We start from the raw sequence: 57,524 nt of genomic DNA on the forward strand, positions 1-57,524 counted from the left end.
GCACCGCGGCGTGCTGCTTGGTGATCCGCAGTGCCTCGACGACCTCTTCCCGCTCGAGCTGCCCGGCGGCCTCCAGCCACCACAGCGACAGCAGCTCCCGGTCGTCGTGGTCGAGCCAGCGGGTCGCCTCCGCGACCTCCTGCCGCTGCCCGGACAGCCGCAGCCTGGTGATCGCGAGGTCGGCGAAGTCCGCACCCGGGTCCGCGGTGTCGGTCGGGTCGGCCCAGTCCCCCACCAGCGGCGCCTGCGTCTGCTTGCGGTGCCGGTCCCGGACCTGGTGCATCGCGATGGCGACGGCCCACGACCGGAAGCTGTCGGGCTCGCGCAGCCGCGGCAGCCCGTCGACGATGCGGAGCATGGTCTCCTGGACCACGTCGTCGACGTCGGCGTGCCCCTGCAACGCCCGCCCGACGATGTTGTAGATCAGCGGCAGGTACTCGGCAACCAGGGCGTCGAGCGCCCTCTGGTCACCTTCCCGCGCCGCGATCACCGTGGCCGTGCCCATCCGCATCCTCCTGTCGAACTATTGAGGAGACGGACCAGCTCAGGGTCAATAACGCTTTCTCTTCGAATTTTTGCAGCTCACGTTGGGCTCATGGTCAAACTACGCTGGGTCCCCGTTCTGTGTAACCGTCCCGCTGGCTTCGCGACGGACGCGGTGGGTGGGGCAGAATGCAGGATCGTGACGACCTCCATTCAGCAGCGGATCGCCGAGGAGCTCGGCGTCAGGGAGCGGCAGGTGACCGCCGCGGTCGAGCTGCTCGACGGCGGCGCGACCGTGCCCTTCATCGCCCGGTATCGCAAAGAAGCGACCGAGATGCTCGACGACACCCAGCTGCGCACCCTGGAGGAGCGCCTGCGCTACCTGCGGGAGATGGAGGAGCGCCGCACGGCGATCCTCGAGTCGATCCGCAGCCAGGGCAAGCTCGACGACGCCCTCCAGGCACAAATCATGGCCGCGGACTCCAAGGCTCGCCTGGAGGACATCTACCTGCCCTTCAAGCCGAAGCGGCGCACCAAGGCGATGATCGCCCGCGAGGCCGGCCTCGAGCCGCTCGCCGACGGGCTGCTCGCCGACCCTTCGGTCGAGCCGTTGTCCGCCGCCGCCGTCTTCGTCGACCCCGACAAGGGCGTCGCCGACGCCGCCGCGGCCCTCGACGGGGCGCGGGCCATCCTGGTCGAGCGCTTCTCCGAGGACGCCGACCTCATCGGCGAGCTGCGCGAGAAGATGTGGTCGCAGGGCCGGCTCGTGTCGAAGATGCGCGACGGCAAGGAGTCCGACGGCGCGAAGTTCTCCGACTACTTCGACTTCAGCGAGCCCTTCACCAAGCTGCCCTCCCACCGCATCCTCGCGATGTTCCGCGGCGAGAAGGAGGAGATGCTGGATCTGGTGCTGGAGCCCACCCAGGATCCCGACGCCCCGTCGCTGTACGAGCCCGCGATCGCCTCGAAGTTCGGCATCCGCGACGAGGGCCGCCCCGGCGACAAGTGGCTCAACGACACCGTCAGGTGGGCCTGGCGCACCCGCATCCTCGTCCACCTCGGGATCGACCTGCGCATGCGACTGTGGCAGGCGGCCGAGGAGGAGGCGGTGCGCGTCTTCGCCGCCAACCTGCGCGACCTGCTGCTCGCCGCCCCGGCCGGCACCCGCGCCACGATGGGGCTCGACCCCGGCTTCCGCACCGGCGTCAAGGTCGCCGTCGTCGACGCCACCGGCAAGGTCGTCGACACGCACACGATCTATCCGCACGTCCCGCAGAACAAGTGGAACGAGTCCCTGGCCGTGCTCGCCGCGCTGTGCCAGAAGCACGACGTCGAGCTCATCTCGATCGGCAACGGCACCGCCTCACGCGAGACCGACAAGCTCGCCGCCGACCTGGTCAAGCAGTTCCCCGCGCTCAACGTGACCAAGGTGATGGTCTCCGAGGCGGGCGCTTCGGTGTATTCCGCGTCCGCGTTCGCCTCGCAGGAGCTGCCCGGGATGGACGTGTCGCTGCGCGGCGCCGTCTCCATCGCCCGCCGACTGCAGGACCCCCTCGCGGAGCTGGTGAAGATCGACCCGAAGTCCATCGGCGTCGGCCAGTATCAGCACGACCTGTCGGAGTCGAAGCTGTCCCGCTCCCTCGACGCGGTCGTCGAGGACTGCGTCAACGGCGTCGGCGTCGACGTCAACACCGCCTCGGCGCCGCTGCTCACCCGCGTCTCAGGCATCGGCGGCAGCCTCGCCGACGCGATCGTCGCGCACCGCGACACGCACGGCCCGTTCCGCTCGCGCAAGGCACTCAAGGATGTGGCTCGGCTGGGCCCGAAGGCGTTCGAGCAGTGCGCCGGCTTCCTGCGCATCCCCGACGGCGACGACCCCCTCGACTCCTCCAGCGTGCACCCCGAGGCGTATCCCGTGGTCCGGCGCATCCTGTCCGCGACCGGCACCGACATGAAGACCCTCATCGGCAACGGCACCGCCCTCGCCAAGCTGAAGCCGGCCGACTTCGTCGACGACACGTTCGGCCTGCCCACCGTCACCGACATCCTCAAGGAGCTGGAGAAGCCGGGCCGCGACCCGCGCCCCGCGTTCAAGACGGCCACCTTCGCCGACGGCGTCGAGAAGATCTCCGACCTCACCCCCGGCATGCTCCTGGAGGGCGTGGTCACGAACGTGGCGGCCTTCGGCGCGTTCGTCGACGTCGGCGTCCACCAGGACGGCCTGGTGCACGTGTCGGCGCTGTCCTACACGTTCGTGAAGGACCCGCGCGAGGTCGTGAAGCCCGGCGACATCGTGCGGGTGAAGGTCCTCGACATCGACATCCCGCGCAAGCGGATCTCGCTGACCCTGCGCCTGGACGACGAGGCCCAGCAGTCGGGCGCCCCAGCCGGCAGCGGCGCCGGCCGCCCCCGGACCGCCGATGGCGGCGCCCCCCGCAGCGGCGGCGGCAACGGCCAGCGCGGCCCCGGCGGCCGCGGCGGCCAGGGCAGCGGCGGCGGCAGCGGTGGCGGTGGCCAGCGCGGTCAGGGCGGCGGACACGGCGGCGGCGGTGGTGGCGGCGGTGGTGGCGGCCAGGGTGGCGGTGGCCAGCGCGGCGGATCAGGTGGCGGGTCGGGCGGCGGCGCCGGCGGTGGCCAGCGCGGCGGGTCGGGCGGCGGCCAGGGCCGTGGTGGCGACTCGCGCGGCGGCGGCCGGCAGCGCGACAGCGGCAGCCTGCAGAACAGCGCCCTCGCCGACGCCCTGCGCCGGGCCGGCCTGGACAAGGGCTTGGACGGCCTCAACAAGAAATAGCGGCCAGGTCGCCGTGATCCGGAAGGACGTCAACGCCCCCGGATCACGGCACCGGCACGTGACGTCCGGTGGCGTCGACCGCTTAGCTTCACCGTACCTGGCCCGACCTAATTGATCTCCGACCCCGTCACCGCCCAACCACTCAACGCAAGCACACCGGACTACCGCTCAGCGACTCGGACCCTGTGCCTCGGCGGCCGGGTCGCCGCCCGGCGGCTCGGCGGACCGGACCATTGCTCAGCAACTCTGCGCTCAGCGCGACGGATCGGGGCGTCGCCCCGCAGACCGGACGCTCACCGACCTCAACACAACTGTGGCCGGGCGGCCGGCGGCTCGGCGCGGCGGACCGGGCGGCCGTCAGCGGGGTGGGGCGTTGTTCGGGTGGACGGGGCCGTTGTTCAGCGCAGGCGCCAGATTGTGGTGCGCATCGCGCACTGGTCTTCGAGTTTTACGCGGACGGGGACCTCGTACGTGGCGAGGGCCTCGAACAGGCGCGTCGGCAGGTAGCCGCGGCCCGGGTCGCCGACAAGGACCTCGGCGCCGCTGCGGCGGAGGAAGCCCAGGACGCGCTCCGCGACCGGGCCGCTGTAGAAGACGTCGCCGGCGACGATGACCTCGGCGGGCACGGGGACCGACGATGTCACGATGTCGACGCCGTTGGCGCGGGCGTTGCGGGCGCAGGCGGCCAGGGCGGCCGGGTCGGTGTCGACGGCGGTGACCGTGCACGCGCCGGCGCGGGCGGCGGCGATCGCGACGAGGCCGGAGCCGGTGCCCAGGTCCATGACGCTGCGGCCGGCGACGAACAGGGGCTGGTCGAGCAGGAACCGGCCCAGGGCCATGCCGCCCGGCCACGCGAAGGACCAGAACGGCGGTGGGGCGTCGCTGCGGTACTCGCCGTCGGTCGCGTCGAACAGGCCCGCGTCCTCGTCGGCGAGTTCGAGGGTGAGCTCTGGCAGCAGCGGGATGATCATGCGGCGGCCGGGAAGCGGTGGATGTTGGATTCGACCCAGGTGCGCAGGTGTGCGAGTGGCGCGCAGGCGTCGCGACCGAGTGGGGTCAGTTCGTATTCGACGCGCAGGGGAACCTCGGCGAAGACCTCGCGGGTGACCAGTCCATGTTCTTCCAGCTTGCGGAGGGTGACGGTCAGCACCTTAGGGCTGATGCCCTGCAGGCGGTCGCGCAGGCTGCCGAAGCGCCGGGGTCCGTCTTCGAGCGCGCCGAGGGCGAGGGCGCTCCACTTGTTGGCGAGCAGGTCGAGCATGTCGCGGCACGGGCAGCAGGCCGCGTAGACGTCGTCTGGCACGGCCCATACAGTACCCAACGGGCACCCAGTAACCGTTAGACACTAAGTACCCACAGGATACTCATCATCCTTGTGGGTAACTAGGGCGCTCTGGGTAGCGTCGTCGGCATGGGAACGAACATGGCGGCCGTCATCAGCACGGCGCGCGGACTCGAAGACGTCGAACTGCCCGTCCCCGCGCCCGGGCCGCGGGATCTGCTGGTACACGTGCGGGCGGTTTCGGTGAATCCGGTGGATTTCAAGGTCCGCCGGAGTGGCGGGGACAAGGTGCTCGGCTGGGACGCCGCCGGGGTGGTGGTGACCGTCGGCAGCGAGGTGAGCCTGTTCGCACCCGGCGACGAGGTGTACTACGCGGGCAGCATCGACCGTCCGGGCAGCAACTCGCGGCTGCACCTGGTCGACGAGCGGATCGTCGGTCGCAAGCCGCGGTCGCTGGACTTCGCCGCCGCTGCGGCGATGCCGCTGACCACGATCACGGCCTGGGAGACGCTGTTCGACCGGTTCCGGCTGGACGCCGGGTCGACGGGCACGCTGCTGGTGCTGGGCGCCGCCGGTGGGGTCGGCTCGATGGTGATCCAGCTCGCGCGGGCGCTGACGGGGCTGACCGTGATCGGCTCCGCGTCACGTGACGAGTCTCGCAAATGGGCTCTGGATCTCGGCGCGCACGACGTCGTGGACCATCGCGACCTCCCCGAAGGAGTGGATTACATCTTCTCGCCGCGTACCGCGGGGCGCATCGAACGGTTCGCCGAGATCCTCCGCCCCGGTGGCGCGATCACCGCGATCGACGAGCCCGAAGGGCTGGATCTGTTGCCGCTCAAGGCGAAGAGCATCAGCTTCCACTGGGAGCTGATGTTCACCCGGTCGCTGTTCCAGACGCCGGACATGATCGCGCAGCACGAGTTGCTGGACCGGGTCGCGGATCTCGTCGACGCGGGCGCGATCCGCTCGACACTCGCCACGCGGCTGTCGCCGATCGACGCCGCAACGCTCACGCGGGCCCACGAAATGGTCGAAGACGGACATATGGTCGGCAAGGTGGTCGTCGCGGAGCCGCTACAGTAATTCCTCGAAGTCTCCCCATCCCCCGTGGGAAGGACCGTCGTGGACTGGCCTCCGTACCTTGAGTTCAGCGTGCCCATCACGCTGGCCGTCTGGGTCGCCGCGGTGACGGTGAGCCTGTGGCGCTCCCGTCCCCGGCTGCCCGAGCCCGGCCCGACCCGGGCCGACCTGCCGGGGCAGGAGCCGCCGGCGGTGGTCAGTCTGATGGTCAACCGGTGGCGCTCCGACGAGGACGCCATCGACAGCACCCTGCTGGACCTGGCCGCCCGCGGGTTCCTGGAGCTGCGGGAGACCGGCGAGGAGCCGGTGCAGACGACGGCCCGCCTGCGCAAGGGTGACGGGCGCAGCCTGACGCCGTATGAGCAGCAGATCCTGGACCGGGTGCACCGCTTGTCGGTCAACGGGGAGACGTCGCTGACCAGCCTGGCCTTCGACAGCTGGACCGAGGCCCGCAGGTGGCGGCGCACCTTCTACCGGGCCGTGCTGGAGGAGGCCCGCACGCGCGGGCTCTGCCTGCCGCGCCTGTCCTCGACGACGCGGCGCGCCCTGCTGTTCGGTGCGATCGTGCCGGCGGTGCTGATGTTCGTGACGTGGTGGTGGGTGGACGACCAGCTCAGCGCGAAGGTCCCCGATCAGGTCTTCGGTGCGCTGATCGGTGCCGGCGCCATCTACCTGGCGCAGTACTTCGTGGTCGACTTCGGCTGGGCCGACCAGACCACCCCTGAAGGCGTGGCCGCGGCGGAGAGCTGGCTGGCGCTGCGCGAGCACCTGACGACGCTCGAGGGCGTGGCCGATCTCGCCCCGGCCGACGTCGCGTCGTGGGGTCGTGAGATGGCGTACGCCTCAGCGCTGGGCGTCCTGTCGGCGGATGAGGCCTTGGTCCGCCTGACTCCGGGAGCACGCTCCCGATAGCACGCTCCCGATAAGGCGTCGAGCAACGAAGCGTCGAGCCATGAGAGCCAAGCGGTCGATCGGCGTCGAACCGGTGACGGGCGCCTGCTTACTAGCACCGTACACGACAGGAGCAAATTGATCTCCAAATCGTGTATACGCCATCACCTTCCGTGACGGGGGCTCAGCTCGCGTTGCCGCGCAGGAGCATGGTCAGGAACTCGGCGTTGGACTGGGTCTTCGACAGCCGGTCCAGCAGTTGCTCGGTCGCCGACTGGTTGCTGGCCGACAGCGCCTTGCGCAGGCGGGAAACGGCGAGCAGCTCGTCGGGGTGCAGGATGACGTCGTCGCGGCGGGTGCTGGAGGCGTCGATGTCGATCGCCGGGAAGACACGCCGGTCGGCGAGCTTGCGGTCGAGCTTGAGCTCAGCGTTGCCGGTGCCCTTGAACTCCTCGAAGATGACCGTGTCACCGGTGGAACCGGTTTCCACCAGCGCCGAGGCGATGATGGTGAGCGAGCCGCCGTTTTCGATGTTGCGGGCCGCGCCGAGCAGGCGCTTCGGCGGGTAGAGCGCGTTGGCGTCGATGCCGCCGGTCAGGATGCGGCCGGACGCCGGCGCGGAGTTGTTGTAGGCCCGGCCGAGCCGGGTGATCGAGTCGAGCAGCAGGACCACGTCGTGGCCCAGCTCGACGAGCCGCTTGGCGCGCTCGATGGCGAGCTCCGCGATGCCGGTGTGCTCCGACGGCGGACGGTCGAACGTGGAGGCGATGACCTCGCCCTGGATGGACCGCTGCATCTCGGTGACCTCTTCGGGCCGCTCGTCGATCAGCAGGACCATGATGTGGACCTCGGGGTTGTTCTGCGCGATCGCGTTGGCGAGCGACTGCAGGATCATCGTCTTGCCGGCCTTCGGCGGCGACACGATGAGTGCCCGCTGGCCCTTGCCGATCGGCATGACCAGGTCGATGAGCCGGTTGGTGAGCTGCCGCGGCCCGGTCTCCAGGCGCAGCCGCTCCTGCGGGAACAGCGCGGTGAGCTTGCTGAACTCCGGCCGGGAACGGGCCCACTCGGGGTCGTTGCCGTGCACGGTGTCCAGCCGGGTGAGTGTCGAACCGTTGGCGCTGCCGGTGATGGCGTCGCCGTGGCGCAACCCGTAGCGCCGGACCATGGCGGCGGGGATCGCGACGTCGTCGGGGCCGGGGCTGTAGCTGTCGACCCGGAGGACCATCTTGTCGCGGAAGACGTCGGCGATGCCGGAGACGTCTCGGGCCTCGCCCGATTCCGGGGGCTGAGGCTGGTTACCGGGGCGGCTGTGGTCCCGGTTGCGCTGCGGAGATCGGGTGCGGCGAGGCTTCGCCGGGTGATTCTGCTTGGCGTTTCGATCCAACACTTCGGTTGGGGCCATGGGCGTCCTCCTCGGGACTGGCGTGTGAGATGGCTTGTGTCCCTGAGGACACTGGCCGAAACGCGTGTGACTTTGGCTTCCTGCGAGAGGGCGTGACACGCGTTTGAGAAAGGTGGTCCCCGGGCGACAGACTGCCGACTTCCGCGGGACTGGCTTGACCGTAGCTCGTCCAGCCGTCCAGGGCAAGTATCTGTCCGTAGTCGACACGCTACCTTCCGGCAACCACGCGGCGGACCGACCCGCACCATCCCGGCGGAACTCTGATTGGTGTCAGGAAGCACACCAGCTCGGGGGTTGACATGAACAGCACGTTCGACACGGTCCGCGCCGAAGCCCTGTTCGCCTCCGCACTGCAGGCCTCGCAGGCGCCGTCGGCGGCGCAGGTCCGCGCCGCGGTCACCTCGACCCTGCGCCGCTTCGGCGTCAAGGACTGCGCCGCCCGGGTCGCCGGCGAGTTCGGCGAATACCCGGAGACGGCCGCCGCCCGCATGAGCTGGGCGCTCAGCATGGTCGACGCCGCCTACCAGGAGCTCGCCACCCGCGAGTTCGCATACGCGGGCTGACCTGCAAAGCGTTTCCGATCTTCGGTACGCGGTAAGACACCATATGTGGACCTGCGCCTGACCGTCGACCTGCCGCGCGATCTCGATCGTATGAACACCCTCAGGCACGTCCTGGACGGCGCGCTCGCCGGCCTCGGCGTAGACGAGCAGAAACGCACCGACATCGGCCTGATCGTCTCCGAGACGTGGGCCAACGTGATCACCCACGTTCGGGTGGGCGTCGCCTTCCAGGTCCGCGCTACGGTCGATGAGAAGGCATGCGTGATCGAAGTCACGTCGCCGCCGGACGCCCCTGATGCGCTATTGCCCTCGGAGCCCTCCCTCCAGGTCGTCTCGACCCTTGCCGACACAGTCGACGTCGGTGGCGACGGCCTCCTGCTGCGGGTGGTGAAGCACCTGTGACCGCTTTCGCCGCGATGGCCTCCCCCTCCGCCGACGGCACGGTCGTGGTGACCGCGACCGGCGAGCTCGACATGACGAGCGCCCCCACCCTCATCGAGTCGCTGCGCGACGCCATCCGTGCGTACGCGCCGTCCCGGGTCGATCTCGATCTCTCCGGCGTGCCCTTCATGGACTCGACCGGCATCCAGGTGCTCGTCGCCGCTCAAGCCGACGTGGACGGCGAACTGCGCATCACCGGCACCAGCCCCGCCGTGCACCGGCTGCTGCAACTCACCGGCCTGCTCGAAACGTTCGGGCTAACCGTTTAGCAACCGAACAGTCATCAGCTCGGCACCCGGCCAGGAGTTAGCTGGACCACAGCAGGGAGCAACGAGCAGGAGGTCATCATGGAATCAACATTCGAGGCGGTCCGCGCCGAAGCCCTCTTCGCCTCCACGTTGCAGATGTCGCAGGCCCCCCAGGACGCCGACGTACGCGCCGCGGTGACGACCACCCTGCGGCGGATGGGCGTGCAGGGCTGCGTGGCGCGGGTCGCCACCGAGTTCGGCGACCACCCGGAGACAGCGTCCACCCGGATGAACTGGGCGCTGCGGATGATCCGGCACGCCTATGCCCAGTCGTGCACGCCCGAGGTCTTCGCCCGCCCGGCCGCGCTGGCCTGACGCCCGGCGACCCGCCTGCCGCAAGCACGCCGAACGCGCAAGCACACCGAACCGCAAGCACCGCCAACCGCAAGCACACCGAACGCAAGCACCGCCAGAGCCGCAAAGCCCCGCCAGAGCCGCAAGCACCGCAGGAACCGCAAAGCCCCCGCCGGAAACTCCGGACGGGGGCTTGCATACTCCTTCGGCCGTGAAGCGGGTCTCGGCCTACGACTGGGGGTGTGTCAGACCGGACGGATGTTGTCGGCCTGAGGCCCCTTCTGGCCCTGAGTGATCTCGAACTCGACCTTCTGACCCTCGGTCAGCTCGCGGTAGCCGGTGGCCTGGATCGCCGAGTAGTGCGCGAACACATCGGGTCCACCGTTGTCCTGCGAGATGAAGCCGTAGCCCTTCTCCGAGTTGAACCACTTCACCGTGCCTGATGCCACGTGTAACTCCTTAGCGACGACACCCCGATCCGCACCTCACGGATCAATGTTGAATCAGGTGCACGCCACGGGTGAGACGGTAGCCTGCGCGCTGCGAAAACGCAGCCCCGGTATCGGCATACGGACCCGATCGACTACCGAATTGAAATGCACAACCATTCCTTGTGCACACTCAGCGTATTGATCTACTCCACGTTCAGTGATAGACGGAGCCGCTTCAACCTCGTGGGAGCGCTCATCTCGCGTTTGGCGCATCGCTCTAGTACAGTCGGCCTCGGTCGCCTCGTCCGAACGGACGATTTAGGGCTCCCGTCCAGCAGCGGCGGACCGGCCCTCCGGCTGACCTCGCAGGTCTTGCACCGGCACTCAAACAACGGGTGTCGAGAGCGATTCCCGACCGGCGCCAGCTTCAGTGCGCGCAGCGCCCGCCTGGCACGGTGACGTAACCCCTTCCGCACGGCCCTCCAGCCCGTGCCGTCACCGCCGTTCCGGTCACGCACCAGAAGGGTCATTCCCAATGACGATCTCTGTCTCCGCCTCCGCTCCGGCCTCCCACGACGTCACCCGCGCCATCGCCAGGAGCCACGAGACCCCGACCGAGAGCAGCAGCACCCGAGCCAACGACGCGCAGGCCAAGGCGCTGCTGTCCCTGCTCGGCGACCTGCCCGCCGGCGCCGACCGCGACCGCGTCCGGGCCCGGCTCATCGAGCTGTACATCCCCCTGGCCGAGTATCTCGCCCGGCGCTTCCGCAACCGCGGCGAGCAGTTCGACGACCTCGTCCAGGTCGCCAACCTCGGCCTCATCAAGTCCGTCGACGGCTACGACCCGTCCCGCGGCGCCGCGTTCACCAGCTACGCCATCCCAATGATCGTCGGGGAGCTCAAGCGGCACTTCCGCGACAAGGGCTGGGACGTGCGCGTGCCCCGCCGCCTGCAGGAACTCCGCCTCGAGATCTCCAAGATCTCCGGTGACCTCGCCCAGGACCTGGGCCGCTCCCCGACCGTCGCCGACCTCGCCGCCCGCCTCGGCGTCAGCGAGGAGGAGGTCATCGAGGGCCTCGACTGCGGCCAGGCGTACCGCGCGCTGTCGCTGGACGCTCCCGCCGGCGACAGCGCCGAGCCGGGCGCGACCGGCCTGGGTGACCTGCTCGGCGGCGAGGACCCCGACATGGCCAACGTGGAGAACCGGGAGTCCCTCCGCCCGATCCTGGCCAAGCTGCCCGAACGCGAGCAGAAGATCATCGCGATGCGGTTCCACGGCAACCTGACCCAGTCGCAGATCGCCGCGCAGCTCGGCATCTCCCAGATGCACGTGTCCCGACTGCTGGCGGGCGCATTGCGCACGCTGCGCGAGGAGCTCAGCGCCATCGTCGAGTAGTCACCGCCGTACGCTTTGCCGACAGCCCGAAGGAATGGCGAGCCGCCCCTTCGGGCTGTCGCGCATCCAGCCATAGGCAACCGTCGCCGTACAGACCGCGGTCAATGCACCATGTGCCCGATTCGCCGGATCAACGTCGTGTGTCCGGACTCGCGCAACTCCCCGACATCGTCACGCCACGGGCGGCGGGCAGTTCCCATGGATACGCACCGCGCCCCACACGATCCAGCGCCGCGCCACCATTCCGCGCAGCCTCAACCGACACCGGCGGGAAGCAGCGAACGGCAGACTCAGCTGCTGGAGCTGACGATGTTCGGGTTGGAGGCGACGAACGCCGGCACCGTCTTCGTCCGCACGGCGCTCAACAGGTCCAGCGTCGTCTGGTCGAGCGCCTCGGCGCCCGGATTCTCCGGGGAGGCGTGGAAGCCGCCGTCGTTGGTCTTCAACGTCAGCATCCGGTCGCCGTCGATGCCGCGCATCGCGAAGATCCAGTCGTCCAGCCCGATCTTGCCGGTGTCGATGGTCATGGCACGGCCGATGACCTCGAGGACCTTGTTGAGGGTGCCGGGGCTGCCGATGACCTCTTTGCTGGCGATCTTCTTCAGCAGGGCCTTGATGAACTGCTGCTGGTGCCGCTGGCGGTCGTAGTCGCTCTTGGGCAGGGTCTCGCGCTGGCGGACGAAGTCCAGCGCCTCCCAGGCGGCCAGGTGCTGCTGGCCCACCTCGTACACCTTGGGGGTGACGCCCTTGATCGGGATGAGGATGGTGCCGCCGTTGGGGTCGTCGCGCTGCTCGAAGGGGACCTTCGTGTTGCCCTTGGCGTCGTGGCCGATGTGGACCGAGACGGTGCGCTGGTCGACATACATGTCGACGCCGCCGAGGACCCGCACGACGTCCTGGAAGCCGACGAAGTCGACGATCGCGGCCGCGTCGAAGGTGATGCCCCAGTTCTGCTTGATGGTGGCGGCGAGCAGGGTGGTGCCGTGCTTGCGCTGGTCCTTGCCGGTGAGGCCGAAGCCGCCCTCGGCGAACGCGCCGTTGATCTTGCCCTTGCCGCCGCCGTAGGTGCGCTTGCCGTTGCTGTACTTCGGGATCGCGACCCAGGTGTCCCGCGGGATGGAGATCAGGAAGGCCATGTCGTGGCTGGCGGGGATGTGCAGGATGAGGATCGAGTCCGAGCGGATGGCCTCGGTCGGGTCCTGGTTCGGCCGCGGGTCGATGCCGATGAGCAGGATGTTCTTCGCGCCGCTGACCGAGGCGTGCTTGCCGCCCTCGGTCCCGAGCAGGTTTTCCTTGTTGACGCTGCGGGTCGCATAGCCGAAGACGACGTCCTTGAGCACGAATGTCGTGCCCGCGCTGATCATCAGCAGCGCACCCGCGATCACGAGGATCCGCGCCCACAGTGGATCCCGCCGGCCGCGACCCTTTCGCCGCGCCACGCCCTTCGCCAACTCCCCGCCACTCCCCGTATTCGGCAATCACCTTCCGTCATGAAGGCCGGCCCCGGAAGCCTTCTGCACCGTACCTGGACAACGCGATATCGTCACGTCCCGGCGGCGACGTTGCATCGCCGGTGGCCCCGATGAATACGGAGCGTGTTGGTGATCCGGAAAACGGCGGTGGCGCTCGCCCTGGCCTGGCTGGTCCCGTTGGCGACGCATCCGCTGGGGTTGGACTTCGTCCTGCCGGTGCTGATCCTCGCGGGCACCGCGGCAGTCCAGCGGGGCGCGGTCACGCTGGTCGACCGGGTCGTGGTCGCGGCCGCCCAGCTGTTCGGCGCGGCCTGCGTCTTCGGGCTCGCGATCACGCTGTGGCCGGGCCACCTGCACCCGACACTGATCGCCGGCGTCGCGCTCACGGCGCTCGTCCTCATCGCCGCGGCCACCAAACGAATGCCCGAAAAGATCGAAATACCCAAAATGCGCAAAGATGCACTCCTCGCACTCGCCGCCGGCGGGGTGGCGGTGGTGGCGCTCGTCCCGTATGTGGTCCGCGACCTCGGCGGCCGTCTCGGCCTGCCCCTGGCCGGCGAGGACATCGCCCGGCACTATCTGCTGTTCGACGTCATCGGCCGCACCGGCGGCTACCTGTTCATGCGGCCGGAGGCGCTGCGCCCGTTCGTGCCGGACGCCGAGCTGACCGGCATCGCCAACTACCCCCAGGGCCTGCACTTCAGCTATGCGGTGCTGGACCGGTTCGTGCGCTCCTCGGCGCACAACGCCGCGCCCGCGACCGCCGTCGACGTGATGGTGTGGCTGCTCGTCGGCACCTACCTGCTGCTGGCGCTGGCGATCCTGTGGGCGGCCCGCCGCATCGCCGGGCCCGGCGCCACCACCGCCCGCCTGCTCCCGGTGCTCGGGCTGGTCGCCGCCTGGCTGGTCCTGGGCGACCCGGTGACCGTGCTGTCCCGCGGCTACCCCAACGAGCTCGCCGGTCTCGCCTGCGCCGCGGTACTGACCGCGCTGGTCGCCCGCCCGCTGACCCGCCTCGGCGAGCAGACGGCGACCGTCGCGCTGCTGCTGGTCGGCGTCTCGTTCACCTATTCGCTGTTCCTGCCCTACGCCGGGATCGTCGCCGCGCTGTGGGCGGTCCGCGCCCGGCTGTGGCGGCACTGGTGGGCTTGGGCGTGCGCGGTGGCCGTCGGCGTCCTCGCCGCAATCGGCCCGCTGACCGCCGCGCAGGCCTCCAGCGGCGGCCAACTGCTGCTCAACGGCACCGCCAGGGTCGTGGACCGGCCGGCGACGGCACTGCTGGTGGCCCTCGCGGCAGTGGCAGTCCTGCACAGGAGGAGCCCGCGGCTGCGGGCCGCCGGATTCGCGCTCGCCACCGCCGGTCTCATGGCTGTCGGCCTCGGGACGTACCAGATCGCCACCCTCGGCCGGCCGGTCTACTACTTCGACAAGCTGCTGCACCTGCTGATCGTGGTCGCGCTGTGCACGCTGGGTGGGCTGGCCAGGTTCCAGTGGAAGCGGACCGCCGTGGTCGCGGTGCCGGTCGCGCTGTTCATGCTGGTCGCCGGCGGCGAGTGGCACACCACGCCGGTCGCGCCCGGGGTGAAACTCGCGCTCGGCCGGGACCGCGGCTCCCCGGAGGCGGCCCGCGACGCGCTGCTGATGGCCAGGATGTTCCCGGACGGCGGCAGCGCGGTGAACGTCGACCTGATGGGCAGCCCGTGGCGCAACTGGTCGGCCACGCTCGGTGCCGCCGCCCTGCAGGGGCAGTACCGCCAGTTCCCCGGCTGGTCCGGCCTGCTGTACCCGAACGGCAAGGGCGGCACCATGGAGGACCTGGATCGTTTGGTAGCGAACAGCCCCGTGACCGTGCGCTTGTTCCTGCACGACCCGGCGGCCAGCCTGCTCGTTGTGGACACGCAGCGCCCGAGCCGCCCCGCGGTGCGCCCCGGCCAGCCGCTGCCGGTAGCCTTCGGTGATCCGGCTGCACCGTCGAACATCGAGGCCGCGCGCCTGCTCGCCGCGAAGTATCCGGCAAAAGTGCAGCTCGTGTACGCTACGCCAGCGAACCCTTAAGGATCGCCGAGACGGATTGGTCACTGTGCAAACACCCGTGGTGAGCGTCGTCATCCCGACGCGCAACCGGCCCGAGCTCGTGGTGCGGGCCGTGCGCAGCGCACTGGCGCAGACGCTGCAGGAGATCGAGGTCGTCGTCATCATTGACGGACCCGACGCCGCGACGGTTGCAGCCCTCGGCGAGATCGGCGACGAGCGGGTCCGCTGGGTCGAGCGCGAGACGTCCGGTGGGGCGCCCGCCGCGCGCAACCACGGCGTCGACGTCGCCATCGCCGAGTGGGTCGCGTTCCTCGACGACGACGACGAGTGGCTGCCGGAGAAGCTCGAGACCCAGCTGACGCGGGCCAAGGCGTCCGGGGTGCCGCTGCCGATCGTGGGCAGCCGCCTCTACATGCGCACGCCGCGGGCCGAGCTGATCATGCCGCGCCGCGTGCCGGCGCCGGGCGAGCCGATCAGCGAATACCTGGCCGTGCGGCACGGGCTGTTCCACGGTGACGGGTTCATCCAGACCTCCACGATCATGGCGCCGACGGCGCTGCTGCGGAAGGTGCCCTTCGCCGACGGCCTGCGCCGCCTGCAGGAGCTCGACTGGACGCTGCGCAGCCTCCAGGAGGACGGCGTCGACCTGATCTACGCCGAGGAGCCCCTGGTCATCTGGTATGCCGACGAGAACCGGCCCCGGATCAGCTTCGACGCGCCGTGGAAGCAGTCGCTGGACTGGCTGCGCGAGACCCGGCCGCGGGTGACGCCCCGGGCCTACGCCGCGCTCGCGATGAGCGTGGTCGGCTCGATGGCCGCCGCGAGCCGCAGCCCGCGGGTCTTCTTCGACCTGCTCGGCGAGGCCCGCCGGCACGGCAAGCCCAGCGTGACGGACTATGTGACGTTCCTGCAGGTGTGGCTGGTCCCGGCCGGTCCCCGGCGGGTGGTGCGCGACTTCTTCCTGAGCCGCAGCAGGCGCAAGGGCAAGAAGCAGCTGCCGGCCAGCGCCCGATGACCCGGCGCACCGCGATCACCGCCGGCGCGGCCGCCGCGGTGGTCCTGGCGATCCTCGCGGCCGTCCTGGAGCACGGCCGGACCGGCAGCCTCAGCGAGTCGGCGGAGGCGTTCGCGGGTGCGGTCATCGCGTGCGGCGTCGCCGGCCTGGCGGTGAGCCTGCGCGGCAGCACGCTGCGCGGCGTGGTCATCGGCGGGCTCTTCACCCTCGCCGGCGTCCTCACCTGGACCTCGACCCAGCGCCCGATCGTCATCTGGGCGGTGCTGGGTGTCGAGGTCGTCGTCTTCGCTGTGTGGAGCCGGCCGTGGCTGCGCAACCTGCGGGAGCTGCCGGCGCTCGGCGGCGCCTGGCTCGGCCTGTCCTACTGGGTGTTCGGCGTGCTCGGCGCGCTGTTCGTCATGCGCTCCGGCCACCTCACCGTGGCCGCGCAGCGCCTGGCCTACCTCGGCGTGTTCACCCTCGCGGTCCTCGCCGTCGTCGCGGTCACCGGCAGGGACCGGCGCAAGGATCTCAGCATCGGCATGGCCGCGGCGATCCTGGTCGGCATCGGCGCGCTGCTGTACTTCGGCGCCGGCAGCCTCTTCGACGAGCTGCACGCGATCCCGGACAGCGCGTCGGCCCGGGTGATGCGCAACCGGTTCTGGGGCGGGACGGGTGTGTTCTACCACCCCAACTCCCTGGCCGGCCTGGTCGTCATCGCCGCGGTGCGGGTCGGGTTCGACCGGGCGTTCGCCGCGTGGCAGCGCCTCGGCGTCGCCGTGACCGCCGCGCTGGTGCTGTCGATCAGCGACTCGCGGACCGGGTTCGTGTTCGCGGCCGCGGCCGCCCTCGCGCACGCCGTCGTGGTGCTGCTGCCGAAGGGCCCTGCCGAGGAGCGTGGCCGGGCCCGATGGGTCGCGGTCGCCATGCCGTTCGTGGTCCTCGCGGCGGTCTTCACCATCGGCGGCGGCAGCACCTTCCTGTTCCGCGACCGGTTCACCGACGGTGGCTCCGACGTCACCAGCGGGCGCACCGACACGTGGCGTCAGGTCTGGGTCGACTGGCAGCACGCCGGCTGGGCGGAGAAGACGTTCGGCGACGCCCGCACGTCGCGGGCCGTCGTGCACCGCGACAACGACGGCGCCCCGAAGGAGGGCCCGCGCCGCGACCTGAACACCGACAACGCCGCCGTCGGCGCGTTCCGCCGCGGTGGTGTGCTCGGCGCGATCGGCTTCCTGATCGGTGTCGCACTGCTGCTGTGGCACGCGCTGCGCGGCCTCTGGTACGCGGTGATCCTCCGCCGCCCGGACGTGGCGCAGCCGGCGGTGTGGTTCACGGTCGGCGCCGCCGCGGCGGTACCGACGATCATGACCGAGGACTGGGTCATCGGCGGCACCAACGGCGCGATCTGGCTGGTGCTGCTCGCCGGCGAGGTCCGCTCCCGGCAGCGCGCGGAGCCGTCGGCGGTCGTGCCGGGCCAGAGCCCGTCGACCGAGCCGGCCGCGGGCCGCCAAGGCGCGACCGCATAAGCGGCAGCCCGGCCTCGGTCAGAAAAGCGGTACGACCGCGTAGTGGTAACCCGGCCCCGTCAGGAAAGCGGCGCGAGCGCGTAGGCCACGTCGTTGCGGCGGTGCACGGTCCACGTCGGCAGCAGGTAGAACTCGCAGTCGTGCGGCGGCTTCACGCACAGCACCGCGTCCAGCTCGGCGGCGCCCGGCGGGGTCAGGCCCGGCTGCAGCGACTGCAGCGAGTCGATCCGCGTGCCCGGCAGCAGGATCCACCAGGGGTACTCCCACGTGTTGTACCCCTGCACGAGCCCGACCCGCCGCGCCCCCGACGCCCGGACCGCGTCCGCCGCCCACTCGTAGTCGCGCTGCCGGCCGGGCTCACGGATGAACCGCTGATCCAGCTGTGAGGTCGTGAAGACCGACCCGTGCCCGACGAGGCGCCGCGGCCAGCCGTAGGCGACCGCGAACCCGCCCGCGGCGACCCCGACCGCGAGCGCGCCGGTGGTGGCCCAGGTGGCGATGCGCCGTCCGGTGAGCCCCGCGATCCACAGCCCCGCCAGGGGCGCGCCCAGCACCAGCAGGAAGACGATGAGCCGGTTGCCCCACGGCTGCCATTTCACGGTGACGACGTACACGAGGACCGCCACCCAGAACACGGCGGCGTAGAGCCGGGTGTCCTTGCGGAACAGCAGGAGCAGCGCGCCGAGCAGGACCAGCACGCCCTGCGCGGGCAGCGACACCCGGTCCTCGTCCGGCGGCCACGACAGGTAGGGGAACTCCTCGTTCCAGTACGTGATGTCCCGGCTCTGCGGATCCACGCCGAGGACGCCGGCCAGGCCGATGATCCCGGCGGCGATCGCGTCGTTCACCGGCCCGACCGGCGTCTGCAGTGCGGTCTCCGCGACGCGCAGCGCGTTGATGAGGACCGCCGCCGGGTCGTGCCGCTGCATGGAGATGGACTCGCGCAGGTGCGCCGGGCCGAGCGGGTTGTCGTAGGTGTCCTGGACCCGCAGGAGGTTGGGCCCTGCGAGCAGCAGCATCAGCGCGCCGACCGCGACCGCGCCGGGCACGCCCCGCCACCTGGCCAGGCGCAGCTGCGCGACGGTCCAGACCGCGAGCAGCAGCCCGGCCGCGAGCAGCCCGGTCGCCTTCGTCAGCAGCGTCAGCCCGGCCGCGGTGCCGATCAGCAGGATGTCGAAGGCGCCGGAGCGGGCGTGCAGCCCGTCGAGGGTGAAGGTCGCGACGCAGGCGACCCACAGCGCGACGACCAGGTCGGTCTGGGTGCTGGTCGCCTGGAGCACCACCATCGGTGTGGAGCCGACGATGAGCGCGGTGACCAGCTGCGCCCTGGTGCCGCCGCCGAGCTGGCCGGCGATGCGGGAGGCGGCGAGGACCGCGCCGACGCCGGCGGCGAGCTGGATCAGGTTGTAGGCGCCGTCGCCGCCGGTGAGCACGCGCAGGTGCAGCAGGAGGAACTCCGCGCCCGGCGCCATCGCCAGCTGCCGGTCGATGACGGTCGGGTAGAAGCTGACGTCGCCCTGCTGGACCCAGTGCTCGATCTTCGGCAGGTGGTAGGTCTGGGAGTCGAAGTTGTTGGGTGGGGCGATGAGGGCGACGACCAGGTCGAGCAGGAAGAGCCCGGCGAGCACGGCCACCATCAGCCGCTCCACGGCGGCGAGCGACGCCCACCGGGCCCGCAGGTCCAGGACCGGGCGGCGGGACGAGCGGACCGCGAACCCGCCGGTGATCAGCAGCGCGAGGACCCAGCAGGTGATGACCACGGGCCGGTGCAGCGCGTGGGCCGCCGACAGCGCCTCGACGGCGAGGCACGCGGCGCCGCCGACGATGACCGCGGCGCGCAGCAGCGCGAGCCGGATCCCGCCGTCGCGGGGCAGGCACAGGCACGCGACAGCCAGAAACGTGAGCAGCGGCACCACGATCACCGGGTCAAGCTACCCGACGGTCGTGACGCCGCCGCACATCGAAGGGTTACAGGCGTTCGACGGCCTCACCGTGGCAGCGCGCCCGGGTGTCGAAGATGTACCGGGCGTGCCGTTCGACCATGTCGTAGTCGAAGTCGTCGTGGTCGGTGAGCAGGACGACGGCGTCGGCGGCGGACAGTTCGGCCGGGGTGAGATCGACGACGGTCACTCCGCCGACGTTGCCGGTGTCGCGCTGCGAGGCGTGCGGCTCCACGGCGTGCACGTCGGCGCCCTGGGCGACGAGCAGCTCGGCGACGGCGCGGGCCGGTGACTCGCGCAGGTCGCCGACGTTGCTCTTGTATGCCAGGCCCAGCAGGAGGATCCGGCTGCCGTTGACGGGCTTGAACCGGGTGTTGAGTCCGGCGGCGAGGCGCTGCACGACGTAGCGGGGCATGCCCTCGTTGACGTCGTTGGCCAGCTCGATGAACCGGAAACGCTGCCCGACCTCGCGTTTGACCTGCCAGGACAGGTACGACGGGTCGATCGGCAGGCAGTGCCCGCCGACGCCGGGCCCGGGGTCGAACGCCATGAACCCGAACGGTTTGGTCGCCGCGGCGCCGATCGCCTCCCGCACGTCGACGCCGAGCTGGTTGGCGACGATGGCGAGCTCGTTGACCAGGGCGATGTTGATGTGCCGGAACGTGTTCTCGAAGAGCTTCGTCAGCTCGGCCGTCCGGGGCGCGGAGACGGGCACCAGGCGCTCGACGAAGCGCTGGTAGAAGCGCATCGTGGCGGCCAGGGAGGCGTCGTCGATGCCGGAGACCAGCTTCGGCGTGTTGTCCAGGTGCCAGGTGGGGTTGCCCGGGTCGATGCGTTCGGGGCTGTAGCCGAGGAAGAACTCGTCCGGCGCGCTGAGCCCGGAGGCGTGCTCCAGCAGCGGCCGCAGGACGGTCTCGGTGGTGCCCGGGTAGGTGGTGGACTCCAGGATGACGGTGCAGCCGGCCCGCAGGTGCGGGGCGATCTGCAGCGCGGCCTGCTCGATGTGGCTGATGTCGGGCACGCCGTCGGTGAGCGGGGTCGGCACGGTGATCGCGCACGTGTCGAAGCCGGCGGCGTCCGCGTAGTCGTCCGTCGGGCGGTACCGGCCGGTTTCCAGCGCCCAGGCGAGCCGGTCATCGGGGACGTCCTCGACGAAGGAGATGCCGGCGCCGAGGGACTTGACCCGGTCGGTGTCGATGTCGAGCCCGATGACGTCGTCGCCCGCTTCGACCGCTCGGATGGCGAGCGGCAGGCCGACGTAGCCCTGCCCGATGATGACTGTTTTGCCCATGATCATCCTAAGGGTGGGAACACTCGACCCGCCGGCCGTGGGGCCGACGGGTCGAACGCATCTGGAGAACGGTGGATGGCGGTGCGAGCTACGAGACGCGGCGGCGGCGCAGGAGGAGGCCGCTGCCGATCAGCGCGGTGATGCCGAGCAGGCTCGCGACCAGGTCGGCGCCGTGCGCACCGTTCTGCTGGGTCTCGCCGGCCGACACCTGCGTGGCGTCCAGGCTGGTCTCGTTCGCGGACAGCTTGAACGGGCTCCAGCCGCCGAAGAACGGTCCGTAGAAGCCGGCCGGCCGGTCGCCGCCGTCCCAGCGGTCGCCGTGGTCACGGTCGTCGCGCACGTCGTTGCCCAGTGGCGTACCGGCGAAGAAGTCGTCGCCACCGAAGCTGTAGGAGCCGCGCCAGGCGAGCACCCGCACGGTCACGGAGGCCGACTGTCCCGACTTCTTGCCGGTGACCTTGATGGTGGCGTAACCGGGCGAGGTGAGCCGGACCTTGGCGTGGAACCTGCCGTCGTCGTCAGCGCGGCGGTCGCCGCTCACCGAGGCCGGGAAGGGGCCGTCGAAGCCGCCGGAGTGCCGGGTGATGCGGTACTTGACGCGGATCGAGATCGGCTCGCCGGGAAGGAACCGCTTCCCCGCGATGCGGACCGCGCCGCCGGTGCTGACCGAGCCGGAGCTCACCCGGACGGCGGGTTCCGGCGCCGGATAGTTGGCTGCTGCCGCGGCTGCTCCGCCGGGTTCGGCGTGCGCGGCGGTCGGTGCTCCCAGCACTGCCGCCGCGACGAGTGCCCCCGCGAGGGCGGTCAGTGCGGATCTTGTTCGGGGTCGCATAAATTTCACCGTAGACTTCACATCACCCCGATATGGGCATTTTTCATCATTTGCCGCATGCCTCGGCGGATTGCAACCGAAGCGTCCAGGGCCCGATGCCGGGGGTCGTGAGCAGGCGCGGCGTGAACGCGGATCCGGGCACCGGCAGCGGCCCCGTGATGAGGTTCAGCTCCAGGGTGCTGCTCCCGCCGGGCGCCAGGTCGACGGTGAAGACCGCCACGGTACGGCCCAGCTCCACGCCACTGCCGTAGTCGACCGGTGCGCCGTCCTGCGTGGCGTCCACGGGCGCGCCGCCGCTGGGCAGGTACACCATGACGTTGGTGCGGATGGTGTACTCGCCGGCCAGCCCGAGCCCCAGCACGCTGCGCGGCAGCCCTGAGCGGGGCGCGTTCGAGGCGAGCCTCACGGTGAGCCGCAGGTGCCGGGAGCCGTCCTCCAGGCACTCGCCGGGCACCAGCGAGGCCTCGCGGGTCATGTAGTAGCCGAGCTTGGCGCCGGTGCCGTCGTTGAGGAACACCCCGACGGTCGGCCGGTCCCCGTCCTCGGCGGGCAGCGTGCCGGCGAAGACGGTGGCGGCGAGCTCGGCCTGCTCCTGCGGGTGCGCGCTCCAGGCCAGCAGCCGCCGCTCCTGCGCCGCCTGCCGCAGCGCCGGCACCAGCTTCGTGGTGGAGAACGCCGCCCCGGTCAGCTTCTCGAAGACCGCCTTCGCGGCACCGGCGAAGAACGCGTCCTGCGAAGGCTGATCGGGGATCGTCAGGTACACCTCGGACAGCAGCCGCCGCACCGCCGTCGGCCCAGTGAGGGCGGGGCCACCGGCGACGTCGACCGGGCCGGTCGCCTGCAGCAGGTAGGCCAGCGCGACCGGGTCGGTGGCCAGGACACCGTCGACGGCCCGGCCGGAGCGCAGCCGGTACATCTCGCGGTACAGCGCCGCCGCCGTCGGGAAGTCGGGGGTGAGGTTCACGTCGGCCGGGTAGGTGCCGAGCCTGTCGGTGTGCAGGTCCTCCTGGTCGGGGTCCAGCGGCAGCACCGGGGTGGGGAACGAGCCGATGCCGGTCGCGGCGGCGCCCTGCTCGACGATGCTGACGGCGCCCTTGTCGGCCCGCAGCACCACGTACGCGCCCATCATGCCGCCGGTGGCCCGCACCTCGGCGAGGTTCTGGAAGAGCACCAGGTAGGTGCGCGGCCCGGCGGCGCCGAGCATGGCGGGCAGCAGCCGGGCCGCGCGGGCGACCGGCTCCAGCAGCGGCGCGACCTTGCGCAGCCCGTCGTCGAGCCGCTCGACGGCGGTGCGGACCCGCGGGTCGAGCCCGCCCCGGTCGAGGGCGGCGAGGCGGTCCTGCGCGGCGCGCACCAGCGCTTCCGCGGCGGCGATCTTCGGCGCGGCCGCGCTGACCGCCGCCAGACCGTGCGGGCCGTCGCCGCCGGTGAACGTCGACTGCAGCCCGCCGGCCGCGTCCAGCAGCGGCGGCAGGACCCGGTTGGCGAGGTCGTCGACGATCCGGGCGACGGCGCCGACCGCGGTGAGGTCGTCGCCGGCCACCGGGGCCGACGTCCCCAGCCCCAGGCGAGGCCCTGCGTGTCGGCGCGGGCGGCCCTGGTCTGCCGGCGCAGGTCCGCGGTCGTGCGGCGGGCGGCGGTCAGGTCACCGGCGCGCAGCGACCGCTCCAGCGTGCCGACCAGCGTGGCGGCGCGCTGCAGGTGCCCGGCTGCGGAGCCGGCCACGACCAGCAGCCGCAGGCCGAGCACGGCGAGGAGCACCAGCACGACGGCGGCCGCGAGCACCGCCTTGCGCCGCCGGGTGCGCAGCAGCGCCCGCAGGTGCGATCGGACACCGGTGATCTCAGTCGAGCTGACGGGCACCGCCGACGACCTCCTTGACCTGTTCGGGCTGGGTGATGACGCGCAGCGCGCGGTAGAAGTCGGTGCGGCGCCGGGCGAGGGTCTCCGCGGCGTAGCTGCGGGCGCGGGCAAGGTTGCGCTCCGACGCGGCCGCGAACGCCGCCGGGTCGGCGACCAGGGCGGTGATGGCGTACGCGAGGGCGACCGGGTCGTCGGGCGGCACCAGGTGCGCCTGGTCGAGCAGTTCCGGGGTGCCGCCGACGCGGGTACCGACCGCGGGCAGCGCCCGGGCCATCGCCTCGATCAGCGCCCTGGGCAGGCCCTCGGTCCGCGACGGCAGCACGAACAGGTCGGCGTCGTCGAGGAACAGCCGCACGGCCGCGCCGGGCGGGACGGCACCGGCGAACGCGACCCGCCCGCCGAGGCGCCGCTCCCGCACGAGGCGTTCGAGGTCGGGGCGGCAGCGGCCGTCGCCGAGGTGCACCAGGTGCGCCTCCAGGCCGGCCCGCACCAGGATCGGCAGCGCCTCGATGAGCGTGTCGATCCCCTTGTACGGCATCTCCAGCGAGCCGACGGACACCAGCCGGACCGCGACCTTGGGCGAGGCGGCGGCCCGCGGCCGCTCGACGAAGGCGGTGTCGTCGAGCTGGATGCTGGAGTACGCGGCGGTCACGGCGCCGGGCGCGGCCGGGTACCGCGACTGCAGTGCCCGCTCGGTGACGTAGGCGACGGCGACCGCGGCGCGACACTGGGAGCGCAGCCTGGCGGTGAACCAGGCGCGCAGCAGCGGGCGCAGCGGATGCCGCAGGGCGCCGGGCGCGAACACGTCGTAGGGGTCGCCGACGACCTCGAGCCCGAACGGCATCCCCCGGCGGCGAAGGTGCCGGTGCAGCAGCGTGCCGATCGGCGACGGCACCCGCAGCAGTGCGGCGTCGCCGGGCTCGACCGCGGCGCGCACGGCGGCCCGGACGCCGCGCAGGCGCAGCAGGTACTGCAGCGGGCCCACGTAGTGCGGCACGGCGTGCACGGTGACGTGGTCCCCGTCGACGCGCTGCGCGTCCGGCGGGCGGCCCGGGCGCTCGGCGACCCTGGCGACGATGCGCACCTCGGCGAAGACCGGCAGGTACCGCTGCCAGAAGTCGTACGCACCGCCGGTGGTGCTCCACACCCGCCCGTCGGGGGTGCGCACGTAGCGCTGCTCGCAGCTCACGACGAGACGCATTCCCGCGCCACCTCCTCATCGCCGCCGGCCGGCACCCGGACCGTGACTCGAACCGTGACCAGGCGCAGCACGCCGTAGAAGACCAGCCCGTAGACGCAGGTCTTGAGCAGGCCGGCGCTCTCGCCGCGGAAGCCGTACATCCAAGCGACCGTGAACAGCACGCTGCCGTAGGCGTACACCGGCGCCCGGTCGATGCGGTTGATCAGCAGCCGGTGCGCGACGGTGAGGCCGGCGAACAGCACCGGGATGCCCCAGAACCCGTAGTTGAGGTATGCCTCGCCGGTGAGGGAGAAGCCGTAGCCGGACGCGCTGCCGGGGGCGTACCGGTCCACGAGCCACTGCGCGAGCGGCGGTTGTGCGCGGCCGGGCACCAGGTTGAGCACGGCGTGCCAGTAGGTGGCGCCGTGCGTGAACGGGTCGACGGCCGGCACGTGCGTCATCACCCAGGTGTCGACGAACAGCACGGAGCCCTGGTTGAGCACCTGGGTGGTGCCGGTGGGCCCGCCGCCGCGCAGGCTGAAGATCAGCGTGGCGCCGAGCAGCAGGGCGATGCCGTAGCCGACGGGCTTGGCGAACGAGCCGCCGCGGGCAAGTTCCCGGTGCAGGATGATGCTGAACAGGACGAAGACGAAGTCGCGCTCGCCGGTCGACAGGCAGTAGGCGATGTAGACGACCAGGTTCAGCCGGTACGTGAAGCGCCCGGCGCTGCTGCCGTCGGCCATGAAGTACAGCGCGCAGGCGAACATCTCGAACAGCAGGTAGTCGTAGTGCCCGGGGCCGGCGACGCCGATCCGGTCGATCTTGGTGCCGGCGAGGAACCCGGTGCCGCCGAGGACCAGCACGGTCGTCGCGTAGAGCGACAGCGCGACGAGCACCACGGGCAGCAGCGGGAACCGGTGCGTGACCGAGGGGCCGCCGAGGCCGGCGCGCTGGCGCACCAGCAGCCCGCCGGCGAGGACCCCGGCGAAGGCGAGCAGCAGCCCGACGGCGGCCCGGCCGATGAGTGCGGTGTTGGTGCCGAAGTAGATCGAGCCGCCGAGCAGGTAGCTGACGACCGGGCCGAAGCCGAAGAGGAAGAAGTACGCGGCGACGTAGGCGAGCACGTCGCGGCTCCCGCCCACGAGCAGCAGCACCGGGACCACCAGCCCGGCGAGCAGCACCGCGTACCACGGGTCAAAGGTCACGCCGCAGCAGCTCCCATTTCAGGCCGGCGTGGACGGCGGCCGCGGCGACGGTGGCCCAGGCCGCGCCGGTGATGCCGTAGCGGGGCACCAGCACCAGCGCGGCGAGGATCGCGGCGAGCAGGACGGCGGCGTTGACGGCGAGCTGGCCGGTGAAGCGGCGCACCGCCGACAGCGCGGCGTCGAGCACGAAGCAGGTGGCGGCGACGCCGGTGGCGACGGTGAGGACGGTGAGGGTGCCGGCGTCCTCGGCGTACACCTCGCCGTAGACGGTCCGCAGCAGCGGCCCGCCGAACAGTTCGGCCGCCCAGACGGCGATCACCCCGGCGACGGCGACGCCGACGAGCGACTGGCGGACCAGCGCCGCGAAGCGTTCCCGGGCGCCGGAGGCGCGCAGCTCGACCAGGCGCGGCAGGAGGGTCTGCGCGACGGCGGAGACCAGCACGTTGCCGGTGAGCACCAGGTAGCCGGCGGCGGCGAACGCGCCGAGGGCGGCGGCGCCGAGCCGGTCCTGCAGCGCGTAGCGGGGCACGTTGGCGGTGAGGGAGGTGATCCCGGAGGCGACGCCGAGCGGCAGCGCCGTCCACACCAGGGCGCCGGGGCCGGGCGGGCTGAAGCGGTGCGTGTGCCGCCTGGGGGTGGTGCTGCGGGCGTCGGCGTACACGATGCGGGAGGCGAGCGGCGCGCAGCAGCCCAGCCAGGCGATCAGGGAACCCATCGCCGAACCGGCCGCGGCCCAGGCGACGCTGCCGGTCGCGGCGAGCAGGAGCGCGGTCAGCCCGATCGTGAGCGCGCCGTTGACGAGCTGGGCGACCGCGACGGCGCGCTGGTCGTGGTGGCGCTGCAGCAGGCCGAGGTAGATGTCGCCGACCCCGTCGAACGCCTTGGCCAGCCCGACCAGCACGACGGCGGCGGCGGGCAGGTCGAAGACCCACACGGCGGCGCAGATCGCGGCCATGGCGACGGCCATCCCGCCGGCGCGGACCCGCAGGTACCGCTGGAACGGGTGCTCCCTGGTGGTGTCGGTGACCAGGACGGTGCGCAGCGACAGGTTCGCCAGCAGCACCAGCGGGGCGCCGACGGCGAGCCCGAGCGCGTAGTCGCCGACCATCGACTGGGTGCCGAGCCTGGCGACGACGACGAGGACCAGCCACTGGCACAGGGCGTAGCCGGCGTTGCCCGCGACGCCCCAGCCGACGTTGCGGGCGAAGGACGGCCGCCGGGCGTGCCGTACCGGCGGCCTGGCCGCCGATCTGGACGAGGGCTTGGCCGTCGCGGTCATCGCGCGACGACCCGTTCCAGCACGTCGGCGACCGCGGCGGCGGCCGTGTCCTGAGCGAAGCGCGCCACGGTCCGCTCCCGGGCGAGCTGGCCCCGCCGGCGCAGCGCGCCGGTGCGGAACTCGTCGTGCGCCTCGTGCAGGGCGGCGACGAGCGCGTCGACGTCGTCGCGGGGCACGGTCCAGCCGGTCGACTCCCCGACGGTCTCGGGCAGGGCGCCGGCGTCGGAGACGATGCTCGGCACGCCCATGGCGCCCGCTTCGAGGGCGGCGCCGTGGTTCTCCGACAGCGACGGGCTGACGCTGATGTCGGCGGCCGCGTAGCAGTCGCGGACGTCGAGGACCGAGTCCTGCCAGTCGACGCTGCCGTCGCCGGCGACGGCGAACCTGGCCATCAGCTCCCGCTTGTGCGCCTCGCCGGCGGGGGTGAAGCCGCCGCCGAGCAGGATCAGCCGGGTCTCGGTGGCGCTGGGGGTCTCGCGGCGGAAGCGCTGCCACGCGGCGAGGAGCACGTCGTGGCCCTTGATGCCGCGGCCGCCGTGGGTGAGCCGTTTCGGCGGGTACACGTAGGCGACCATGCAGGCGGTGAACGTGCCGGCGTCGACACCGAAGGCGTCCCGGCACGCGGCCCGGTAGGCGGGCGACGGCGGCGCGAAGTGCGCGGTGTCCACGCCGTACGGGATCGCGGTGACCCTGGCGCCGGGCATCCCGATGCGGCGGTAGAGGGTCGCGGTGTGCTCGCTGCCGCCGACGACGACCGCGTCGAGCCGGCACAGCAGCCGCTCCACCAGCCGGATCAGCGGCGATTCGAGGTACAGCGGCCCGGCGACCATGTGCACCCGCCGGGCGGGCAGCCGCAGGCTCGCGATCCGGGCCGCGAGCGCGGAGGCGTACAGGTGGTAGTGCAGCACGTCCGGGGCGAGGGCGCGCAGCTGGCGGCGCAGGCCGAGCAGCCCGGCGACGGTGGCCGGCACCGGGCGGAACCGGAAGTCGAACGCGGACTGCACCACGTCGATCCCCCGGTCGTGCAGGGCCTTGCGCAGCTGCCCCTCGCTGCCGGGCGGCAGGACGGCGACGACCTCGTGGCCGCGGGCGCGCAGCTCGTCGAGGTGCGGCAGCGTCCACCGGCCGCCCTCGTCGGTCTTGATGATCATTGCGACCTTCATCGCGCCGGCACCCCCTTCACGGTCGTCTTCGGCTCGACGTCGCGGGTGACGCACGCCCCCGCGCCGACGGTGGCGCCCTCGCCGACGTGCAGGCCCTGCAGCACGCAGGCGGTGGTGCCGATGAGCACCTCGGGGCCGATCCGGCAGTCGCCGGAGATCGCCGCGAGGGGGTTGACCTGCACGAAGTCGGCCAGTTCGGTGTCGTGCCCGACGGTGCAGTTCTGGTTGAGGTGCACGTGCCGGCCGATGCGCACGTTGGTGGTGACGCGGGCGCCGGCGAACGCGACGAACCCCTCGCCGACACAGGCGTCCGGCCCGATCGTCGCGGCCGGGTGGACCAGGGTCGCCGCGGCGAGGCCGTACAGCCGCAGCTGCTCGTCGAGCCGGGCCCGGATCCTGGGGTCGCCGATGCCGATCACGTAGCCGATCGAGGGCCGTTCGTCGACGAGGCGCGTACTGGGCCCGAGGAACGGCACGCCGAGCGCCGACACCCGGTCGAGGTTGCGCTGGCTGGGGCTGTCGTCGACGAAGCCGCGCACCGGCATGCCAGCGGCCCGTGCGATGGTCAGCACCTCGCGGCCGTGCCCGCCGATGCCGACGATGACCAGTCCGTTCTTCATGCCTGCCGCCCTCTTCCAGCGGCCTTCCCAGCAACGGAGGCGCGGAGCTCGTGGTTGGTCGCGGAGCCGGTGGCGGTGACGCCGTCGCGGCGCACAACGGTGCGGACGGTCGCGACGAGGATCCGCAGGTCCATCCGGAGCGAGCGGTGCTCGACGTAGTGCAGGTCGTGGGCGAACTTCTGCTCCCACGTGAGGGCGTTGCGGCCGAGGACCTGGGCCAGGCCGGTGATGCCGGGCCGCACGTCGTGCCGGCGCGCCTCCCGCTCGGTGTACCGGCCGAGGTACGCGCTCGGCAGCGGCCGCGGGCCGATCAGGCTCATGTCGCCGCGCAGCACGTTCCACAGCGCCGGCAGCTCGTCAAGGCTGGTGGAGCGCAGGAACCGGCCGGCCGCGGTGAGCCGCTCGGCGTCGCTGCCCGGGTCGAACCCGCCGGTCGGGGACGGCCGCATGGTGCGGAACTTGACGAACGTGAAGGGCTGCCCGTGCAGTCCGGTCCGTTCCTGGCGGAACAGCACGGGCGAGCCCATCGTGCAGCCGACGAAGGCGGCGGTGGCCGCGATGACCGGGGCGAGGACGACGGCGGCGACCGTCGCGCCCGCGAGGTCCAGGGCGCGGTTCACAGGAATTCGTCGATCGCGTCGAAGATGCGCTGTTGCGCGGCGTCGGACAGCTGCGAGCCGCTGGGCAGGGCCAGGCCGGTCGCGAACAGGCGGTCCGCGGCGCCGGTGAGCCAGGCGCGGGCGTCGCGGTACACGGGTTGCTGGTGCATCGGCTTCCAGACGGGACGGGTCTCGATGTCGTGCGCGGCGAGGTGCTCGCCGAGCTCCGCGGCGGCCCAGCCGGACTCGCGCGGGTCGACCGTGATGACGGTCAGCCAGCAGTTGGAGCCGTGCTCGGACTCCCCAGCGATCCGCACGCCGGCCACGCCCGCGAAGGTCTTGGCGTACCGCTCGCGCAGCTGGCGCCGCCGGGTGAGCATGCCGTCGAGGCGGGACAGCTGGGCCCGGCCGACCGCGGCGAGCAGGTTGCTGAGCCGGTAGTTGTAGCCGACGTCGACGTGCTCGTAGTGCGGCACCGGCTGGCGGGCCTGGGTGGCGAGGTAGCGGCAGCGTTCGGCGAGCGCGGCGTCGCCGGTGACCAGCATCCCGCCGCCGGACGTGGTGATGATCTTGTTGCCGTTGAAGGAGAGCGCCGCGGCCCGCCCGAACGACCCTGCCGGCCTTCCGTCCCGGGTCGCCCCGAGCGCTTCGGCGGCGTCCTCCAGCAGCGGTACGTCCAGCGCTTCCAGCCGCTGGTTGTCGGCGCAGGCGCCGAAGAGGTCGACCGGGACGACGGCGCCGACGTGCCGGCCTTCGCGGCGCAGGTCGGCCACGGCCCGCTCGACGAGGGCGACGTCGACGTTGCCGGTGTCCGGCTCGCAGTCGACGAAGACGGGCTCGGCGCCGGTGTAGACGACGGCGTTGGCGGTGGCGGCGAACGTCAGCGTCGGCACGACGACCGCGTGGCCCGGCCCGACACCCATCGCGAGCAGGGCCAGGTGCAGCGCGGCGGTGCCGGAGCTGACCCCGACCGCGTGCGCGGTGCCGCACCGCTGGGCGATCTCGGCCTCGAACGCGTCGAGATCCGGTCCGATGGGCGCCACCCAACCGGAGCGTAAGGCGTTGACCAGGTAGCGCTCCTCGGTGCCCGACATGTCGGGCGCCGACAGGTGGATGCGTGTATTCATCGGGGGCTTTCCATGCTGTTCGTCTGCCGGGCCAACCTGTGCCGTTCGGCCATGGCCGAACGTCTGGCCCGCGCCGGTGGCCTGGACGCCGCGAGCGCGGGCACCCACGCGGTGCCGGATCTGGACATGCCGCCGGCGGCGAAGGCGGTGCTGCTGGAGCTGGGCGCGGACCCGGACGGGTTCGCCAGCCGGCGGGTCGACGCCGCGCTACTGGCGGGCGCCGACCTGGTGCTGACCGCGACCAGGGCGGAGCGGGCGCACTGCGTGACCCTCGCCTCGGCGGCCGCGGCGCGGACGTTCACGCTGCGGCAGTTCGGCCGGTACCTGGAGGCGTTGCCGCCGGAGCCGACCACGCTGCGGGACATCGCCCAGGTACGGGGGCGGCTGCAGCCGGGCTCGCCGTTCGACGACGACCTGCCCGACCCGTTCGGCGGCCCGATCGACGGCTTCCGTGTCTGTGCCGCGACGATTGCGCGCATCCTCACCCTCCTGGCCGACCGGCCGCGTCGAGATCCCGGCTGAGCGGCGCGGGCCGCGCGGTGAGCAGCGGCGCGCCGGGCCGGGAGCCGTAGTAGGCGTAGGAGTAGGCGTCGTCGCCGCCGGACTTGGCGCCGTTGAGCACGCAGCCGAAGAGCCGGGCGGAGACCGCCTCGATCGCCAGGACGGCGGAGCGCACCTGGGTGACGGTGGTCTTGCCGGCGCGGGTGACCAGCACGGCGCCGTCGGCGCGGCTGGCCACGACCGCCGCGTCGGTGACGACGAGCAGCGGCGAGGTGTCCACGACGACGTAGTCGTAGTCCTCGCCGGCGGTGGCCAGCAGGCGGGCCATCTGCTGCGAGCCGAGCAGCTCGCTCGGGTTGGGCGGGATCGAGCCGCTGGCGAGGACCCGCATGTCGCGGTCGCCCCACGGCTGCACGGCGGTGTCCAGGTCGACCTGACCGACGAGCACGTTGGTGAGGCCGACGGCGCCTTCGAGGTCGAGGTACTCGGCGAGCTTCGGGCGGCGCACGTCGGCGTCGATGAGCAGGACCCGGTGCCCGTTCTCGGCGAGGACGATCGCGAGGTTGCAGGCGATCGTCGACTTGCCCTCGTCGGGCAGCGCGCTGGTGACGACGATGCAGCGGGCCCGCCGGTCCGGGTCGACGAACTGCAGGTTGGTGCGCAGGTGGCGCATCGCCTCGCCGCGCGGGGACCAGGCGGCGTCCTCGACCAGGAGCGGCTCCTGGCGGGCCCGCGGGTCCATCGGCACGGCGGCGAGGACGGCCTTGCCGCCGGCCTGGCGCAGCGCGGCGGCGGAGCGGACGCTGCTGTCCAGGATCTCCCGCAGCACCGCGCCGGCGGCGCCGACGAGCAGGCCCATGAGCAGGGCGACGGCAAAGTTGCGGGCGGGCTGCGGGGAGACGGGGTCGGTGCCGACGCGGGGGCCGGTGACGACGTCGACGCGCACGGTCGGGTTGACCGCGCCCGGCGGGGTCTCCAGCACCGAGACGAGCGCGGCGAACTGCGACGCGACGGCCTCGGCGATGCGCAGGGCACGGTCGCTGCTGGTGTCCACCACGGTGATGTCCAGCAGCACGGTGTCGGGCACGGTGCGGGCGCTGATGCGCTGCTGGACGCCGTCGGCGTCCAGGCCGACGGCCGGGTCGGACGCCACGGCCCGCGCCAGGCGGTCGCTGCGCACGAGGTTGACGTAGGACCGGGCGCGCTGCTGGGAGAACAGGCCGCCCTGGTACGCGTCGGTCACGCCGCTGCTCGGGGTGCTCACGAAGAACGTCACCGAGGCGGCATACGTGGGCGCGGTGCGCGCGGTGACGAAGACCGCGGCCACCAGGGCCAGGCAGGCGGTCGTGGCCACCAGCCACCAGCGTTTCCGGACCGCGCTGACATAGTCGCGCAGCTCCATACGCCATGACCTCCCGTGTTCGCTTCTTTACGAAGAGTGACAGGTTGTCGTGACGCAAGAGGTGAAACGGTCTAATTTCCCCGATCTACTTTTTACCCGGATGTCACCCACTAAATCGTGAAGAATGGTCGCTATTCGTCGTATCCGAAGGCATACCGGGGGAACCGATGGACGATCACAGGCCCTCAGGGCCCGCGGACTGGCCGGCCGACCTCTGCGCCTGGGCGGGCGGGCTCGCGCTCGCGATCACCATCGCACCCGCCCCGCCCGCGCTGTTCGCCGTCGGGGTCGCGATCGTGCTGGCCACCGCGCTGCACACGGCGATCGCCTGGCCGGTCCACCTGTACCGGCGGCGCTACGGCCGCGGCACGCTACCGGAGCTGCGGGCCCTCGCCCTCACTGTCGCCGGGACCGGCGCGCTGCTGTGGGCGCTGGCCGGCGTGCAGAACCTGCCGGACGAACGGGTCGCGGTCGTCGGCACGATGACCGCACTGCTGGCGATGGTCACCGGCCGCGCCGCCGGCCGGCTGCGGCGCGAGCGCCGGCTGCGGGTCTCCCCCGCGTCCGGCGCGGCCGTGCCGGTCCTGGTCTTCGGCGCCGGCGCCGCCGGGCACCGCCTGCTGCGCTCGATGGCGCACGACCCGCACTGCCGGTACCGGCCGGTCGGGATCGTCGACGACGACCCGGCCAAGCGCAACCTGCGGGTCGAGGGCGTCGCCGTGCTCGGCGGCCGGTCCTCGCTGATCGCCGCGATCGAGCGGACCGGTTCCCGGGTCGTCATCTTCGCCATCCGGGCCGGCGACGGCGCGCTGCTGCGCGACGTGCGCACGATGACCACCGCCGCGGGCCGGGTGCTGAAGGTGCTGCCGTCGATCAACGAGAGCCTGGAAGCCGGCGCAGGCGGCCCGGTGGGTGTGGCCGAGGTGCGCGACGTGCGCCTGTCCGACCTGCTCGGCCGCCGCCAGATCGACACCGACCTGGCCGCCATCGGCGACTACCTGACCGGCCGGCGGGTGCTGGTCACCGGCGCCGGCGGCTCGATCGGCTCCGAGCTGTGCCGGCAGCTGCACCGCTTCGGCCCGGCCGAGCTGATGATGCTCGACCGCGACGAGTCGGCCCTGCACGCGGTGCAGCTGTCGATCCACGGCCGGGCCCTGCTGGACAGCCCCGAGCTGATCCTCGTCGACCTGCGCGACGCCGCGTCGATCGCGGCCGTCTTCGCCGAGCGCCGGCCGGAGGTGGTGTTCCACGCCGCCGCGCTCAAGCACCTCACCCTGCTGGAGCGGCACCCGGCGGAGGCGGTGCAGACCAACGTCCTCGGCACGCTCAACGTGCTGTCGGCGGCCGCGTCGGTGGGCGTGGAGCGGTTCGTGAACATCTCCACCGACAAGGCGGCGAACCCGGCCAGCGTGCTCGGCTACTCGAAGCGGGTCACCGAGCGGCTCACCGCGCACCGCTCGACCGTCGCGGCGGGCACCTACCTCAACGTCCGCTTCGGCAACGTGCTCGGCAGCCGCGGCTCGGTGGTCACGGCCTTCCAGGCGCAGATCGCCGCCGGCGGCCCGGTCACCGTCACCGACCCGGACGTGACCCGCTTCTTCATGACCGTCCAGGAGGCCGTGCAGCTGGTGATCCAGGCCGCGGCCCTCGGCGCCGGCGGCGAGGCGCTGGTGCTGGACATGGGCAGCCCGGTGCGCATCGACGAGCTGGCGCACCAGCTCGCCGCGCAGGCCGAGCGGCCGGTCGACTTCGTCTACACCGGTCTACGGCCGGGCGAGAAGCTGCACGAGGAGCTCTTCGGCGACGGCGAGACCGACCTGCGGCCGCTGCACCCGCTCATCTCGCACGTGTCGGTGCCACCGCTGGACCCGGCCCTCGCGCTCGCCCTGGACGTGCGCTCGGCGCCGGGTGCCCTGGTCGGTCAGCTCGCCGACCTGTGCCTGGTGCCGCACGTGCCGGACTCGGTCATCGCGGTGCCGACGCTATCTGCCGCTCGTACCAGCTGACGGTCTGGGCCAGGCCCTGCTCCAGCGGGACCGGGTCGTGGCCGGGGAACAGCTCGCGCAGCCGGGACGACTCGGCCTGCGAGTCACGCACGTCGCCGGGGCGGGCCGGGTCGAAGACCACGTCGACCGGCCGGCCGGTCAGCCCGCGGATCATGTCGATCAGGTCGACCAGCGAGGTGCGCGTGCCGAACGCCAGGTTCACCGGCGTGGGACTGGTGACCCGGCGGACCGCGGCGTCGGTCAGCAGCCGCGCGACCGAGCCGACGAAGGTGAAGTCCCTCGTCTGCCGCCCGTCGCCGTGCACGTGCAGCGGCTGCCCGCGCAGCGCCGCGTCGGCGAACGTGGGGATCACCGCGGCGTACGCGTGCCCGACGGACTGCAGCGGGCCGTACACGTTGAAGAAGCGCAACGCGAGCACCGGCAGCCCGTAGGTGGCCCCGTAGGCCAGGACCGCGGACTCGGCGGCGAGCTTGCTGGCCGCATACGGGCTCTGCGGCCGGGTCGGCAGCTCCTCATGCTTGGGCAGGACCTGCGTCGGGCCGTACACCGACGATGAGGACGCCGTGATGATCGGCGTGCCGCCGCGGCGGCAGGCCTCCAGCACGTGCATCGTGCCGGTGGCGTTGACCAGGTGGCTGCGCAGCGGGTCGGCGACGGACCGCGGCACCGACGGCCGGGCGGCCAGGTGGATGACCACGTCGGCGCCTCCGACCGCGTCGTCGATCGCGGGCCGGTCCAGGATGCTGCCGGTGATCAGCGTCGCGCCGACGCGGTCGAGGTTGCCCTCACTGCCCGTGCTGAGATCGTCGAACGCGACGACCTCGTCCACGGCCACGTGATTGACCAGCTCCCGGCACAGGTTTCCCCCGATGAACCCCGCGCCGCCGGTGACCAGAACTCTCATCAACGGGTCCAACGCCGGGATCCGGGCACAGGTGACGCCCCGTGCGCGGTCGCCGCTTTTGCGGAGGAAGCAGTCCTTTCGGACATCACCGTGCGGAGCGTCTCCGCTCAGAAGTTGACCAGGAACTCGTAGACCGTCCGCTCGCCCTCGTTGCCGGCCAGGTCGATCGCCCCCGCCTCGAACGTCGGGAAGGAGTCCAGCGGGGTGTAGGCGATCGTCGCCGTGCCGCCCGGCCGCTCCAGGTAGACGTAGCGCCGGTCGCCGCCGCCGTTGAGGTACACGAACCCGATGACGTCCCGGTCGCCCCGCGCGTCCAGCGTGAAGGTGCCCGGCACGCCCACCTGGCCGTGCGGCTCGCCGTCCTGCGGGAAGTCGGCGGAGCTGACCAGCGGCAGCGTCGTCGGCGGGGTCAGGTCGACGACCAGATAGCAGGTCTTCGACCAGGCCGAGGTGTCCGTGCCGTCTGAGGCCCGCGCGGCCCAGGCGACCACCGTGCCCTCGGTGAGGCCGTTCAGGTCGAGGTAGGTCCCGCCGGCCGGCCCGCGCACGTCGTGGCGCTGCTCCGGCGCGCCGAGCGGCCACCAGGAGAACGTGACGGCGGGGTTGCCGCCGTCGGCGTCGGTCGCGGTCACGGCGACCCCGGCGGTGTAGTTGGCCGGCCGTGGCCGCGCGGGCGTGCCGCAGCGACCGTCGCGCACCAGCCCCGGGTCGCGCACCACGGGGATGGCGTTGTGCGTGACGAGCAGCTGTGGCTTCGTGACGAGCAGCCCGGTCCCGGCCGTCGCCTCGGCCGCCTGGGCCACGCGCAGTTCGAGGGTGAGCGTCCGGTCGCCGCGGCCCACCGCGGCGGCCACGGCGCCGGCGATCGACGTGTTCAGCGACCACCAGCCGGCACAGCCCAGGGTCCACTCGCCGAGCAGCTCCAGCTCCGCCGGCGCGTTGCGCCAGGTCGGCGTCTCGCCGAGCTTCCCGGTGCGCCACAGCTGCACCGGCACCGGTGCGGCGCACGCCGCGTCGGGCGTCATCGTCGTCGACAGCGACGCCGCGCCAACGCTGTTGCCCTTGTACCCCGTGAGGTCGAAGGCGAAGTACGAGCGCCGGGTGTGGGTGCCGGCCGCGTCGACGGTCGTGCCGGCCGGCAGGTCGCCGGGCGGGTCGACGAACGCGGTCCGTGGCTGCTGCGCCTCGGTGTACGCCGAGGTGGCCGGCACCATGCTCGTCTGCGCGGCGGACGCGGGCCGGGCCCCGACCACCACGGCGGCGGCCAGCCCGACGGAGAGCGCTGCCACCTGCGGCAGCGCCCTGCTGATGCTCTGCATTTGTCGTTCCTCCCCGTTACCGCCCCGGCATTCCCCGGGGCGGACGGGATCAGGATAGCGACGGCGGTAACTGCCCGCCGCCCCTCGACGGCGTTACGGCAGCCTGGGCAGGATCTCCTTCGCCAGGGCGTTGGCGAACTCGACCGGGTGGCGGTCGGGCATCGTCATGACCTCGGTGATGCCCAGCCCCTGGTACGCCTCGACGTCGCGCAGCCAGGCGTCGGGGTCGGCGAGGGGCGGCCGGGTGACCACCGCCGTCTTGACGATGGTGTCGTAGTCGCGGCCCTCGGCGGCGCAGTGCCCCCGCAGCACGTCGAGCTTCGCGGTGACCTCGTCCGGGTTGTTGGCGAAGATGTTGCAGGCGTCGGCGTACTTCGCGACCAGGCGCAGCGTCTTCTTCTCGCCACCACCGCCGACCATGATCATCGGTCGGGGGTGACCCAGCGGCGGCGGGGAGTTGAGCGTCTCCGTCAGCTGGTAGTGGGTGCCCTGGTAGGGCCCGTTGTCGTCGCTCCACATCTGCAGGCAGATCTGCAGGGTCTCCTCGAGGCGCTCGAAGCGCTCCCCCATCGGCACGACCGGCACGCCCAGGCCGCGCTGCTCCCGCTCATACCAGGAGGCGCCGATGCCGAGCCGGGCGCGGCCGGCCGACAGCACGTCCAGCGTGGTGACGATCTTCGCGAGCAGGCCCGGGTGGCGGTACATCACCCCCGTCACCAGCAGACCGAGGGTCATCCGCTCGGTCAGGGCCGCGACGTAGCCCAGCGTGGTGTAGCCCTCCAGCATCGGCTCGTCGGCCGGTGCCATGGCCTCCATCTGGAAGTAGTGGTCCATGACGGTGAAGGAGTGCACCCCCGACTGCTCGGCGATGAGCGCGGTCTCCCTCAGCGTCGGTGCGATGGCCGCCGGATCGGCCGGCGTCGAGAAGTTCCAGTAGTGCAGACCCAGCTTCATGACTCCATCATTGCCCCGGACCGCCGTAGTGACACGGCGGTCCGGGGCGATGCGTCCGCTACAGCAGCCCGCGGGCCGCGAACGCGGCCCGGGTGGCCGCAGCGGCCGAGGTGCCGTAAAGCCGAGTTGCCGCGTCCACGGTGGCCTGGGCCGCCGCCGAGAACGTGGTGTCGACCGCGAAGGCGAACTGCGCCTCCACGATCAGGGTGCTGGCACGGGTGTCACCGAGCGCGGCACGGATGTCCCACAGCGCGCGGGACCAGATCTCGCCGTCGGCGTGGACCTCGCCGACGACGTCCTGCGGGTAGTGCTTCGTGCCGTCGAGCCGGCGCAGGCAGTGCGGCACGGTGCTGGTGTAGGACACGGAGTCCCAGTCCGCGACGCACGCCTCGGGTGTGCGGGCCGGCACGCCGGTGGCCCAGCTGCTGACCACCACGGCGAGGTAGTCGCCGAACGCCTCACCGATCGAGCCCGACTCCAGCGTCGTGCCGAATCCGGGCACCTGGCCGTCCTGCACCGAGTGGCCGTACTCGTGCACGATGACCTCGGCGTCCTCCGCGTCGTCGACCCCACCCTTGCCGAGGGTGATGTTGGCCTTGTCGTCGCGGAAGAACGAGTTGTCGCCGCCGTACTGGTCGATCCGAACCTCGATCCGGCGCTGGTTGACGGGGCGCAGCGCCGAGCCGAAGCCCAGGTGCTGCAGGTACAGCTGCGCGGTCGTCACCCAGTAGTAGCCCATCACCTGCTCGAACTGGTCGGCGTCGCGATGCCATGCGGGGAACGCGCCGTCGACCGCCAGGGCCGCCTTACCGGTGGAGCTCTTCACGATCACGTACCGGCCGGACAGCCTGCCGGACCCGTCGAGGTCGGTGAGCGTGACCCGACGGTAGGCGGGTGCGAACGCCGGGCTGTCGGCGTCCTTGTCATCGGCCAGGTTCTGCAGCCCGAGCGTCTGGACCGGGTTGGGGAAGAACACGGTCGCGGCAGCCGAGCCGGCTGGCGTGGCGTACGCCGATCCGGTTGCCCCGGCGGACACGGCCGCGGTCACCACCATCGTCAGTGCGAGCATTCGACGCATTCGCCGCATTCGCCGCCCCTTCCTGAGACCTTCGTTCAGGAAGAAGCGCGGTCCCCGCCGGGCGCGTTACCTGACGGCCTGGTGAATCAGCCGGACGTCGGGCTCCCGGTACACCGCGAAGCCGCCCTTGCTGCCCTGTTTGACCTGGTACATCGCCATGTCGGCGTCGCGCAGCAGCTCATTGCCGTCACGGCCGCCGCCGCTGATCGCGACGCCGACGCTGGCGCCGACGCGGACCTCGGTCCCGGCGATCTCGAACGGCTCGCCGACGGTGGCGACGATCCGCTCCGCGACCCGGACCGCGACGCCCGCGTCCCCGCCGGCGATGACGATCGCGAACTCGTCGCCGCCGAGGCGGACCACGGCGTCGTCGGCGCGCACCGCGGCCAGCAGCCGGCTGGACACGCCGACGAGGAGGTCGTCGCCGGCGGCGTGGCCGAGCTGGTCGTTGACGGGCTTGAAGTTGTCCAGGTCGACCAGCAGCAGCGCCCGGTCGAGGCCGTCGCCGCCCTCCAGCAGCTCGGTGAGCAGCCGCCGGTTCGGCAGGCCGGTCAGCGGGTCGTGCGAGGCCTGGTGCCGGATCAGCGCCTCGTGCTCGGCGAGCGTGTCGAGGGCGATCTGCTGCTGTTCGAGCATCTCCTCGTTGGCCTTGGTGGTGAGGCGGTGCTCGCGTTCGAACTGGTACAGCAGCCGGCCGATCGCGGTGACGGCGAGGGTCATGGCGACGGCGAGCGCGAGGTCGGCGATGTTGTTGGCCAGCTCGGCGGCGTCGGCGGCCTGCTCCTCCAGGCCGTGCAGGCGGGCGTTGAGCCGGCCGAACTGCGGCTCGGTCTCCCGCTTCTCCAGTGCCTTCGCCTCGCTGATCTTGCCGACGCCGAGCAGGCCGAGTTCGGTGTCCAGCACGGCACGGTACGCGGCGACGCTGCTCCTGAGGTCCTTGAGCGTGCTCGCGGGCAGGTCGCCCTGCAACGCGTCGAGCAGCTCGCGCTCCCGGCCGCGGTTCTCGCCGAGCTCGCGGGCGACGTTCACCGGCGAGTTGCGGTCGGCGACGGCCTTCCACAGCACGGAGCTCTCCTCGTGCAGGAGCATGTTGAGCTCGCTGAGGTGGGACCTCGTCGCCTCGTGGACCTGCGCCCTGCCGTGCAGGGACACGTTGGCGAAGGTCACGCCGCCGAGCAGCACGACCGCGAGCGCCAGCACCCGCGGCCATCGCCACCTGAGCTTCCCGACCTTTCGCATGGCCTGGAGATCGGCACGCACACGCCGACCTTCGGGGTTTTGACCTGGGTATTTGCTCTCAGTACCGGCGAGCGCGGGTCGATTGGCCTGATGGGACGAGACGACCATCACAGGGGGTACCCGTGCCGAGCAGCCTCAGCCGCCGACGGCTGATCATGACCGCGGCCGCCGCGGCGGCGGCCCTCCTGCCGGCGACCGGGTGCGCGGCCAAGGACGACGAGGCCGCGGGCGGCGTGGGGTACGCCGCCGACCGGCCGCCGGTCACGATCGACTTCTGGTACATGCCGTACGGCGGGCCGGTGCAGGACCAGGCCGTCGTCACCGAGGCCGAGGAGTTCCACAAGGCGCACCCGAACATCACGGTCAACCCGGTGCGGGTGCCGTGGGACGAGGCGCTGACCAGGCTCAGCACCGCCTCGACCAGCGGCGAGGGCCCGGACGTGACGGTGCTGGGCACGACCTGGGTGGCGGGGTTCAGCTCGATCGGCGCGCTGCGGCCGTACAGCATCGAGGAGATCGCGGCGGTCGGCGGCGAGGACGTGTTCGCCAAGGCGAGCTGGAGTTCCAGCCACCTCATCACCTCCTCGGACATCACCGCATTGCCGTGGTTGATCGACATCCGGGCGCTGTTCTACCGCACCGACGTCCTGCAGAGACTTGGCCTGGACCCGAAGGAGGCGTTCGCCACCTGGGACGCGTTCGAGGCGACGCTGCAGAAGATCAAGACCTCGGACGCCGGGGTCGCGCCGCTGGCCATCGGCCTGCAGAACAACTTCGGCATCATCCACAACGTGGCCCCCTTCATCTGGGCCGCCGGCGGGGACCTGATCAAGGACGACGGCACGAAGTCGATGCTTGCCGAGCCGGCCGCGGTCGACGGGGTGAGCTACTACCAGCGGCTCATCGGCCTCTACGACGACCCGAGGGCGATGGCGCTGTCCTCCAGCGACGTGCCGCGCGCGTTCGCCGAGGGTACCGGCGCGATCACCATCGACAACTCGCAGTCGGTCGCGGAGTTCGCGTCCAACACCGGCCGGGCCGGGCTCAAGGCCGGTTGGTCGACCGCCCCGATGCCGGCCGGCAAGGCGGGCACGTTCGGCTTCCTCGGCGGGTCCAACCTCGGCATCCTGAAGACGGCCAAGCACCCCGAGGCGGCCTTCGAGTTCGTCCGGTACCTGACGGGCAAGGCGAGCCAGCAGCGCTACAGCGTCAACTCCGGGCTGTGGCCGGCGCGCACCGAGGCGATCGAGGGCACCAAGCTCGCGACCGAGCCCGAATACGCCGCGTTCCGCGAGATGATCCCGCACGGCAAGATGTACCCCTCGGTCTCCGCCTGGATCATCGTCGAGTCGATCATTGCGAAGGACCTCCGGGAGCTGTGGAGCGCGCCGGGCGCCCTCACCCGCGAGCAGGTCCAGGAGATCATGACGAAGACGACCAAGGACATCGACGAGGCGCTGCAGGACCCGACGAACACCGGCCTCACCCCGTAACGGTCGAGGGGGGCGCGCCGCTCCTTCAGCCGTGAACGTGGTCGACCCGGTCTTTGTTGACCGCAGCGGCCGGCGTCGCAGGCTGTTCACCAGTCTCGGTGCCGGCCTGGGCGTGTTGCTCGCGGCGAGCTGCCTGCTGCTGGTCGCGGGGCTGCTGGGCAGCTCGCCGGTGCCGCTGCCCGGCCTGCCGCAGGGCGGGCAGGGCGGCCAGCACCGCGACGGCGCGGAGTCCGGCGTCGGGAGCGCGCCCAGCCCGACCGGCGCGCCGACGCCCGCCGGCGGCGCCGGCGGTGCCGCGGCCGCCACCCCGCAGACGGCAGGGTCGCCCTCGGGCGCATCGGCGACGGCCACCGAGCCGCACGACAACCGCAAGACGTCGCACCCGGGCAACCCGAAGCCGAGCCGGACGAAGTAGCCGTGGCCAGACACGTCTCCCGCCGGGCGCCCCGCGCGCACTGGCTCCTACTACTGCTGGCGATGGCGGTGCTGCTCGCCGAGTTGTGCCTGAACGGCTGGGTGCGCGGCGTCGCCGGCGAGCAGGGACCGGCGCCCGGCGCCGCCGTCTCGGTCCTGCCCGAAGGGACCGGCCCGGTGCTGCAGGTCGGCGCCGACGGCACGGTGCAATCCGCGGCGATGCCGGCCGGGGCGATCGCGCTCACCTTCGACGACGGCCCGGATCCCCGGTGGACGCCGCTGATCCTCGACGCGTTGCGCCGCCACCACGCCCGGGCGACCTTCTTCGTCGTCGGCGCGCGGGTCAACCGGTATCCGGACCTGGTACGCCGCATCGTCGCCGAGGGGCACGAACTCGGCGTGCACACCTTCACCCACGCCGACCTGGCCCGCCTCCCGCAGTGGCGGCAGCAGCTCGAGCTGGACCTCACCCGCAACGCGATCGCCGCCGCCACGGGGCGGACGGTGCGGCTGCTGCGCCCGCCGTACTCCTCGACCCCGTCGGCGCTGCCCGATCTCGCGACGGTCCGCGCCGCGAGCGGGTACCTCACCGTCCTGACCGACCGCGACACCGAGGACTGGCGGCGCCCCGGCGCGGACGCGATCGTCGCGGCGGCGCTGTCCGGCCCCAAGGGTGCCGGCGCCGTGGTGATGCTGCACGACGGTGGCGGTGACCGCTCGCAGACGGTGGCGGCGGTCGAGCGGATCGTGTCCGGCGCGGCCGGCGTCCGGTTCGTCACGGTCTCCGAGGGGATCGGCCTGCCGCCGGACGCGCCGGCCGGCACGGGCGCGGTCGCCCGCGGTCACGCGCTGCGGTGGGCACAGGCGGCCGCGGGCTGGATCAGCACGGCCATGTGGTGGATCATCGTGGCCGGCACCGCCCTGGCCCTGCTCAGGCTGGTCGTCCAGGTGGTCACGGCGCGCCGGCACGCACGGCGGGCCGCCGCTGCGGCGCGCCGGCCGCTGCGGTCCTTCGGGCTGGTGTCGGTCGTCGTCCCGGCCTACAACGAGGCGGCGAACATCGCCTCGACGGTCCGGTCGCTGGTCGGCAACGACTATCCCCAGATCGAGGTGATCGTCGTCGACGACGGCTCCACCGACGGCACCGCCGAGGTGGTGCGCCGCCTCGCACTGCCCGGCGTCCGCCTGATCCGGCAGGCCAACGCGGGGAAGCCGGCCGCGCTCAACACCGGCATCGCGGCCGCCCGCGGCCAGCTGCTGGTCCTGGTCGACGGGGACACCGTGTTCGAGCCCGACGCCGTCGGCCGGCTGGTCCAGCCGTTCGCCGACCCGTCGGTCGGGGCGGTCAGCGGCAACACCAAGGTCGCCAACCGTGGCGGCCTGCTCGGCCGCTGGCAGCACCTGGAGTACGTGGTCGGCTTCAACCTCGACCGGCGGATGTTCGAACTCGGCGAGTGCATGCCGACGATCCCCGGCGCGATCGGCGCGTTCCGGCGCGCAGCGCTGCTGGACGTCGACGGCGTCCCCGGAGACACGCTGGCCGAGGACACCGACCTGACGATGGCCGTGCTGCGGGCAGGGTGGCGGGCCGTCTACGCGGAGCGTGCGATCGCCTGGACCGAGGCACCGGCGACGCTGCGGCAGCTGTGGCGGCAGCGGTACCGCTGGTGCTACGGCACGATGCAGGCGGCCTGGAAGCACCGCCGGGCGATCCGCGAGCGCGGACATCTGGGCCGGCGGGGCCTGGTCTACCTGGCGGTGTTCCAGATGCTGCTGCCGCTGACCGCACCGCTGGTCGACGTCTACGCCCTCTACAGTCTGTACTTCCTGCCGGCGGCGCAGGTGGCGGCGGTGTGGTGCGGCTTCACCGCCCTGCAGGTCCTGGTGGCCGGCTACGCGCTGCGGCTCGACGGCGAGCGGCTGGGTCCGCTGTGGACCGTCCCGTTGCAGCAAGTGGTGTACCGGCAGCTGCTGTACCTGGTCGTGGTGCAGTCCACGGTCGCCGCCCTGCTCGGCGGGCGGCAGCGCTGGCAGGTCATGGCCCGCAGCGGCCTGGCCGCTGCGGCCGTCGCACCGGGCCGGGCGCCGGCGCCGGACCGGCCGGGTCGGCCGTGACGACGTTGGCGGAGACTCATTTGACGCCGTTCACCCACGGCGCGTCCGGACCCGCTGCGCAGGCGTCCGGCGCCGACGCGCTGGACGCCCGGCTCGGGGCGGCCCTCGCCGGCGCGGTCGCCGGCGACGCCGCGGCCTTCGCCGAGCTGTGGCGGGCGTTGCAGCCGCTGGTGCTGCGATACCTGCGGGTCGTCTGCGGCGACGCGGCCGAGGACGTGGCGTCGGAGACCTGGCTGCAGGCATCACGGGACCTGTCCCGGTTCACCGGCGGCACGACCGCGTTCCGGGTGTGGCTGTTCCGGATCGCCCGCAACCGTGGCATCGACGAGAACCGGCGGGCGTGGCGCCGCCGCGAAGAGCCGCACGAGACGGTGCACGAGGTCGGCGAGGCCACCGGAGAGGCGGCCCGGGACGCGGCGCTGGACGCCGGTGACCGGTCCGGCACCGAGTGGGCGCTGCGGATGATCCGCACCCTGCCGACCGAGCAGGCGGAGGCGGTCATGCTGCGGGTCGTGGCCGGGCTCGACGTCGCCGGCGCCGCCCACGTGCTGCGCAAACGCCCCGGCGCGATCCGCATCGCGACGATGCGGGGACTGCGCCGGCTGGCCGAACACCCCGAAGTCCAGGCACACCGCGGCACAGATCCGCGGGAAGGCAGCTGATCATGCCCGATTCCCTAGCTCCTGACGTCGCGGAGCACCTGCTCGACCTGCGCGAGCCGGACGGTGGACGGCATGCGGCCGTCACCGCCCTGCTGGTCGCCGCCGCCGGACCGGCGCTGCCGGGCGAACTGGCCGGCGAGGACTCAGCGCTGCGCGCGTTCCGGCAGACCTACCGTGCCCGCCGGCGGCGACGGGTCGGCCTGTTCGCGGTCGCGGCCGCGGCGATCCTGTCGCTGGGAGGCACCGCGTACGCGACCGGCGCCGACCACCTGCCGGATCCGGTGCAGCGGACCGTGGACTCGCTGTTCGGCGACGGCGGCGGCGACGACGCGAGCCCGGCACCGTCCGCGGCGCCCCGCCCGAGCGCCCCGCCGACCGGGTCGCCCGCGGGGTCGCCGCCGGTGGGCAGCGTCGCGCAGCTGTGCCGCGCGTGGGAGGCGGCCGCGCCGATCCGCACGCCCCGCAGGTCACCGGCGAGGACCGGCAGGCGCTGGCCCACGCCGCGAAGGGCGCCAACGGCATCGACGACTACTGCCGCAGCGTGCTCGCCGTTCCGTCCCCCGCGGCCACGACCACGACCGCACCCGGCCGGCAGGGCACCCTGAAACCCGGCAACGGCGACCCGGGCGGCAGCGCGAGCCGCACCCACCCGGTCCGGCCCTCGCACCCCTGACCTCGGCGCTCACCTGACCTCGGCGCTCACCTGACCTGGGCCCTCACCTGACCTGGCCCTCACCGCCGGGCGGCGTCCAGGGTGGCCCTGACCGCGCCGAGCGGCGTGAGGGCGACCTCGCGGCGGCGGGCGTCGTCGGGTGCGGCCTGCATCGTCACGGCGTCGCGGTCGACCAGTGCCTTGAGGGTCTTGGACACGGCCGGCTGGTACTCCAGCGCCGCGGCCCTCAAGTTCGCCGGCTTTTCGCGGTGTACCTGTGGATCCCGGTCGCCCTGATCGCCGCGCTCGTCCAGCGTCGCCGGCGCTAGTGTACAGACGTACATAGCGAGTGTACGGTTGTACACATGACCGGGGAGAGCATGCGTGAGCGGATGCTCGCGGGGGAGCTGTACATCGCCGACGACCCGCAACTGGGGCTCGACGACGCGCGGGCGCAGCGGCTCGCCCACCGGATCAACACGACGGACCCGACGGACGGCGCGACCATGCGGGCGCTGCTGACCGAGCTGCTCGGCGGCTACGGCGAGGGCAGCCTGATCCGGCCGCCGCTGCGGTGCGACTACGGTTACCAGACCACGTTCGGCGCCCGCTCGTTCGCCAACTTCGGGCTCATCTGCAACGACGTCGCCACGATCACGATCGGCGACGACGTGCAGATCGGCCCAGGGGTCCAGCTGCTGACCTCCACGCACCCGCTGGAGCCGGGCCCGCGGCGCGACAAGTGGGAGGCGGCCAGGCCGATCGTCATCGGCGACAACGTCTGGCTCGGCGGCGGCGTCATCGTCTGCCCCGGCGTCACGATCGGCGCCGACACCGTCGTCGGGGCCGGCTCGGTCGTGGTCCGTGACCTGCCGGCGGGCGTCCTCGCGGTCGGCAATCCCGCCAGGATCGTCCGCCACCTCGACCCGCAGGCGACCGTCCGGTCCGTCGACCCGCAGACGATCGCGCAGCACGACGAACCGCGGGTTTGAGCCGGTGGCGACGCGCCGGCACGATCCGAACCGCAAGGACCGCATCGTCGACGCCGCAATCGGGGTCATCGCCGAGCACGGCGTCGCCGGCACCACCCACCGGCTGATCGCGGCGGCGGCGGACGTGCCGCTGGGCTCGCTGACGTACCACTTCAGCAGCCTGGAAGACCTCCGCGCCCAGGCATTCCAGCGGCACGCCGAGCGGATGTCCGTCGTCTACGAGTCGCATTTCCTGCACGTCCACACCCATGAGGCTCTGGTGGACGCGATCACCGACCTCATCCACGGCGACGCCGGCGCCGACACCGCCGACTGGGCCATCGCCTACGAGCTGTACCTGGCCGCGCTGCGCGACCCCGCGCTGCGCACCGTCACCGAGACCTGGATGCGCACCAGCCGCGCCGTCCTCGAACGCTTCGTCGACCCGACCACCGCTCGGGGCGTCGACGCCCTGATCGAGGGCCTGGTCATGCACAAAACCCTGTCCACGGCGCCGGTGCCGCGCGAACAGATCCGCGTGATCGTCGAAAGAACCCTTGGAGCCCCGCAATGACCCTGACCACCGGGCCGGCACCCACCACCGACCAGTCCGTGCGCGCCGCCACCCGCGCCGTCTACGCCGCCTTCATCTGGTCCGGCATGGCAATGGCGAGCTGGGCCACCCGCATCCCGCAGATCCGTGACGAGCTGCACCTCGACCCGTCCCAGCTCGGCCTGGTCCTGGTCGCCATCGCCGCCGGCTCGATCATCTCGCTCGTGCTCTCCGGCCAGATCGTCGCCCGCTTCGGCTCCCGGGCCACGGTCGCCGCGATGGCGGTCCTGCTGACCGTCAGCCTCATCATCGTCGCCGGCGGCTACCACCTCGGCGTGCCACCGGTCGTCCTGGGCCTCTTCGCCTTCGGCTTCGCCAACGGCGCCTGGGACGTCGCGATGAACGTGCAGGGCGCCCTCGTCGAACGCCGCCTCGGCCGCGCCATCATGCCCCGCTTCCACGCCGGCTACAGCGTCGGCACGGTCGCCGGCGCCCTGATCGGCACCGCGATGGTGGCCCTGAAGGTCCCGGTGACGATCCACCTGAGCGCCGTCGCGGTCCTGGTCGGCGCCAGCACGTTCGTCATGGTCCGCGCGTTCCTCCCCGACGTCCCCGACGAGGCACCCGCCGACGGCGGCAAGCGCCGGTTCCTGGAGTTCTGGACCGAGCCCCGCACCCTGCTCATCGGCGTCTTCGTCCTGGCCTTCGCCTTCACCGAGGGCGCCGGCATCGACTGGATCGCCGTCGCGGTCATCGACGGCTACCACACGCCCGCCGCGGTCGGCACCCTCGCCTTCACAGTCTTCCTCACCGCCATGACCGTCGGCCGCTGGTTCGGCCCCGGCCTTCTCGACCGGTTCGGCCGCGTCCTGGTCCTGCGCGCCCTGGCCGTCATCGCCCTCGCCGGCCTGCTCCTGTTCATCTTCGGCCCGAACACCCCGACCGCCTTCGCTGGCGCGCTGCTCTGGGGCACCGGCGCCTCCCTGGGCTTCCCGGTCGGCATGAGCGCCGCCTCCGACGACCCCGCCAAGGCCGCCGGCCGGGTCAGCGTGGTCGCCTCGATCGGCTACTGCGCCTTCCTGGGCGGCCCGCCGCTGATCGGCCTCCTCGGCGACCACGTGTCGGTCCTGAAGGCACTCATCGCCATCGCGGTGCTCCTCACCGTCGCATTCATGCTGGCCGGCGCCATCCGCCCTCTCAACCCGGAGTCCTCAAAGGACTGACGGTGTTTGGCGGCGACCGGGATCGGGCACCCCTTGAAGCAGCGGTACATCGACGCCGCTGCTACTTGGAAAAACGAGGAGGAACAGTGACCGTCACCGGAATCATCACCGCGCTGATCGTCGGTCTGATCGTGGGCGCGCTCGGCAGGCTGGTGGTCCCCGGCCGCCAGAACATCCCGATCTGGCTCACGATGGTCATCGGCGTTGTCGCCGCACTCATCGGCACCTTCATCGCCAACGCCATCGGCGTCGCGACCGACACCCCCGGCGTGGACTGGGGCGAGCTCGTCGTCCAGGTGATCGTGGCCGCCATCGGTGTCGCGCTGGTCGCCGGCTTCGCCGGCCGTGGCCGTCGAGCCCTCTAGCCTCGACACGGAACTCAGCGAGACCCCCGGCCTTTGTTGGTCGGGGGTCTTTGCGTTGCGGTTCGCGTGCGGGTCTGGCATCCCCGTAATAGAAAATCCATCACGGCTGCGGCCTTTGTGGCTCCGGGTAGCGCGGTCACCGTCCGTACCGTAGTTGCAGTGATCCCAAGCCAGGTCCGAACTCACATGATCCAGCGCCGTCCGCCGCCCAGGTCTGGCCGGGTTCCAGGTCGAGGATCCCGGCGAGTTCGCGCAGGTGGTGGGCGTTGCAGAGTTGATGCGCTGTTCCGTAGCGGCGGTACGGGGTGAACCCGTCGTGGACCGCGACGCCGGTGAACACCCGGCAGGACCCCGGCGGCGAACGCGGCGTGGCCGCGGGCGGCGTGGACCTGGAACAGTGACAGGGTCTCGGTGGACGCGCAGTGCACCCACGCCGAGGTGCCGGCGACGCGCAGTGCGGTCTCGTCGAAGCGCGCCACGGCCGCTGCGCCGAGACGGTCCCGGACCACGTCCCGGAACCCGGTCAGGCCGGCGCGGGTACGGGCCAGGATCGACACCAGGGTCCCAGCCGACATGCCGACCCCGAGCAGGTCGGCGAGGGTCTCGCAGGCCCGTTCGTACGGCAGGTGCTGGTAGCCGACCAGATACGCAACGACCGCCCGGACCCGCGGCCCATACTGGGCCGGTGCGCCGACCCCCGCGGGCGGTGTCGCATCGTGACCGTCCCGCACTGGCACCGGCGATGCTCGAGGCGGTGTTCGGTCACCCGCAGCCGGACCTCGGGCAGGCCGAACAGCTGCCGGGCCTCGACCCACGTCACCGGCGCACGCCGCAGCGACCCGGCACAGCCGGCGCAGATCTCCGGGCGGTGGACGTCGACCCGGTCGGGGCCGGTCGACCTGCCGCAGCGTGAACCCGGGCCCGCCGGGCCGCTTGCCTGGCACCCGGCCCGACCGCTGACGCCGCGACCGCGGCGGCGCCTTCACCGGCCCGTCCGACGACAGCGGCTTCGACGACGTCCGCGAATCCTTGCGCAGCAACGCCTCCAATTCAGCGACCCGCCGCGTCAACACCTCGATCCGCGCGTCCCGCTCCGCGATCACCGCGTCCCGATCGGCAAGCGATGCCTCCAGTCGGGCGAACCGCTCCAGCAGCTCGGCCACCGGCAGCGAATCGGACACGCCGCCCAGGATGCACCACCACCCACCAAGATCAAGACCCACCCAAACCAGAACCAGCTGAATGGTTACGCCGCTGGCCAAAACGAAGACCATCGATCACTAGACCGGGTAGTACCAGCGCTCGGACGGCGATCTCCCGCCCCGCCCCGTGATCGAAGGACAGCCGCGGCCGCCCAGACGACCAGTCCGGCCCTTCGATCATGAGCGGGGCCAGTGCCGATCGGCGCCGATCGGCGCGGTGCGGCGATTCGGGCGATTTGTATGAGATTGAAGCCGCCGACAACGCGGAGTTACGAACATCGATCACTAGACCGGGGAGTACCAGCACTCAGACGGCGATCTCCCGCCCCGCCCCGTGATCGAAGGACAGCCGCGGCCGCCCGGACGACCAGTCCGGTCCTTCGATCATGAGCGCGGGCGAGTGGATCCCGGCGCGGGTGAAGCCAACGCTGCGTTATGGGTGATTTGTGCTCGCCCTTGAAGCCAGCGACGGTGTGGCACCACCGAATGATGGCCTCGACGGCGCTGGATCATGCGAGTCCGGACCTGGCTTGGCATCACCGCAAGACGACACGGACGGCGACCGCGCTACCCGTTCACGCTCGCACGCGAAGAGCGACCACAGCGTTATCCACAGCCCCCGACCAGGCCAAACAACCTTCGTACACATGTGCTATCCACAGCCTGTGGATAGCACATGTGTACGACAGCGAGCTAGGCGGCCCGGCGCAAGCGATGCACAGAAAGAGCCAGCGCCACCGGAGCCAGCGTCAGCAACGGCATCACGTAACGGATGTCGATCGCGGACAACGCCAGCGACATCATCACCAGCGCCACCGAGATGGTGCCCAGGAAGACCGCGTCGAGGTTCTCGCCGCCGTGCTGCTTGCGCGGGCGGCGCAGCGCCGCCGCGAAGATGACCAGCAGGACGAACACGTAGAGCAGGCCCGGGACCGTGAAGACCCGGCCGTAGGCGTGCATGGCCTTGTTCTGCCAGTTTGCCGGCTCGCCGGCGGTCGCCTCGGCGCCGGGGATGAAGGGCTTGACCATGAGCGTTGCCGCGCAGGCCTCGCCCGAGCCGGCCGACGGCATGTTCCACCGGTCGTGGACGCACTCGGTGCGCGATGGGCCGTGCCAGCCGGGCTGGAACATGTGCACCGTGTCGGCCATGACGACCTTGAAGTACTCGTCCGGCTGGGCCAGGATCGCCTTGGTCGCGAACGACTTGTAGATGTTGTCGTCCTTGTACCGGCGGACGAGATCCGTCGGGTCGTCGTACCACAGGTAGGAGTCGGGGCCCAGGCGCTGGCCGAGCGGCTCGAGCGGGCAGAGCTCCCGCTCCTGCGGCGTGAAGTCGATCTTGTCGCAGTCGACGAACGTGGTGGTGCGGGCCCACATGTAGCGGCCGGTGTAGGAGTTGATGGCGTAGACGCCGTGCTCGTGGTGGAACCAGACCATGTAGCCGGACAGCGGGATGGCGACGGCCACGCAGAAGGCGGCCACCTGCTTCCAGCCGACCCGGCGCACGATCAGGTAGGCGAGGAACACGACGAGCAGGACCTGCCCGATGGTGCGGGTGAGGCTCGCCGCGGCGAGGAAGCCGCCGGACAGTGCCGCGACCCAGATCGGCAGCCGGTCGGTCCACAGGAGCAGGACGACCGCGGCCAGCAGGAGCACCGAGAAGAGCGTGTCGGACAGGAGGTGGTGCTCGACCACGAGTTCCCGGGCGTCGAGCAGGATCGGCGCCGCGGCGAGCGTGGACCAGCCCCGCCCGATGCCGCGGCGGCGCAGCAGGGCGTAGACGACCACGCCCATGGCGAGGCCGAGCAGGTGCTGGCTGAGGGCGACGACCGACGTGCGCCCGAACGGTGCGAGGAGCCAGAGGTAGAACGGGTAGCCGAAGGGCCAGATCGGGTCGGTGTCCCAGCTCTTCGCCGACAGCATGTACGCCCGGGTGTCGATGAAGTAGGCGAAGGCCGGGTAGTACGTGACCATCATGGCCGCCCGGACGAGGGCGGCGACGGCCAGCAGGGTGGTGAACGCCTTGTTGGTGCGGACCGTGTGCCACAGCCACCGGCCGGCGCCGGCGACGCTGCGCCTGCGCGGGGTGGGGGTGGTGCCGGCGGCGACGGGGTCCGTCACCGCCGGCAGCGTGGCTTCATCGGTCGACATCGGCCGTGCTGGAAGCGTCTACCCGAGGGGTCTGCCGCGGAATCACCGGAGCGCTGCGGCCGGTGCCCTTGGCGGCGCCGCCGTCCGAGGTCGACTTCTCCTCGTGGTATTCCTCTTCCACGTTGACCTCCCACACGTCGTGGGTGGTGCCCGAGGCGATGTTCTCGGCGGTGAGCAGCGCCGTCATCATCGAGTGGTCGGCGTTGTTGTAGCGGTGCATGCCGTTGCGGCCGACCGGGTGCGCGTTGGTGACGTTGGCGTCGAGCCAGGCCCGCAGCACGTCGACGTTGCGCTGGTAGGTCTCGTCGTAGGTCGGGTAGGCCTTGGGCATCCGCACGACGTAGCCGGTCTCGACCGCGCCTTCCTTGACCAGGCCGAGGCGCTCCAGCTCCGAGGTGGCGAACGCGACCAGGTCCTCGTCGGACTTGACCCACATCTCGTCGTTCTCGAAGACGAAGTACTCCATGCCGAGGCAGGTGCGCCCGTCCTTGACCATGTACGGCGACCAGGAGCCGAAGTTCTGGATCCGGCCGACCTTGACGTGCGGGTCGTGGATGTAGATCCAGTTGTCCGGGAAGGAGAACTCCTGCGGCACGACCAGCGCGACGGTGAGGAAGTCGCGGTAGTGCAGGTCCTTGGCGGCGAGGATGGCGTCGTGATCGGCGGCCGGCTCCATCGCGAGGACCAGCTCCGACAGCGGCATCGAGGAGATCAGGTGGTCCAGCGGCACGCGCCGCTCGCCCGCGGCGTCGGCGATGTCGACGGCGGTGACCTTCCTGGTCTCCGGGTCGCGGTGGATCGTCTTGACCCAGGTCTGCAGGGCGACCGTGCCGCCGAGCTTCTCGACGTGCTCGGTGCACCGCTCCCACATCATGCCGGGGCCGTACTTCGGGTACTGGAACTCCTCGATGAGGCTCGCGATGTCCTTCTGGTTGCGCTTCGGCATGAGCGCGTTCATCACGGCGCTGGACAGCGAGAGGTTCTTGATGCGCTGGGCGGCCCAGTCGGCCTGCAGGGCCGTGGCGGGCATGCCCCACACCTTCTCGGTGTAGGTCTTGAAGAAGATGGAGTAGAGGCGCCAGCCGAAACGGGCGGAGACCCAGCCCTCGAAGTGCGACTGGTCCTTCGGCGGGCGGATCCGGGCCGCGGTGTAGGACGCGACGCAGCGCACGGCCTCCCACACGCCGAGGTTGCGCAGGGCGTTCATCGCCTTCAACGGGTAGTCGAAGAGCTTACCGCGGTAGTAGATGCGGCTCATGCGGGGGCGCAGCAGGAAGTCCTCGTCGGGCAGGATCTCGTGCCACAGCGCCTCGACCTCGGGCACCTTGGTGAAGAACCGGTGGCCGCCGATGTCGAAGCGCCATCCGTCGCGCTCGACGGTCTGGCTGATGCCACCGACCACCTTGTCGGCCTCGAAGACCTGCACCGGCAGGCTCTGCTTCGCAAGGGCATAAGCGGCGGTGAGACCGGCCGGACCGGCCCCGATGACTACAGTGGTCGGCTTCTCGCCAGACACAATGGCACTCCCTGCCAGCTCGATTACACCCCGTGAAGCGCGCGACGGCCTGGCGGCCAGCACGAACGGCGACACTAAAGGACATGTCGGTGAACGGCAACCTGCCGGACACAAGTTCCTTGCCGGTTACAGTGTCGCCCACCGCGCTCCGAGAGCACTCGTCAGACGACCGTGCGTACTTTACAGCCCGTTCAGCCGACCTTGGTCGGCGTCGCCGGCCGTCGATCTTTAAAGACCCATAACCGGTACAGCGTGTAGTTACTCGCTGTAGTCAGCACGAGTGCGATCGCCTTCGCCACCAGATAGTTCAGGCCCAGGGCCGTGAACGCGGTCACGAGAATGGCGGTCAGCACCCAGTTGACGCAGCCGAGGAAGATGTACTTGCCGAACTGGCCGACAACCGGTGCCTGGCTGCGAAATGACCATATCCGGTTGAGCGCGAAGTTGAAGACGAACGCGAGGGTGACCGCGACGAACGCGGCGATCCCGACCGGGACGCCGAGCCGCTCGTGCAGCGCGTAGAGCAGGCCGAAGTCGGCCGCGGCGCTGAGCCCGCCGATGACGACATACCGGAAGGCGCTGTGCTCCAGAAGGGCACCGACGCGACCCCGCGGGACATCGACGGACTCCACCTCCACACTCATGCCGGCCAGCCTACGGGCTGACTGGTCGGCGGCCTCATCCGGCCGAACGGGCGGATCATCGAGGCTCACCCGGCCGACATCGCGCGGCGACGGCGGGCGTACACGGTGTGATAGGTGCAGTACGCAGCGCCGATGAGCACGCCGACGGCGAGCAGCTCGACCCCCGTGCGCAGGCCGGCGGGGACGAACCACAGCTTCAGCGTGCCCTCGGTGGCCCGCGACGGCAGGTCGACCTGGATCAGGCCGGCCGGCCCGCGGTCGACCGGCAGGTTGCGGCCGTCGACTGAGGCGTGCCAGCCGGGCCACGCCAGCGCCGCCACGATGACCCTTCCGCCGCCGGTGTACCGGATCTCCTCGGCCTCCGGCTCGGCCCTGTCGGCGGTCACCGTCAGGCCCGGCGAGGTCCAGGAGACCCGGCCCTCGGGATGCGGCAGCGCCCCGGTCCGGCGGATGACGGTGGCGTACGTGCCGCGGTCCGCGGTCTCCCAGCCGGGCGGGGCCAGCTTGAGGTCGAACGCGTAGGGCTGGTCGCGCAGCAGCTCGGGGGTCGGCTTGAGGGTGCCGGGGATCTGGGCGTTGAACAGCGTGACGGTGCGCAGCCGCAGCAGGTCGGCGAGCGGTACCCCCGTGGCCGGGTCGACCGCGAAGACCCGCTGGTAGGCCTTGTCGCAGACGCTGCCCTCGTATTCCATGCACAGCGCCTCGACGAACTGCCGGTTGCCCATGCCGGTGTAGCCGTTGAGGCTGGCCATCCCGGCCACGTGGCTGACGTTGCCGAAGAGCACCTCGCGCCAGGCCTTGTCCGGCTGCTTGTCGGCGTTGCTCATCTTCACGGAGTTGGCGACGATGAAGGTGTTGCCGTCGGACCGGTCGGCGAAGTCGGCGCGCAGCTGTGCCACGTTGTGCGGAAACTGCCACGCCGTGATGTCCCGGTTTCGGGGGAACCAGTTGAGCTGCAGGACCAGCACCGCGAGGGTGCCCGCGATCAGCGTGGGGGTGACCAGGCGGGTCCGGTGCCGGGCGGCCAGCAGGACCGCCAGGACCAGCACCCCGACCACGAGCGCTGCCTCCACCGCGCGGCGGGTCTGATCGGGGCGGTCGGCCCAGACCAGGTAGGTCGAAAGGAAGATCAGGCCGGCGGTGACGGCGCCGCGCCGCCGCGCGTTGTCGGTGCGCAGGCCGGCGGTGAGCAGCAGCGCGACGACCAGGATGACGGCCAGGAACAGGTATTCGATCAGGCGGGCCGGCCAGCGGAACATCCACAGGTGCGACGGGGCCAGGGTCAATGCGAAGTAGGCGACACCGACGACGAGGATGCCGGCCCAGCGGCGGAAGCCCTTGAGGGCGGACCACGCGAACCACGGCAGCAGTGGCGCGACGAACCACGCCAGGTAGGCGATCGGCGTCGAGGCGTCGGTCGAGGCGGGGTTGAACGTGTAGATCCGCGGCACGTACGTCGGAGCGCTGAGGTTGAGCAGCTGCCCGAGGGCCGGGACGAGCTGGCCGGTGTTGAAGACGCCGCCGGCCTGCCGGGTGCCGATCGACTGGACACCCAGCAGCGGCAAGAAGACGACGGCGGCCGCCAGCCCAGCGACGAGGCCGATGACGGCCACCCCGATCGCCTCCCGCCGCTGCCGGTTCGCCAGCCGCTCCACGAGGACCGCGGTCACGACGACCATCACGCCGAGCACGGCGTACGGGCTGCCAGCGGTCGTGGTGAGCACGGCGACGACGAGCGGCACGACCGGGTGCAGCCGGCCGCGGGCATAGCGGCGCAGTGTCCACCAGGTGTGGACGGTCAGACCGAACGCGATGAGGTTGGTCACCCAGGCGTGCGCGTCCCAGAACAGCGTGTAGCCGCTGAACGGCAGCGCGACCGCCGCGACGGCGGCGGCAGAGCGGCCCGCACCGTATTCGCGGGCCAGCAGGTAGACGCCGGTGGCGAGCAGGACCAGGAACTCGGTCTTGATCAGGATCGCGGCGACCGCGAGGTCGGGCAGCAGCGCGACGAGCACCGCATTGGCCATGGTCAACGGGTTGAACAGGCCGAACTGTGCCTCCCCGGCGAAGTTGCCGCCGAGCCAGGCGTCGACGTCCAGCATCGGCAGCCGGCCCTGCAACAGCTGCTCGCCGATCAGGCGCCAGCCCGGGATGATCACCGACGAGGTGTCGTCGTAGTAGTAGAAAAGGTGCGTCTTGAGCACTGGCAGCTGCGCGGCGAACGCGACGATGACCGCCACGACGGCGAGGCCGACAAGGTCGGCGCGGCGGCGGGCGACGCGTTCGGGCGCGTGGCGGGACTCGACGGCGGGCGGGTCCACGAGCAGTTCCTGCACGGTGCGAGCACTCCTAGGTCGGGGCGCCCTGGAGTGTAGCCAGTACCGGGCGGCCCTATCGCCCTACGTCCGGACGGTGCCGATCCGACGCGGCCGGGTCGCGAAGGCGGCGACCTCGGCGTTAGGGTATGGCGCGTTGCCAGACGAGAGGCTCTTACGTGTTGTCCGTGGTCATACCGTGCTTCAACGAAGCCGAGACTCTTGTCCGGCTGCACGACCGGATCACCGCTGAGGTCGCAGCGGCCGGTGAGACGTGTGAGCTGATCTACGTAGACGACGGCAGTATCGATGACACCCTCGCCATTCTGCGCAAACTGGCCGCCAACGACGAACGCGTCCGGTATGTCGCGTTCAGCCGTAACTTCGGTAAAGAAGCGGCAATGTACGCCGGACTGCGGCATACCACCGGCGACGCCGTGATCATCATGGATGCCGACCTGCAACACCCACCGGAGTTGATCTCGCAACTGGTGGCGATGTGGCACAACGGGATCGACCAGGTGGTCGCTCGGCGCAACCGAGCCGGCGACCCGGCGACCCGAACGTTCCTGAGCAAGACCTTCTACCGGCTGGTCAACCGCTGGATCGAGGTCCGGCTGGTCGACGGCGCCGGCGACTTCCGGCTGATCTCACGCCCGGTCGTCGACGCGATCCTCACCATGCCGGAATACAACCGCTTCTCGAAGGCGATGTTCGCCTGGGTCGGCTTCGACGTGGCCTACATCGAGTACCAGAACGTGTCCCGCCAGGGCGGCGCCACCTCGTGGACGTTCCCGAAACTGGTCAACTACGCGATGGACGGCCTGCTGTCGTTCAACAACCGGCCACTCCGGCTGGCGATCTACCTCGGACTGTTCATGTCCGGGCTGGCCGTCGCGTACATGCTGTGGATCATCGGCCACAGCATGGTCTCCGGCGTGGATTCCCCCGGCTACACCACGCTGCTCACCGCGATCGTCGGCCTGGGCGGCCTCAACATGATCGTCGTCGGGGTGATCGGCGAGTATGTGGGCCGTATCTACTACGAAGTGAAGCGCCGACCGCACTTCCTCCTCAAGGAAGCCCATCTGCCCCGCACCACCTCCGAGCCCGGCTCCCCGGAGGCCCAGGGAGTGCAAGGCTGGGCCGGCGCCGATCCGGTGCCTGCCCCGCGCCGACGCACAGAGACCACCGACCTCACGGCATAGGGCGGGCCCCGGAACCGGGTGACCGCTGCGGTGCCACGTCCGCATCTCGGCCGGAGCGGCCGCGACCGGCGAAGCCCACGAAGTCGTCCACATCGACGGCAGTTGCGACGACACGCCGAGTCTGCTGGGCAAGCTCGCCGT

51 protein-coding genes and 2 pseudogenes (1 of these 53 only partly in view) are annotated in these 57,524 nt (G+C 71.7%); 23 read left to right on the plus strand and 30 right to left on the minus strand.

The genetic code is table 11. The features are described 5' to 3' along the window. Positions 1-505, minus strand: the 5' end (the start) of a protein-coding gene (locus OHA72_RS05420) for a sigma-70 family RNA polymerase sigma factor (protein ID WP_327006739.1). It extends 1,280 nt beyond the left edge of the window; the window shows 505 of its 1,785 coding nt (coding positions 1-505); the start codon lies at positions 503-505; its stop codon lies off the left edge, out of view. Positions 506-682: 177 nt separating this feature from the next. Here OHA72_RS05420 and OHA72_RS05425 point away from each other — a divergent pair, with 177 nt between their 5' ends. After that, a complete protein-coding gene (locus tag OHA72_RS05425) occupies positions 683-3,274 on the plus strand; it encodes a Tex family protein (RefSeq protein ID WP_327006740.1) in 2,592 nt (863 codons plus the stop codon). Positions 3,275-3,672: 398 nt separating this feature from the next. Here the strand turns inward: OHA72_RS05425 and OHA72_RS05430 are convergent, their stop codons facing one another. Then, on the minus strand, positions 3,673-4,245 hold the full coding sequence (locus OHA72_RS05430; RefSeq protein WP_327006741.1) for a class I SAM-dependent methyltransferase: 573 nt from the start codon (positions 4,243-4,245) through the stop codon (positions 3,673-3,675). Then, the gene (locus OHA72_RS05435) at positions 4,242-4,577 is read right to left on the minus strand and encodes a winged helix-turn-helix transcriptional regulator (RefSeq protein ID WP_327006742.1); all 336 of its coding nucleotides are present in this window, start codon (positions 4,575-4,577) and stop codon (positions 4,242-4,244) included. The genes OHA72_RS05430 and OHA72_RS05435 overlap by 4 nt, the downstream gene beginning before the upstream one ends. Before the next feature lie 120 nt (positions 4,578-4,697). Here OHA72_RS05435 and OHA72_RS05440 point away from each other — a divergent pair, with 120 nt between their 5' ends. Next, positions 4,698-5,642 (plus strand): zinc-binding alcohol dehydrogenase family protein, encoded by a 945-nt coding sequence (locus OHA72_RS05440; RefSeq protein ID WP_327006743.1) that lies wholly within the window; start codon positions 4,698-4,700, stop codon positions 5,640-5,642. A gap of 39 nt (positions 5,643-5,681) precedes the next feature. Beyond that, positions 5,682-6,551, plus strand: coding sequence for a DUF2207 family protein (locus OHA72_RS05445; RefSeq protein WP_327006744.1), 870 nt, complete (start codon positions 5,682-5,684; stop codon positions 6,549-6,551). 163 nt (positions 6,552-6,714) lie between these two features. Here the strand turns inward: OHA72_RS05445 and rho are convergent. Continuing rightward, positions 6,715-7,902: pseudogene (gene rho, locus OHA72_RS05450) on the minus strand (transcription termination factor Rho); the annotation flags it as partial. Positions 7,903-8,234: 332 nt separating this feature from the next. On the opposite strand from rho, the gene OHA72_RS05455 reads away from it, so the two are divergent. The 4 genes from OHA72_RS05455 (at position 8,235) to OHA72_RS05470 (ending at position 9,562) form a co-directional block, all read left to right on the plus strand. After that, positions 8,235-8,498 carry a hypothetical protein gene (locus tag OHA72_RS05455; protein ID WP_327006746.1) on the plus strand — a complete coding sequence of 88 codons (264 nt, stop codon included), beginning with the start codon at positions 8,235-8,237 and terminating at the stop codon, positions 8,496-8,498. A 45-nt stretch (positions 8,499-8,543) separates the two neighbouring features. Continuing rightward, positions 8,544-8,900: an ATP-binding protein gene (locus OHA72_RS05460; RefSeq protein ID WP_327006747.1), complete on the plus strand. Its 357-nt coding sequence runs from the start codon at positions 8,544-8,546 to the stop codon at positions 8,898-8,900. Continuing rightward, on the plus strand, positions 8,897-9,208 hold the full coding sequence (locus tag OHA72_RS05465) for an STAS domain-containing protein (protein WP_327006748.1): 312 nt from the start codon (positions 8,897-8,899) through the stop codon (positions 9,206-9,208). Before OHA72_RS05460 ends, OHA72_RS05465 begins: the two co-directional genes overlap by 4 nt. A 78-nt stretch (positions 9,209-9,286) precedes the next feature. Beyond that, positions 9,287-9,562 carry a hypothetical protein gene (locus tag OHA72_RS05470; RefSeq protein ID WP_327006749.1) on the plus strand — a complete coding sequence of 92 codons (276 nt, stop codon included), beginning with the start codon at positions 9,287-9,289 and terminating at the stop codon, positions 9,560-9,562. A 224-nt stretch (positions 9,563-9,786) separates the two neighbouring features. Here OHA72_RS05470 and OHA72_RS05475 read toward each other — a convergent pair whose 3' ends face one another. Further along, complete coding sequence (locus OHA72_RS05475) at positions 9,787-9,990, minus strand: cold-shock protein (protein WP_033363591.1); 204 nt, start codon at positions 9,988-9,990, stop codon at positions 9,787-9,789. Positions 9,991-10,507: 517 nt separating this feature from the next. On the opposite strand from OHA72_RS05475, the gene OHA72_RS05480 reads away from it, so the two are divergent. Then, a complete protein-coding gene (locus OHA72_RS05480) occupies positions 10,508-11,368 on the plus strand; it encodes an RNA polymerase sigma factor SigF (protein ID WP_327006750.1) in 861 nt (286 codons plus the stop codon). A gap of 290 nt (positions 11,369-11,658) precedes the next feature. Here OHA72_RS05480 and OHA72_RS05485 read toward each other — a convergent pair whose 3' ends face one another. Further along, positions 11,659-12,807 (minus strand): LCP family protein, encoded by a 1,149-nt coding sequence (locus tag OHA72_RS05485; protein ID WP_327006751.1) that lies wholly within the window; start codon positions 12,805-12,807, stop codon positions 11,659-11,661. A 162-nt stretch (positions 12,808-12,969) separates the two neighbouring features. On the opposite strand from OHA72_RS05485, the gene OHA72_RS05490 reads away from it, so the two are divergent. The 3 genes from OHA72_RS05490 to OHA72_RS05500 are packed head-to-tail and all read left to right on the plus strand — an operon-like array spanning position 12,970 to position 17,397. After that, positions 12,970-14,895, plus strand: coding sequence for a hypothetical protein (locus OHA72_RS05490; RefSeq protein WP_327006752.1), 1,926 nt, complete (start codon positions 12,970-12,972; stop codon positions 14,893-14,895). Between the two features lie 25 nt (positions 14,896-14,920). After that, a complete protein-coding gene (locus OHA72_RS05495) occupies positions 14,921-15,889 on the plus strand; it encodes a glycosyltransferase family 2 protein (RefSeq protein ID WP_327006753.1) in 969 nt (322 codons plus the stop codon). After that, on the plus strand, positions 15,886-17,397 hold the full coding sequence (locus OHA72_RS05500) for a hypothetical protein (RefSeq protein WP_327006754.1): 1,512 nt from the start codon (positions 15,886-15,888) through the stop codon (positions 17,395-17,397). The genes OHA72_RS05495 and OHA72_RS05500 overlap by 4 nt, the downstream gene beginning before the upstream one ends. Before the next feature lie 59 nt (positions 17,398-17,456). Here OHA72_RS05500 and OHA72_RS05505 read toward each other — a convergent pair whose 3' ends face one another. The 11 genes from OHA72_RS05505 to OHA72_RS05555 all read right to left on the minus strand — a co-directional run bounded on the left by OHA72_RS05505 (position 17,457) and on the right by OHA72_RS05555 (position 30,496). Next, positions 17,457-19,319, minus strand: coding sequence for a glycosyltransferase family protein (locus OHA72_RS05505; protein WP_327006755.1), 1,863 nt, complete (start codon positions 19,317-19,319; stop codon positions 17,457-17,459). 46 nt (positions 19,320-19,365) lie between these two features. Then, positions 19,366-20,628: a nucleotide sugar dehydrogenase gene (locus tag OHA72_RS05510; RefSeq protein WP_327006756.1), complete on the minus strand. Its 1,263-nt coding sequence runs from the start codon at positions 20,626-20,628 to the stop codon at positions 19,366-19,368. A gap of 88 nt (positions 20,629-20,716) precedes the next feature. Then, positions 20,717-21,460, minus strand: coding sequence for a hypothetical protein (locus tag OHA72_RS05515; RefSeq protein WP_327006757.1), 744 nt, complete (start codon positions 21,458-21,460; stop codon positions 20,717-20,719). Between the two features lie 46 nt (positions 21,461-21,506). Then, on the minus strand, positions 21,507-23,003 hold the full coding sequence (locus tag OHA72_RS05520) for a DUF4012 domain-containing protein (protein ID WP_327006758.1): 1,497 nt from the start codon (positions 23,001-23,003) through the stop codon (positions 21,507-21,509). 300 nt (positions 23,004-23,303) lie between these two features. Then, entirely contained in the window at positions 23,304-24,524 is a 1,221-nt protein-coding gene (locus OHA72_RS05525) for a glycosyltransferase (protein WP_327006759.1), read from the minus strand. Then, positions 24,509-25,708, minus strand: coding sequence for an O-antigen polysaccharide polymerase Wzy (gene wzy / locus OHA72_RS05530; RefSeq protein WP_327006760.1), 1,200 nt, complete (start codon positions 25,706-25,708; stop codon positions 24,509-24,511). Before wzy ends, OHA72_RS05525 begins: the two co-directional genes overlap by 16 nt. Then, entirely contained in the window at positions 25,698-26,987 is a 1,290-nt protein-coding gene (locus OHA72_RS05535) for a lipopolysaccharide biosynthesis protein (RefSeq protein WP_327006761.1), read from the minus strand. The genes wzy and OHA72_RS05535 overlap by 11 nt, the downstream gene beginning before the upstream one ends. Continuing rightward, positions 26,984-28,150: a glycosyltransferase gene (locus tag OHA72_RS05540; protein ID WP_327006762.1), complete on the minus strand. Its 1,167-nt coding sequence runs from the start codon at positions 28,148-28,150 to the stop codon at positions 26,984-26,986. Before OHA72_RS05540 ends, OHA72_RS05535 begins: the two co-directional genes overlap by 4 nt. Beyond that, positions 28,147-28,770, minus strand: coding sequence for an acetyltransferase (locus OHA72_RS05545; RefSeq protein WP_327006763.1), 624 nt, complete (start codon positions 28,768-28,770; stop codon positions 28,147-28,149). Before OHA72_RS05545 ends, OHA72_RS05540 begins: the two co-directional genes overlap by 4 nt. Then, positions 28,767-29,390: a sugar transferase gene (locus OHA72_RS05550; protein ID WP_327006764.1), complete on the minus strand. Its 624-nt coding sequence runs from the start codon at positions 29,388-29,390 to the stop codon at positions 28,767-28,769. Before OHA72_RS05550 ends, OHA72_RS05545 begins: the two co-directional genes overlap by 4 nt. Beyond that, on the minus strand, positions 29,387-30,496 hold the full coding sequence (locus OHA72_RS05555; RefSeq protein ID WP_327006765.1) for a DegT/DnrJ/EryC1/StrS family aminotransferase: 1,110 nt from the start codon (positions 30,494-30,496) through the stop codon (positions 29,387-29,389). The genes OHA72_RS05550 and OHA72_RS05555 overlap by 4 nt, the downstream gene beginning before the upstream one ends. A 51-nt stretch (positions 30,497-30,547) precedes the next feature. On the opposite strand from OHA72_RS05555, the gene OHA72_RS05560 reads away from it, so the two are divergent. Then, positions 30,548-31,018 (plus strand): arsenate reductase/protein-tyrosine-phosphatase family protein, encoded by a 471-nt coding sequence (locus OHA72_RS05560; RefSeq protein ID WP_327006766.1) that lies wholly within the window; start codon positions 30,548-30,550, stop codon positions 31,016-31,018. Here OHA72_RS05560 and OHA72_RS05565 read toward each other — a convergent pair. Then, complete coding sequence (locus OHA72_RS05565) at positions 30,978-32,399, minus strand: tyrosine-protein kinase domain-containing protein (protein ID WP_327006767.1); 1,422 nt, start codon at positions 32,397-32,399, stop codon at positions 30,978-30,980. The genes OHA72_RS05560 and OHA72_RS05565 overlap by 41 nt on opposite strands. Positions 32,400-32,566: 167 nt before the next feature. Here OHA72_RS05565 and OHA72_RS05570 point away from each other — a divergent pair, with 167 nt between their 5' ends. Continuing rightward, entirely contained in the window at positions 32,567-34,405 is a 1,839-nt protein-coding gene (locus OHA72_RS05570) for a polysaccharide biosynthesis protein (protein WP_327006768.1), read from the plus strand. On the opposite strand, the gene OHA72_RS05575 is transcribed toward OHA72_RS05570, so the two are convergent. From OHA72_RS05575 to OHA72_RS05595, 5 genes are all read right to left on the minus strand, one after another. After that, positions 34,365-35,309, minus strand: a complete 945-nt coding sequence (locus OHA72_RS05575) for an NAD-dependent epimerase/dehydratase family protein (protein ID WP_327006769.1) — start codon at positions 35,307-35,309, stop codon at positions 34,365-34,367. The genes OHA72_RS05570 and OHA72_RS05575 overlap by 41 nt on opposite strands. Positions 35,310-35,416: 107 nt before the next feature. Continuing rightward, complete coding sequence (locus OHA72_RS05580; RefSeq protein ID WP_327006770.1) at positions 35,417-36,628, minus strand: hypothetical protein; 1,212 nt, start codon at positions 36,626-36,628, stop codon at positions 35,417-35,419. Positions 36,629-36,721: 93 nt separating this feature from the next. Continuing rightward, on the minus strand, positions 36,722-37,582 hold the full coding sequence (locus OHA72_RS05585) for an LLM class F420-dependent oxidoreductase (protein WP_327006771.1): 861 nt from the start codon (positions 37,580-37,582) through the stop codon (positions 36,722-36,724). A 58-nt stretch (positions 37,583-37,640) separates the two neighbouring features. Further along, positions 37,641-38,651, minus strand: coding sequence for a M36 family metallopeptidase (locus tag OHA72_RS05590; protein ID WP_327006772.1), 1,011 nt, complete (start codon positions 38,649-38,651; stop codon positions 37,641-37,643). 75 nt (positions 38,652-38,726) lie between these two features. After that, entirely contained in the window at positions 38,727-39,899 is a 1,173-nt protein-coding gene (locus tag OHA72_RS05595) for a diguanylate cyclase domain-containing protein (RefSeq protein ID WP_327006773.1), read from the minus strand. A gap of 122 nt (positions 39,900-40,021) precedes the next feature. Here OHA72_RS05595 and OHA72_RS05600 point away from each other — a divergent pair, with 122 nt between their 5' ends. The 5 genes from OHA72_RS05600 to OHA72_RS05620 are packed head-to-tail and all read left to right on the plus strand — an operon-like array spanning position 40,022 to position 45,188. Beyond that, the gene (locus OHA72_RS05600; protein WP_327006774.1) at positions 40,022-41,392 is read left to right on the plus strand and encodes an extracellular solute-binding protein; all 1,371 of its coding nucleotides are present in this window, start codon (positions 40,022-40,024) and stop codon (positions 41,390-41,392) included. Positions 41,393-41,423: 31 nt separating this feature from the next. Then, positions 41,424-41,807 carry a hypothetical protein gene (locus OHA72_RS05605; protein WP_327006775.1) on the plus strand — a complete coding sequence of 128 codons (384 nt, stop codon included), beginning with the start codon at positions 41,424-41,426 and terminating at the stop codon, positions 41,805-41,807. A gap of 2 nt (positions 41,808-41,809) precedes the next feature. Then, positions 41,810-43,921, plus strand: a complete 2,112-nt coding sequence (locus OHA72_RS05610) for a bifunctional polysaccharide deacetylase/glycosyltransferase family 2 protein (protein WP_327006776.1) — start codon at positions 41,810-41,812, stop codon at positions 43,919-43,921. A 20-nt stretch (positions 43,922-43,941) separates the two neighbouring features. Beyond that, entirely contained in the window at positions 43,942-44,583 is a 642-nt protein-coding gene (locus OHA72_RS05615) for an RNA polymerase sigma factor (protein WP_327006777.1), read from the plus strand. A 2-nt stretch (positions 44,584-44,585) separates the two neighbouring features. Next, positions 44,586-45,188, plus strand: a complete 603-nt coding sequence (locus tag OHA72_RS05620; RefSeq protein ID WP_327006778.1) for a hypothetical protein — start codon at positions 44,586-44,588, stop codon at positions 45,186-45,188. A gap of 127 nt (positions 45,189-45,315) precedes the next feature. Here OHA72_RS05620 and OHA72_RS05625 read toward each other — a convergent pair whose 3' ends face one another. Then, on the minus strand, positions 45,316-45,486 hold the full coding sequence (locus OHA72_RS05625) for a hypothetical protein (RefSeq protein WP_327006779.1): 171 nt from the start codon (positions 45,484-45,486) through the stop codon (positions 45,316-45,318). A gap of 114 nt (positions 45,487-45,600) precedes the next feature. Here OHA72_RS05625 and OHA72_RS05630 point away from each other — a divergent pair, with 114 nt between their 5' ends. From OHA72_RS05630 to OHA72_RS05645, 4 genes are all read left to right on the plus strand, one after another. Continuing rightward, positions 45,601-46,227 carry a sugar O-acetyltransferase gene (locus OHA72_RS05630; protein ID WP_327006780.1) on the plus strand — a complete coding sequence of 209 codons (627 nt, stop codon included), beginning with the start codon at positions 45,601-45,603 and terminating at the stop codon, positions 46,225-46,227. A 4-nt stretch (positions 46,228-46,231) separates the two neighbouring features. Then, on the plus strand, positions 46,232-46,780 hold the full coding sequence (locus tag OHA72_RS05635) for a TetR/AcrR family transcriptional regulator (protein ID WP_327006781.1): 549 nt from the start codon (positions 46,232-46,234) through the stop codon (positions 46,778-46,780). Beyond that, positions 46,777-47,982, plus strand: coding sequence for an MFS transporter (locus tag OHA72_RS05640; RefSeq protein ID WP_327006782.1), 1,206 nt, complete (start codon positions 46,777-46,779; stop codon positions 47,980-47,982). Before OHA72_RS05635 ends, OHA72_RS05640 begins: the two co-directional genes overlap by 4 nt. 86 nt (positions 47,983-48,068) lie before the next feature. Then, the gene (locus tag OHA72_RS05645) at positions 48,069-48,347 is read left to right on the plus strand and encodes a GlsB/YeaQ/YmgE family stress response membrane protein (RefSeq protein WP_327006783.1); all 279 of its coding nucleotides are present in this window, start codon (positions 48,069-48,071) and stop codon (positions 48,345-48,347) included. Between the two features lie 136 nt (positions 48,348-48,483). Here OHA72_RS05645 and OHA72_RS64540 read toward each other — a convergent pair whose 3' ends face one another. From OHA72_RS64540 to OHA72_RS05670, 6 genes and pseudogenes are all read right to left on the minus strand, one after another. Further along, positions 48,484-48,687, minus strand: a complete 204-nt coding sequence (locus OHA72_RS64540) for an IS66 family transposase (protein WP_442788522.1) — start codon at positions 48,685-48,687, stop codon at positions 48,484-48,486. Positions 48,688-48,766: 79 nt separating this feature from the next. Then, positions 48,767-49,621, minus strand: a pseudogene (locus OHA72_RS64545) (DUF6444 domain-containing protein); the annotation flags it as partial. Positions 49,622-50,242: 621 nt separating this feature from the next. Beyond that, positions 50,243-51,700, minus strand: coding sequence for a hypothetical protein (locus OHA72_RS05655; RefSeq protein WP_327006785.1), 1,458 nt, complete (start codon positions 51,698-51,700; stop codon positions 50,243-50,245). Then, positions 51,687-53,216 (minus strand): NAD(P)/FAD-dependent oxidoreductase, encoded by a 1,530-nt coding sequence (locus OHA72_RS05660; protein ID WP_327006786.1) that lies wholly within the window; start codon positions 53,214-53,216, stop codon positions 51,687-51,689. Before OHA72_RS05660 ends, OHA72_RS05655 begins: the two co-directional genes overlap by 14 nt. Before the next feature lie 191 nt (positions 53,217-53,407). Continuing rightward, positions 53,408-53,860 carry a GtrA family protein gene (locus OHA72_RS05665; protein WP_327006787.1) on the minus strand — a complete coding sequence of 151 codons (453 nt, stop codon included), beginning with the start codon at positions 53,858-53,860 and terminating at the stop codon, positions 53,408-53,410. Positions 53,861-53,925: 65 nt separating this feature from the next. Further along, complete coding sequence (locus OHA72_RS05670) at positions 53,926-56,196, minus strand: hypothetical protein (protein ID WP_327006788.1); 2,271 nt, start codon at positions 56,194-56,196, stop codon at positions 53,926-53,928. A gap of 158 nt (positions 56,197-56,354) precedes the next feature. Here OHA72_RS05670 and OHA72_RS05675 point away from each other — a divergent pair, with 158 nt between their 5' ends. Beyond that, on the plus strand, positions 56,355-57,383 hold the full coding sequence (locus OHA72_RS05675) for a glycosyltransferase family 2 protein (RefSeq protein ID WP_327006789.1): 1,029 nt from the start codon (positions 56,355-56,357) through the stop codon (positions 57,381-57,383). The last annotated feature ends 141 nt before the right edge of the window (positions 57,384-57,524 follow it).

This window comes from Dactylosporangium sp. NBC_01737 (assembly GCF_035963215.1).
GTDB lineage: Bacteria > Actinomycetota > Actinomycetes > Mycobacteriales > Micromonosporaceae > Dactylosporangium.

Excerpts from the sequence above, each read along its gene's own strand:
- OHA72_RS05430 (WP_327006741.1), bottom strand. The coding sequence starts at position 4,245 with ATGATCATCCCGCTGCTGCCAGAGCTCACCCTCGAACTCGCCGACGAG.
- OHA72_RS05440 (WP_327006743.1), top strand. The coding sequence starts at position 4,698 with ATGGCGGCCGTCATCAGCACGGCGCGCGGACTCGAAGACGTCGAACTG.
- OHA72_RS05455 (WP_327006746.1), top strand. The coding sequence starts at position 8,235 with ATGAACAGCACGTTCGACACGGTCCGCGCCGAAGCCCTGTTCGCCTCC.
- OHA72_RS05470 (WP_327006749.1), top strand. The coding sequence starts at position 9,287 with ATGGAATCAACATTCGAGGCGGTCCGCGCCGAAGCCCTCTTCGCCTCC.
- OHA72_RS05480 (WP_327006750.1), top strand. The coding sequence starts at position 10,508 with ATGACGATCTCTGTCTCCGCCTCCGCTCCGGCCTCCCACGACGTCACC.
- OHA72_RS05500 (WP_327006754.1), top strand. The coding sequence starts at position 15,886 with ATGACCCGGCGCACCGCGATCACCGCCGGCGCGGCCGCCGCGGTGGTC.
- OHA72_RS05510 (WP_327006756.1), bottom strand. The coding sequence starts at position 20,628 with ATGGGCAAAACAGTCATCATCGGGCAGGGCTACGTCGGCCTGCCGCTC.
- OHA72_RS05515 (WP_327006757.1), bottom strand. The coding sequence starts at position 21,460 with ATGCGACCCCGAACAAGATCCGCACTGACCGCCCTCGCGGGGGCACTC.
- OHA72_RS05525 (WP_327006759.1), bottom strand. The coding sequence starts at position 24,524 with ATGCGTCTCGTCGTGAGCTGCGAGCAGCGCTACGTGCGCACCCCCGAC.
- OHA72_RS05535 (WP_327006761.1), bottom strand. The coding sequence starts at position 26,987 with ATGACCGCGACGGCCAAGCCCTCGTCCAGATCGGCGGCCAGGCCGCCG.
- OHA72_RS05540 (WP_327006762.1), bottom strand. The coding sequence starts at position 28,150 with ATGAAGGTCGCAATGATCATCAAGACCGACGAGGGCGGCCGGTGGACG.
- OHA72_RS05545 (WP_327006763.1), bottom strand. The coding sequence starts at position 28,770 with ATGAAGAACGGACTGGTCATCGTCGGCATCGGCGGGCACGGCCGCGAG.
- OHA72_RS05555 (WP_327006765.1), bottom strand. The coding sequence starts at position 30,496 with ATGAATACACGCATCCACCTGTCGGCGCCCGACATGTCGGGCACCGAG.
- OHA72_RS05560 (WP_327006766.1), top strand. The coding sequence starts at position 30,548 with ATGGCCGAACGTCTGGCCCGCGCCGGTGGCCTGGACGCCGCGAGCGCG.
- OHA72_RS05565 (WP_327006767.1), bottom strand. The coding sequence starts at position 32,399 with ATGGAGCTGCGCGACTATGTCAGCGCGGTCCGGAAACGCTGGTGGCTG.
- OHA72_RS05570 (WP_327006768.1), top strand. The coding sequence starts at position 32,567 with ATGGACGATCACAGGCCCTCAGGGCCCGCGGACTGGCCGGCCGACCTC.
- OHA72_RS05575 (WP_327006769.1), bottom strand. The coding sequence starts at position 35,309 with ATGAGAGTTCTGGTCACCGGCGGCGCGGGGTTCATCGGGGGAAACCTG.
- OHA72_RS05580 (WP_327006770.1), bottom strand. The coding sequence starts at position 36,628 with ATGCAGAGCATCAGCAGGGCGCTGCCGCAGGTGGCAGCGCTCTCCGTC.
- OHA72_RS05585 (WP_327006771.1), bottom strand. The coding sequence starts at position 37,582 with ATGAAGCTGGGTCTGCACTACTGGAACTTCTCGACGCCGGCCGATCCG.
- OHA72_RS05590 (WP_327006772.1), bottom strand. The coding sequence starts at position 38,651 with ATGCTCGCACTGACGATGGTGGTGACCGCGGCCGTGTCCGCCGGGGCA.
- OHA72_RS05595 (WP_327006773.1), bottom strand. The coding sequence starts at position 39,899 with ATGCGAAAGGTCGGGAAGCTCAGGTGGCGATGGCCGCGGGTGCTGGCG.
- OHA72_RS05620 (WP_327006778.1), top strand. The coding sequence starts at position 44,586 with ATGCCCGATTCCCTAGCTCCTGACGTCGCGGAGCACCTGCTCGACCTG.
- OHA72_RS05630 (WP_327006780.1), top strand. The coding sequence starts at position 45,601 with ATGACCGGGGAGAGCATGCGTGAGCGGATGCTCGCGGGGGAGCTGTAC.
- OHA72_RS05640 (WP_327006782.1), top strand. The coding sequence starts at position 46,777 with ATGACCCTGACCACCGGGCCGGCACCCACCACCGACCAGTCCGTGCGC.
- OHA72_RS05655 (WP_327006785.1), bottom strand. The coding sequence starts at position 51,700 with ATGTCGACCGATGAAGCCACGCTGCCGGCGGTGACGGACCCCGTCGCC.
- OHA72_RS05665 (WP_327006787.1), bottom strand. The coding sequence starts at position 53,860 with ATGAGTGTGGAGGTGGAGTCCGTCGATGTCCCGCGGGGTCGCGTCGGT.